The organism is Streptomyces sp. NBC_00385 (assembly GCF_035917155.1).
In the GTDB taxonomy this organism is placed as follows: Bacteria; Actinomycetota; Actinomycetes; order Streptomycetales; family Streptomycetaceae; genus Streptomyces; species Streptomyces poriferorum.
The window spans coordinates 2494992-2552662 of the sequence record NZ_CP107951.1 but is presented as its reverse complement, the minus strand read 5'-3'; the positions used below and the strand labels follow the sequence as shown (position 1 = coordinate 2552662).

Sequence of the window (57671 nt, the reverse complement as noted above, 5' to 3'; positions counted from 1 at the left end):
ACACCGTCCACCACACCTTCGTCAACCTGTCGCTGCGCACGCTCGGCCTCGTCGAGCGCCAGCTCGGAGTCATCGAGTCCCTGGAGGAGCGCGAGCAGGACCCGGAGCGGCTCGGCACGCTGTTCAAGCTCGACCACATGGCCACCGTCATGCGCCGCCACAGCGAGAACATGCTGGTCCTCGCGGGCGCCGAGCACGGGCACGGGCACCCCGGGCCGATCCCGCTCGTCGACGTGCTGCGCGCCGCGGTCAGCGAGATCGAGCGGTACGAGCGGGTCACCATCCAGTCCCTGCCGCCGCACGCCCAGATCGCGGGGTTCGCCGCCGACGACCTCAGCCATCTCGTCGCCGAACTCCTGGAGAACGCCACCTCGTTCTCCCCGCCGGACTCCCATGTCCAGCTCTCCGGCTGGCTGCTGGAGACCGGCGAGGTGATGCTCTCCGTGCAGGACGAGGGCATCGGCATGTCGTCCGTACGGATGGGCGAGCTCAACACCCGCCTCGGCGACCCGTCGCTCTTCGAGGCGGGCGAGCAGAGCGCGGACGGCGCCGGTCTCGGCCTTCAGGTGGCCTCGCTGCTGGCCGCGCGCCACGGCGTCCGGGTCCAGCTGCGCGAGCAGAAGGGCAGCGGGGTGACCGCGGTCGTCGTGCTGCCCCAGGCCCTGCTCCCGAAGGCGCCCCCGGCCGCGACCCCGCCGCCGGTCACCGCCCCGGGGGACGCGCCCACGCTGAACCTCCCCGGGTCGGTCGCCGAGGCCAACTCCAACGCGCTGCCGCGCCGTACCCTCGCCCTGCCCGGCGACCCGCTCATCACGGCCGCCGAGCAGACGATCGCCGAGCAGACGGCCGCCGAGCAGACGGCCGGTCCGGCCGCCGTACCCGGCCCGGAGGCAGGGTCCCTCGTCGCCCCCGACCACGAGCCCCCGGTCGCCGCGGAGCCCGAGACCTCGCAGGCGGCGCAGCCCGCACCGGAGCCCGAGCCTCTGCTGCCCGCGGAGTCCGAGGCCGAGACCACGATGCAGGTCCGGCTCCCGCGGGTGCCCGAATTCGAGGACGTCCCCGAGTTCACGCACGCCCCCGCCTTCGGCGACGGCCCGGAGACCGCGGCCGCCGCCGGCCCGTACGCCATCGGTCCCGACCGCCACGAGCGCACCGCCGACGAGACCGGACGGCCGCAGCCGGCCCCCGAGCCCGCCCCGGCACCGCCCGCCCCCGCGCCGACCCCTGTGGCCGACGCGCTCCCGGGGCCGCGCCACCCGGAGCCGGAGACGCGGTCCGAGCCGCAGCCCGGACGGATCACCGACAAGGGGCTGCCCAAGCGCACCCCCAAGGTCGTCAGGCCCGCGTCGGCCCCCACGCCCGAGCGCACCGGCAGCGTCGACAAGGAGGCCCTGCGCCGCCGGCTCGGCGGCTTCCACCAGGGCGCGAAGGACGGACGCCGGGACGTCGAGGCGGAGATCGCCGAGGCCACCGGACCGGCCGGAGTCACCACAGGTACCGAGCACACTGAGCAGGCCGGCCGTACCGATGGCCGATCCGGAGAGACGGGGGACACAGTCGAGGAGGCACGCAGTTGACTGCGCCCAGCACATTCGGGCTGAGTACCGAAGCCCGGAACCTTCACTGGTTGCTGAGCAATCTGGTGGAGGAGGTGCCAGGGGTCCACTCGGTCACCGTCGTCTCGTCCGACGGACTCATGCTGCTCTCCTCCGACCCCGGCCACCAGGTCGCCCAGGGGGCAGGACGGCAGGACGGCCCCCGGGGCTCCAGCGCCGATCTGGCGACCATCGTCTCCGGCATCGGCAGCCTCACCGTCGGTGCCGCGAAGCTGATGGACGGCGGCGGCGTCAAGCAGACCATGGTCGCCATGGACGAGGGCAGTGTCTTCGTCATGTCGATCAGCGACGGCTCGCTGCTGGGTGTGCACGCCACACCCGACTGCGACATGAGTGTCATCGCCTACCACATGGCGCTCTTCGTCGGCCGTGCCGGACACGTACTCACCCCCGAACTCCGCAGTGAGCTGCGCAAATCGATGGAGAGCACCCAGTGACCCACGCTGCTGCTGAACCCGCCCGCAGGCTCCCCGTGCGCGGGGCCGACAAACGGCCCGCGCGGGTGCGCCCGTACTCGCTCACCGGCGGCCGCACCCGCTTCGGACACGTGCTGCTCGTCGAGACCTTCGTCGCCGCGCTCGAAGCCCCGGACGAGCGCCGCGAACTGACGAACGGCAACCTGGCCTCGCGCGTCATGCCGGAGCTCCAGGCCATCGTCGAGATCTGCCGCCGGATGCGTACCGTCGCGGAGATCTCCGCCCTGCTGAAGATGCCGCTCGGTGTGGTCAGGGTGCTGCTCAGCGACTTGGCCGACCAGGGAAAGATCCGCGTGTACGGAACCGGTCACGGCACCGGCCAGCCCGACCGCGCACTGCTCGAAAGGGTGCTCAATGGACTCCGTCGTCTCTGAGTCGCCGCTGTTCGCCCCGCGCCAGCCGGGGCCGAAGGACCAGGCCGAGGAATCGCTCCAGGCCTGGCAGCTCGACCGCACCAGGGCTCCGATCGCCACGAAGATAGTGGTCGCGGGCGGCTTCGGCGTGGGCAAGACCACCTTCGTGGGCTCGGTCTCCGAGATCACCCCGCTGAAGACCGAAGCGATGATGACCCAGGCCAGCGAGGAGACCGACGACCTCAGCGCCACGCCCGACAAGGTCACCACGACCGTCGCGATGGACTTCGGCCGCCTCACGCTCGACGACGACCTCGTGCTGTACGTCTTCGGCACACCGGGCCAGCAGCGCTTCTGGTTCATGTGGGACGACCTCGTGCGCGGCGCGATCGGCGCCGTCGTCATGGCCGACACCCGCCGGCTCGCCGACTGCTTCCCCGCCCTGGACTACTTCGAGAGCTGCGGTCTGCCGTACATCGTGGCCGTCAACCACTTCGAGGGAACACCCGGGTTCGAGGCCGAGGACGTCCGGGAGGCCCTGACCGTCCCCCCGCACGTGCCTGTTGTGATCATGGACGCGCGTAACAGGATCACCGTCGTCGAGTCGCTGCTGGCCCTGGTGGGCCACGCGCTCGACGCCACCCCGGCATAGCCACACACAACGGAGAACCGCGATGCGGAAGATACTCATAGTCGGAGCCGGCCAGTCCGGGCTCCAGCTCGCCCTCGGACTGCAGTCCAGAGGCTACGAAGTCACCCTCATGTCCAACCGCACGGCCGACGAGATCCGCTCCGGCCGGGTCATGTCGACGCAGTGCATGTTCCACACGGCGCTCCAGCACGAGCGGGACTACCAGCTCAACTTCTGGGAGTCCCAGGCCCCGCGGATCGAGGGCCTCGGCGTCTCGGTCGCCGCGCCCGACTCCTCGCGCGCCATCGACTGGGTCGGCAAGCTGGACGGGTTCGCCCAGTCCGTGGACCAGCGCGTGAAGATGGCCGGCTGGATGGACACCTTCGCCCAGCGCGGCGGACAGCTCGTCATCCACGGTGCGGCCGTCTCGGACCTGGACTACTTCTCCCGCACCTACGACCTGGTGATGGTCTCGGCCGGCAAGGGCGAGCTCGTCTCCATGTTCGGCCGGGACGCTTCCCGTTCGCCGTACGACGCCCCGCAGCGCGCCCTGGCCGTCGCGTACGTCCACGGCATGGGCCCGCGCCCCGAGCACCCCGAGTTCGACGCGGTCCGCTGCAACCTGGTCCCGGGCGTCGGCGAGCTCTTCGTGATGCCGACCCTGACCACGTCCGGCCGTGCCGACATCCTGTTCTGGGAGGGCGTCCCGGGCGGACCGCTCGACGCCTTCCAGGGCATCAAGGACCCCTCGGAGCACCTCGCCAAGACGCTGGAGCTCATGGAGAAGTTCACTCCGTGGGAGTACGCGCGCGCCACCAAGGTCGAACTGACCGACGCCAACGGCACCCTGGCGGGACGTTACGCCCCGACCGTCCGCAAGCCGATCGGCCGGCTCCCCGGCGGCGGCCTGGTGCTCGGGGTCGCGGACGTCGTCGTCGCCAACGACCCGATCACGGGCCAGGGCTCCAACTCGGCCTCCAAGTGCGCCAACGCGTACCTGGACTCGATCATCGAGCACGGCGACCGCGCGTTCGACGCGGAGTGGATGCAGGCCACCTTCGACCGCTACTGGGACACCGCCCAGCACGTCACGAAGTGGACGAACGCGATGCTCGGTGTCCCGCCGGAGCACGTGCTGAACCTGATCGGCGCCGCCGGCCAGCTCCAGCCGGTCGCGGACCGCTTCGCGAACGGGTTCAACAACCCGGCGGACTTCGAGAACTTCTTCTACGAGCCGGAGAAGACGAACGCGTACCTGGCCTCGGTGGCGGGTCCGGCCGCCTGAGCGCCCCGTACGCACCGAACGCACCGGCCGGGCCGGGCACCGCCGGGATCCTCCGGCGGGCCCGGCCCGGCCGGTGCGTTCGGTGCGAGCGCTACGCGTCGGGTGCCGACGTCTCGGCGTACCCCTCGTCGGAGCCGTCGGAGGCCCCCTCGGGAAGCTCCGGCGCCTCGTACGTGGCCAGCGGCGCGCTCTCCGGGTCGGGGCGGACGGCGCCCAGCAGCGGATTCGACGCCACGGGCGAGACCTTGACCCGGGATCCGGGCCGCGGCGCCTGCACCACCAGGCCGTTGCCGATGTACAGCGCCACATGGGTGGCCTTCGGGAAGTAGACCACCAGATCGCCCGGCCGCAGGGCGTTCACCGGCACCTTCCGCAGCTGCCGCCACTGCTCCTGCGAGGTACGCGGAAGGGGGCGGCCGGCACTCGCCCAGGCCTGCGAGGTGAGTCCGGAGCAGTCGAACGAGTCCGGCCCCTCCGCGCCCCACACGTACGGCTTGCCGATCTGCTCGATCGCGTACCGGACCGCCTCGCCGCCCTGGGCGGTCGCCGGCCGGGCCGAGGACAGGGCGCCCGAGGCGACCAGCGCGTCCTGCGCCTTGTCCGTGCCCTCTTGTTCGAGGCGGGCGAGCTCGGCGAGCTGGTCGGTGGAGAGGGTGGCGAGCAGCCCCTCGACCTGCTTCAGCCGCGCCTGGACCGCGTCGCGGTCCTTCTTCTGTCTGGCCGCCAGGGTCCGTTGCCGGTCCAGGACCTTGCGGGACTGCTTCGCCAGCTCGGCGGCACGCTTCTCGGCGCCGCCCAGGCGCTTCATGGTCGCCACCCGGCCGGCGGCCAGTCGCTGGACGACCTGGCCCTGGTCCAGCGCGTACTCGGGATCGCGCATCAGGAGCAGCCGCAGATACGCGGAGAGGTCGGAACGGCCCTGGTACTGCTCACGGGCCAGCCGGCCGGCGGCGTCACGGCTGCGGGACAGCTGGAGCCGGGAGGCGGCGAGCGCGGAGTCCAGCTTCTTCGCCTCCGCGGCCTTCTTCTTCAGCTCGGCCGCCGTCCCGTTGTAGGTCTCGGTGGCCTCCTCGGTCTGCTGGTACAGCCGCTGGAGCTCGTTCAATAGTCCGGTGACACTGCCGGCCGCCGCTTCCGGACCGGCGGCCGGGGCGGAGTCGTCCTCGGCGTCCGGCGACGGGACGGAGTCGTCCTCGGCGTCCGGCGACGTGGCGGGCGAGGGGGTCGGCGAGGGGGAGGGCGAGGACGGGGCCGCGACGGCCGCGGCCGGCGCGGTCACGACGACGGCGGCCAGCGCCGCCGTTCCGAGGGAGCGCAGAAGTTTGCCTGACACGACACCACCTCCGGAAACGGGGTGAATCGTGCGACTACCCCATGAGTGAGCGCAATTCCTCCCATACGCTCACTCGCCGTCAGGTGATGCAAGAACCTCCGGGCGTGGCGGCGGCCCGATTCCCCCGGAAGGCGGCGGGCCGGGCCCGTCGGCCGGGCCCGCCGCCTTCCGGTCAGGCGACCGGGAACGCGTAGACCACGCGGTCGCGCCGGACGAGGGCACTCTTGCCGTAGGCCAGCACCTGGTACCGGGCGGTGACGGTCGCCCCCTTGGGGTCCTGGGCCCCGATGTCCTGGAACTTCCAGAGCCGCCGCCCGTCGGCCGCGGCGAACGCGGTGACCTGCCCGGGATCCGCCGCGAGCAGCGTGCCGCCCGAGCCGCTGACGGTGACGGTGGGAGCCGTTCCGCCGGCCACCGCCTCCGTGGACCGCCGCCAGCGCAGCCGTCCGGTCTCGCGGTCGGCCACGCCCACTTCCTGGTTGCTGCTGGTGGTGTACAGGAGCGCACCGGCCTCGGCGGAGGTCCCGAAGGAGGAACCCGGTGTGCCGTTCAGCGTCCACTTCGGCCGGCCGCCGGGGGTCTCCAGGGCCCGCAGGTCGTCGCCGAACGCCACGTACAGCAGCCCGTCCGCGTCTCCCGAGACCGCCGCGTCCGGGGCGGTGCCGAAGACCTTGGCCCACTGCTGCTTCCCGGTCGTCCGGTCGAAGCTGCGGAAGAGCGCCTTGCCCTTGGCCGCCTTCACGTCGGCGGGGGTGAGCGTCAGCCGGTCCTGTCGTACGACGACGGCGTCCGGCCGGATCGCCACCAGTCGGTACACGGGCGCGGCCGGGCCGCGGCCGGTGGGCACGGGCGTCCGCCACAGCTCCTTGCGCTGCACGATGTCGTACCCGAACAGATACGACTTGACGACCTGCCGGTCCTTGCCGGGCTTCTTGCCCTTCTTCGGCTTCGGGGCCTTCACGGTGACCTGGTGCGAACCGGTGAACCAGAGCTGCGGGCCCGCCGATCCGACGAGGCCGCGCACGGACAGGTGCGGAGCGCCCTCGAACCCGTCGGCGTACGCCACCCGGTGGGCCACCCGGCCGTCCTTCGCGGACAGCCACAGGAACTCGGACGGTCCCGCGACGAAGCAGAACTCCTTGCCGGCGGCCAGGGCCGCCTGGCCCTTGGCGGCGTCCGGGCTCTCCCAGATCCGGCGCCCGGTGTTCAGGTCGACGGCGGACGCATGGGTGTCGCCGGTCAGGACCAGCAGCCGTTCGTTCCAGAGCGCCGCGGTGAGGGGGGCGGGTTCGGAGGCCGGGTGGGTGTAGATCCAGCGCGGCTGCGGAGGCAGCCCGGCGACGACGGGACGGCTGGGACCCGGTGCGGGCTTGGCGTCGACCGTGGGCTCGGCGTCGTCACCGGAGCCGAACGCGAGCACCGCGCCGCCCCCGGCCAGGAGACCGGCGGCTCCGGCGGCCGCCCCGATCAGCAAGGTCCGGCGGTCGACGGCCATGCGTCCGGCAGGGGCCGGGGGAGCGGCGGCGGTATGGGGCTCCGCGGGTCCGGCAGCGGGCAGGGCCCGGGGGAGCGGGACCAGAGGCGCGGCGGGGAGGGCTGCCCGCTGCCCTTGCCCGGGAAGCTGCGCGGGCGGCTCCGGCGGCATGGAGAGCTGGGTCGTCGCCCGGTCCGGCCGGGGGGCCTGGTGGTCGATGACCCCCAACTGTGCGGTCCTGGTGTCACGGTGGGGCGTGAGGGACGCGGGGTCCTGCGGAGTGTCCTCGGAGGCGGCGGGGACGGCGTCCTGCACGTCGGGGACGTCCGCCTCGGCCACCGCGGCCTCGGCCGGGGCGTCCACGTTCGCCCCGGCCTCGTCGGCGGACGCCGCGACTGCCGCCTTCCGCGCCCGGGCCCTCTGCTCGGCCACGGCGGCCGCGAGCAGCCCCGGCAGCCAGCCGCCCTTCGCCAGTCCGGCCGCACCTTCCAGCGCCAGCTCCGCCGCCACCGTGCCCGCGGTGGGACGGTCGGCCGGGTCCTTCGCCAGACAGCGGGCGACCAGTTCCCGCAACGCGTCCGGCACGGCGTCCAGCCGGGGCTCGGTGTTCGCGATCCGTTCCGCGGCCTCGGCGGCCGGGCCGTCCGCCAGCGGAGTGCTGCCGGTCGCCGCGTAGGCGAGGAGCAGGCCCAGCACGAACAGGTCGGAAGCCGGTCCCGCCTCCTTGCCCGCGACCTGCTCCGGAGTCAGATAGCCGAGCCGTACGGAGAGCTGGCCGCCCGGCCGGGCCTCGGCGTCGGCTGCCGCGCCCAGCGGCCCGAACGCGGTGAGCCGCGGCCCGTCCGCGGCCAGCAGCACGGTCCTGGGGGCGAGACCCTGGAGCACGGCCCCCGTCGCATGGACCCGCGAGAGCGTTTCGGCGATGCCCGCACCCAGTATCCGCACCGCACGCTCGGGCAGCGGCCCGGCCAGGTCGACGGCCTCGGCGAGGGTCAGCGCCGGCACGTATGCCGAGGCCGTCCACAGCAGGTCCTCGTCCTCGGATCCGTCGGCGGACGTCGCCGGCCGCGCGTCGACCCAGCCGCCGGCCAGCCGGTCTGCGGTACGGGCCTCCGCGTGGAACCGCCGCCGGAACGCGGGCAGCGCGGCCAGCTCCGGCCGGGCCGCGGTGACGACGACGAGGCCGTCCGGATCCGTGCCGTGCGCGAGGTACTGGACCGCGGCGGCCGTCTCACGGAACCGCGTCAGCGTTCTGTACAGGCCGAAGCGGCGTGGATCGTCCTGACGCAGCGCCTCCATGGCGCACCCCCCTTGTGACCGTCCCTCGGACCAGAGCGTCGATCTTAGGACGTCCGGCCCCCGACGCCCCATTCCGCCCCGGACGTCTTACCCCGACTTCGACCAGGGCCACTTGGGCCGGTGGCGTTCACGGCCGGCCGGGGCGTACTCGTACACCCAGCCACGCTGGATCCGCAGTCGCCTGGTGTATCCGGCGGGGACCCGCAGGTACGCGTGCACGGTGGCCGGTGCGCCGTCGGCGGCCGGGACCGGGACCTCGTACCACTTGGGCGGGTGGCCGGTCGCGCCGACCAGGACGGGCAGGACCCGCCCGTCCAGCGGGCCGCCGGTGAAGGGGACGTTCTCGCTTCTCACCGCCCCAGTCTGACCGATCAGTCCGGCGGCAGCAGATGCGCCGCCGCGCCGATCAGCGGTGCCAGCCGGTCCGCCAGCCGCCCGGCCGGGCCCGCCGCGGTCTCCAGCGGCAGCAGCTCGGCCACCGCGGACGCGGTCTCCGGGTCGGTGGCCGCGGTGACGGCGAGGAGCCCGATGAACTGGTCGACCAGCCAGTCGCGCAGCTCGGACGCGGCCGGCTGCTTGCCCTCGTCCAGCCAGATCAGCGACGCCGCCTCGACGGCGGCGATCCAGGTGCGCACCATCATCCGCAGCCGTGGCGCGGGGTCGCCGCCGGCGCCCCGGCCCAGGTGCAGGAGGATCTGTTCGGCCGCCGCCCGCCGTACCTCGTCGACGATCGTGCTCGTACGGGACGTCTCGGCGACGCTGCCGCCGCGCAGCAGGGCGCTGAAACCGGCGTCGTGCTCGTCGACGAAGGCGAGGTAGCGGTCGAGTACGCGCGTCACCCGTTCCGTGGGCGGGCCCACGGCCGGTTCGGCGAAGCACAGGATCAGCTGCTCCGCGGCGGACCTGAGCGCCGCCTCGTACAACTGCTGACGCCCGCCGGGGAAGTAGCGGTAGACCAGCGGACGCGACACCCCGGCCACCGTCGCGACCTCGTCGAGCGAGACCTCGTCGGGGGCCCGGTGCGCGAAGAGGGTGAGTGCCGCACCGAGGAGCTGGGTGCGGCGCTCCTCGACGCTGAGCCTTCGGTACGCACGGCTGGGCGGCGCGGCTGCGGCAGGGGTCATACCAGCAGCCTAAGCGCTCGTGCCGTCAGGCGAGCAGGCCGGAGTTCTTCCACAGCCTGCGCCCCACGCCGTTGAGGACCCCGATGTCGTCGAAGAAGTCCGTCAGCCGCTTGGCGCCGGACTGCATGACCTCGGCCCGGTGGCCGCTGGCCTTCACCTGGGCCACGGCTTCCTGCCGGTCCAGGCCGACGTTCTCGTACACCTGCGGGTTGACGAAGCAGACGGAGAAGACGCGGGCCGCCTCCCCGCAGCTCACCCGGGTGAGTTCGCGCTCCCAGCGCGGGGCGGTCACCATCTGGCGGCGCAGTTCCTCGCGGGCGTACCGGACGTGCCGCGCCTCCTCGACCACATGGATGCGGGTGACCCCGCGCACCAGGGTCTGGACGCGCTCGTCGGGGAAGGTCAGGCGCTGCATCCAGTCGAGGATCTCCTCGCCGAGCAGCGTCGCCGCGAACGAACCGGGCGTCGTGGAGACGGTCTTCAGGACGCGGGCCAGATTGTGGTAGCGGCGCGGCACCGGGTAGCAGGGCGAACCGCCCCAGGTGATCATCCGGCCGAACATCATCGAGTGCCGGCACTCGTCGGCGATCTCGGTCAGCGCATAGCGGACGTGGTTGCTGACCACCGGCTTGTCGTAGATGTGGCGGACCAGCAGCTGCATCAGGATGATCTCGAACCAGATGCCGAGCGAGGCGAGCGAGGCGGCCTCGTGCCGGGCCAGTTCCTGCCGCTGTTCCTGCGACATCCGCTTCCACATCGGGGTGTCGTAGAGGGAGATCAGCTCCGGCGGCCAGAACCACTTGCCGTCCTCGGCCGGTGCGTCCCAGTCGAGCTCCTTGTCCGGGTCGAAGGAGTGCTTGGCCGAGGCCTCCAGCAGCCGTTCGGCGATCTGCTCGCGGTCACGGAGCGGGCCGAGTGCGTCGCGGAGTGTCTGCACATCGCGTTCGGTCACGGTCGTCATGGCTGGACGGGCCTCTCCCATGGGTTACCGACGGTCACCCATTATGAGACTACTTGTCAGCAAGGCCGTCAATCCCTTGCGCGCGACTTGTTGACCCGGCGTCTACCAACGTGTGAACCTGCCAACTGAGCCACACGTCAGGTGACTTACCCGGGCCCTGAGAGGCGAAGGAGCCGTCCGTGTCGACACACGACCTCTACACCACCGCCCCCGAGCAGCCGTTGTGGACGGTGCCCGCCTCGGGTGCCGCCCGGTTCAGCTGGGACTACGACGACGGCCGTGAGCGCCTTCTCGCCCTGTACCAGAAGGGCAAGGACAAGCAGTGGGACGGCAACAAGCGCATCGACTGGAGCATCGAGGTCGACCCCGCCGACCCCCTAGGCACCCCCGACGACGCCCTCACCCTGTACGGCACCCCGCACTGGGCGAAGATGACCGAGAAGGACCGGGGCGAGCTGCGCAGGCACTACACCTCCTGGCAGTTCAGCCAGTTCCTCCACGGCGAGCAGGGCGCCATGGTCTGCGCGGCCCGGATCGTGGAGTCCGTCCCCGACCTGGACGCGAAGTTCTACTCCGCGACCCAGACCATGGACGAGGCCCGGCACGCGGAGATCTACGCCCGTTTCCTGCACGAGAAGGTCGGGATGCTGTACCCGATCAACGACAACCTCCAGGGGCTGCTCGGCGACACCCTGCGCGACTCCCGCTGGGACATGCCCTACCTCGGCATGCAGGTCCTCATCGAAGGCCTGGCCCTGGCCGCGTTCGGCATGATCCGCGACACCACGACCCAGCCGCTGCCCAAGCAGATCCTCGCCTACGTCATGCAGGACGAGGCCCGACACGTCGCCTTCGGCCGGATGGCGCTGCGCGACTACTACAAGCAGCTGAGCGATGCCGAACTGCGCGAACGCGAGGAGTTCGTCATCGAGGGCTGCTACCTGATGCGCGACCGGCTCAGCGGGGTGGAGGTGCTGGAGAACTTCGGCATCGCCAAGCAGGAGGCGAAGGACCTCTCCGAGCACTCGGAGTTCCTCCAGCTCTTCCGCAAGCTGCTGTTCAGCCGCATCGTCCCGTGCGTCAAGGACATCGGCCTGTGGGGCGAGCGCCTGCAGAAGGCGTACGTCGACATGGGCGTCTTCGACCTCGGCGACTCGAACCTGGACCTGCTGATGGCGCAGGACGAGGAGATAGCCGAGCAGCTGGACCGGGAACGCTTCGAGGCGGAGGAGCGGGAGCGGGTGGCGGAGGTCGCGGAGGCCATCGCGGAGGGCGGGGAGAGCCAGTAGGGCAGCGCGGGGCCCACCCCCTACGTCAGCACCAGCCACCGCCGTCCGTCGAGGAGTTCGCGTGCCGCGTCGAGATGGCCGGCGTGGCACGCGGTCTCGGTGATGACGTGCAGCAGGACGTCTCGCAGCGTGTGCAGATGCGGTGCGCCGAACTGGTCGTGGGGCCACCGGGCCAGGGGCGCGTCGGCCGCGGCCGACGTGATCACGGCGTCCGCGAGGGCCGCTTCCTCGCGGTAGCGGCCGAGCACCTCGGCGGCGTCGGCCCCGGGGTCCACCTGCCAGGCGTCGTCGATGTCGTCCAAGGCGGCGATCACGGCCGGGTCGCCCGTGAACACGGCACGGAACCAGAACCGTTCGACATCGAGCGCCAGATGCTGGACGAGCCCCAGGCAGCTCCACCCGGACGGCAGCACCGGCAGCCGGAGCGCCTCGGCGTCGAGTCCTTCGAGGATGCCGATGACATGGCGGCGCTGGCCGTCCAGGGACGACAGGAGGGCACGGATCTCGGGGCCGGTGCCGAGGGTCCCGGCCTCCTGGCCGGCTTCGGCCGCGGTCACCGCGCGATCTCCCAGATGTGCCCGCCCGGGTCGCGGAAGCTGGCGGTCCGGATGCCCCAGGGCCGGTCCACCGGCCCGTTCAGCAGCGTCACACCGCGGTCGGCCAGCACCTTGCACAGGGCGTCCACGTCGTCCACGGTCAGCGTGAGCTGCATCCGGGCACCGGCGGCCGGGCCGGCGACGTCCGCAGGTTCGATCAGCCCGTGCGCGGCGGTGGTCCGCAGCAGATTGATGAGCGTGCTGCCGAAGGTGAACACGGCCGAGTTGTCGTCCTCGTAGGTGACCGGCAGTCCGAAGACCTCCCGGTAGAACCGCTTGGTCTCCTCCAGGTCCTCCGTGAACAGGGTGAGAGCGCTGATGCCGCCGGGCCAGTCCGTCGTGCCGTTCGTTTCTGTCACGGCAGTAACGATCTACGAACGTCCCCGCCCTGTACAGGGGTTGGGTTCCTCCACCGTCCGCTCCATGCAGACCAGTTCCGCACGCTCGTCCCATGACGCGGTGACCGAGAAGCCGAGCCGCTCGTAGAGCGAGACCGCTCCCGTGCGCCACCGCCACACCGACAGCCGCACGGTGCGGACCCCGCTCCGCGCGGCGTGCGCGAGCGCGGCGTCGAGGAGCGCGGAGGCGACGCCACGACCGCGGAATCCCGGCGCCGTCCACAGCCGCTTGATCTCCGCCCGGCCGTCCACGGGCGCGGTGACCACGACACATCCCACCGCGGTGTCCCCGTCGCGCGCGACGAGCACGGCGGCACCGGCGAACGCGCCGTCCGGATCCTCCACCTCCGCGCGGTACGCGGCGGGCAGCGCGGCCGGTTCCGAGACGGGCCGGCCCTTCTCCGCCTCCGTCCGCAGGTGGTAGCCGGCCAGCAGTGCCGACAGCCCGTGCACGGTGGCGAGGGAGCCTGCCGGAGGCCGTACGACGGCAAGGTCACGTCGGTCGTTCATGGCATCAGGATCACATGGCGTTCCACCGGACCCGAACACGGCCGAAATCCGGTGTACGGCACCGGGCCGACGGCGGGACGATGCCTCCATGACCTCCACCGATGTCGTCCCCGACCTGACCGCCGCCCGCCGCAGTCTCGAAGGCCTCGCGCTCGGCGACGCGTTCGGGGAACGGTGGTTCCCGCTCTTCCGGGAACCCCGGAAGGCGTTCGACGAGATCAGGGCGCGCCGCACCCCGCACGAGCCCGTCTGGCACTGGACCGACGACACCGCGCTGGCCCGCGCGCTCCAGCGGGTGCTCGACGACCACGGGCACGTCGAGCAGGACCGGCTCGCGCTGTACTTCGCGCTCGCCTTCGACGCCGACCAGGCCCGCGGGTACGGCCACGGCATGCACCTGCTGCTGCCCCAGCTGCTGGTGTCCCCGGCCGACTGGCGGACGCTGGCCCCCGAGCTGTTCGAGGGCGGAAGCCTCGGCAACGGCGCCGCGATGCGGGTCGCCCCGCTCGGCGCGCGGTTCCACCGGGACCTCGACCACGTGGCCGGACAGGCCGTGCTGCAGGCCGAGATCACCCACGCCCACCCGGAGGGGATCGCGGGCGCGGTGGCCGTCGCGGTGGCGGCGGCGCTGGCGGTACGGGGCGAGTTCACGCTGTCGCGGGTCGCCGGGCGGACCCCCGCGGGGGCGGTGCGGGACGGTCTTCTCCGGGCCGTGGACGTACCGTTCGCCACCGAACCGTGGAAGGCCGCCGACCTCCTCGGCAACGGGCAGCGCATCCGCTCCGACGACACCGTGCCCTTCGCCCTGTGGACCGCGGCCCGGCACCCCGAGGACCTGGAGGCGGCGCTCTGGGCCACCGCCGAGGGGCTCGGGGACGTCGACACCACGTGCGCCATCACCGGCGGGGTCGTCGGCGCGGTCACCGGCGTCGACGGGGTGCCGGACGTGTGGATGCGCCGCCGCGAACCACTGAGCTGACGCGGGGGCCGCAAGCTCCGGCAGGCGAAAGGGTGTTCCCCCCATGGCGTAACTTTGGCGTCATGAGCATGCCGCCGCCCCCGTCCCCGCAGGGCCCGTACGGAGCGCCGCAGGGCCCGTACGGCCTCCCGCAGCAGCCCCAGCAGAGCCCGTACACCCAGCAGCCGGAGCCGGGGCAGCAGCAGCCCAACGGGTATCCGGCGCACCCGGGCGGGTATCCCCAGCAGCCGTACGGGCCGCAGGCACCCCAGCCGTGGGGCGCTCCGGCCCCCGGTGCGCCCGGGTGGCCCGGGATGCCCCCGCCCCGGCGGAACAGGACCGGGCTCGTCGTCGGCATCACCCTCGGTGCTTTGGTGGTGGCCGGTGGCATCGCCTTCGGCGTCTCGCGCCTGGTGGACGAGGTGGACAAGGCCGGCGGTATCCCGTCGGTCGGGGACTTCCCGGCGGCCGAATACCGGCTGACCGTGCCGAAGAAGCTGCTGGACGACGAGTACACACTGCTCAAGGACTCCTCGGCGACCGACGGCAAGGACATCGAGGGGACCTACGACCCGACCATCCGTGACGCGAAGGCCGTCGTCACCCAGTACACCTCCGAGAGCGGCGGGACCCTGGTCATCTCCGGGATGTGGGGCCGGATCAAGGGACCCGAGTTCACCCGCGACAAGATCCTGGAGGGGGCGGTGCAGAACGAGGGCATGACCATCGCCGTACCCGCCCGGGAGTTCACCCCCGCGGGATACGGGATCACGGTGTCCTGCCAGGTCGTCCGGTCCAAGGAGGGCGGCGTCACCAGCACCCTCCCGATGTGCGCCTGGGGTGACGACAACACCGCGTCCTTCGTCGCCGTCATCACCGCCGAGACCGCGCTCCAGGACCCGCAGGAGGTCGACCTCGACAAGGCCGCCCTGGACACCGCCAAGGTCAGGGCCGAGTCGCGCAAGCCGATAGCCGCGGCCGAAGCCGGCTGACCGGACTCCGGGCCCGGCGGCCCGCTACAGCCGCGCGGGGCCCAGCGCCTCCTCCACCGCGCAGGCCATGGCGAGCAGCTGGGCGTCCGCGCCGCGCCGCGCCACCAGTTGGAGCCCGACCGGGCAGCCGTCCGGGGTGAATCCGGCGGGCACACTCGCCGCCGGATGCCCGCTCAGGTTGAACGCGCAGGTCAGCGAGGTGGAGAAGAGTGCGCCCGGACCGTCGTGGCCGTGCGGGCGGTTGGGGGTGACGGGGGTGAGGAGCAGCGGCGTGCGCGCGAAGAAGGCGTCCAGTCTGCGGTCGTTCTCGCGCCGGACCCCGTCGAGACGCGGCTCCACCTCTCCGCCCCGTACGGCCTGCCACGTCGCCCCCGGGTCCAGGAGAGCGCAGCCGCCGTCCGCGAGCCGCACCACCCCCGCCGCGACCAGCCGCCGTACCGCGCCATGCACCACCGCCGCCACCTCCGGGTCGACGTCCGCGAACCCCAGGCCGGGGCTGTGGGCGGCGGTCAGGGGCAGTTCGGCCGGGGCCGGTTCGCAGCCGTCCAGGACGCAGCGCAGATACGTCCGCGCGTCCGCGGCCGTCCGGGTCAGGACCCCGGCGGAGGCGAGGCCGGACCGGTCGGGGGACGGCAGCAGCCCGTTGGTCGTCTTCAGCCCGAACACCCCGCACCACGCGGCCGGGATGCGCACCGACCCCGCCCCGTCGCTGCCGGTCGCCAGGGGCACCAGGCCCGCCGCGACCGCGACCGCCGAGCCCGCCGAGGAGCCGCCCGGTGTCCGGTCCGGCCGCCACGGGTTGACGGTGCGTCCGTGGGTGCCGAGACCCCAGGTCTTCCAGTACGTGCCGGGGCCCGGCACGGACGTGGAGCCGACCGGGACGCCGCCGGCGGCGATCAGCCGCCGCGCGGCGTACGAACGGAGCCCGGTCGGGCCTTTCACCGCGAACGGCAGCCCGGCGAGGGGAAGCCGGGCGGCCTCCGGAAGCCGGGCGAACGCCTCGTCGCGCCACACGTCGAGGAACGCGCAGAGCCGCGGGTCCTCCCGCTCGATCGCGGCCAGCGTCTCGGAGAGCTCCCGGAAAGCCGTCATCGACTCAGTCTTCCAGGGCCGCCTCCATCACGGAACGGGCGATCGGCGCGGCGCTGCCGCCGCCGCTGATGTCGGCCCGGTCGGCGGAGGCGTCCTCGACGACCACGGCGACGGCGACCGCCGGCCGCCCGGAGTCCTCCGCCTGGGCCCACGAGATGAACCAGGCGTAGGGCAGACCGGAGTTGTCGATTCCGTGCTGGGCCGTGCCGGTCTTGCCTCCGACCGTCGCGCCGTCGATCGCCGCATTGGTACCGGTGCCGTCCTGCACCACGTCGATCATCATCTGCCGCAGCTGCATCGCCGTCATCGGATTCATCGCCCGGTGGTACGAACGCGATCCGGTGGTGTGGACGGTGGAGCCGCTGTGCGTGGTCGTACGGTCCACCAGATGCGGATACATGAGGTCGCCGCCGTTGGCCACGGCCGAGGCCACCATCGCCATCTGGAGCGGGGTGGCCGTCGTGTTGAACTGGCCGATCGAGGACTGCGCCAGCTGGTCGTCGCTCATGTCCGTGTCGAAGTTGCTCCTCGCCACCCCGGAGGGGATCTTCAGCCCGGAGTCGTTGAAGCCGAACTTCCCGACCGCGTCCACCATGCCGTCCAGGCCGACCTCCACCCCGAGGTGCGCCATCACGGTGTTGCAGGAGACCCGGATCGCCTCGGCCAGCGACGCCTTCTCACAGCCCCGGGCCTCGTCGGGCAGCGTGGTCGAGGTGTTCGGCAGGACGTAGGGGGACGGGGTGTCGGTCGCGGCGTCCGGGTCGGTGACGACCTCCGCGTCCAGTGCCGCCGCGGCCGTCACGATCTTGAACGTGGAGCCGGGCGGATACGTCTGCCGGATCGCCCGGTTGAGCATCGGCTGGCTGGTGGAGGAGTTGAGCTCGCGCCAGGCGTCGGTGACGGACGAACCGGTGCCGGAGAGCCGCTCGGGGTCGTACGACGGCGTCGAGACCAGGGCCAGGATCTTGCCGGTCGTCGGCTCGACGGCCGCGACCGCGCCCCGCCGGCTGCCGAGCCCCTCGTACGCGGCGCGCTGCATCGAGTCCTTGATCGTGGTGACGACATCACCGCCCGGCTGCCGGTCGCGGGTGATCTCGTTCCAGAACGGGAGCGGCGCGAGCATGGGGTCGGTGCCGGAGAGGACCGCGTCCTCGGCGTTCTCGATCAGGGTGGTGCCGTACGTCTGCGAGGCGTAGCCCGTCACCGGCGCGTACAGCGGGCCGTTGCGGTAGGTGCGTTCGTACGCGAGCTGGTCACCGGTGTCCTTCGAGCCGGTGACGGACCGGCCGTCGACCAGGATGTTGCCGCGCGGCCGGTCGTAACGGTCGATGGTGGTACGCCGGTTGGCGGGGTTGTCGTCGAGGGCGTCGGCCTCGAAGACCTGGACGCGGGCGGCGTTCACCAGGAGTGCCACGAGCAGCAGCAGGCAGAACGCGGCGGCGCGGCGGATGTAGCGGATCATGTCCGGGCCCCCAGGGCGGTCGGCGGGTGCGGGATCACCGTTCGTTCTCCGGGACCGGTGCGACGACGCCGGTCTCCACCTCGTCGGGGTGGGGCCTGCGGGCCACGTCGCTGACCCGGATCAGCAGCGCCACGATGATCCAGTTGGTGACGACCGAAGAGCCGCCCTGCGCGAGGAACGGCATCGCCATACCGGTCAGCGGGATCAGCCCCATCACGCCGCCCGCGATCACGAACACCTGGAGCGCGAGGATCGAGGCGAGTCCGATCGCGAGCAGTCGCCCGAACGCGTCGCGCAGGGCGAGCCCGGCCCGGTAGCCGCGCGCCACCAGCAGCGCGTACAGCATGAAGAGCGCGGTCAGGCCGGTCAGGCCGAGCTCCTCGCCGGCCGTCGCCAGGATGAAGTCGGACTTGGCGGCGAAGCCGATGAGGATGGAGTGGCCGAGCCCGAGACCGGTGCCGAGCATCCCGCCCGCGGCGAAGGCGAACAGCGACTGGGCGAGCTGCCCGGGGCCCCGGCCGGCGTCGATGGAGGCGAACGGGTCGAGCCAGTCCTGCACCCGGCTGTGTACATGCGGTTCGAAGGAGCCGACGGCGAACGCGCCGACGGCGGCGAGCAGAAGGCCGACCGCGATCCACCCGGTCCGGCCGGTCGCCACGTACAGCAGGATCACGAACAGGCCGAAGAACAGCAGCGAGGTGCCCAGATCGCGTTCCAGGACCAGGACGCCGACGCTGATCAGCCAGATCGCCACGATCGGACCGAGCACCCGGCCGGTGGGGAGCTGGAGCTTCCAGATCCGGCGGCCGGTGTACGCGAGGGCGTTGTGGTTCGCCGCGAGGTAGGCGGCGAAGAACACGGCGAGCAGGATCTTGGCGAACTCGCCCGGCTGGAAGGAGAATCCGCCGACCCTGATCCAGATCTTGGCGCCGTTCACCGCGGGGAAGAAGATCGGCACGATCATCAGGACGAGGGCGGCGGCGACCGAGAGGTACGCATAGCGCTGGAGGACCCGGTGGTCGCGCAGGAACACCACGACCGCGATGAAGAACGCGACGCCGAGCGTGGACCAGATCAGCTGGGTGGGCGCCGCCTGGTCCTTCGGTGTCTCCAGGTCGAGCCGGTAGATCAGCACCAGGCCCGTGCCGTTGAGCAGCACGGCGATGGGCAGCAGCAGCGGATCGGCGTACGGGGCGCGGAAGCGGACGGCGAGGTGGGCGAGGAGGGCGAGCAACCCGAGTCCGCCGCCGTATCCGGCGACGTCGGGCGGGACCGCGTCGTCGTGGGCCAGACCGACGGCGGCGTAGCCGTAGACGGAGATGAGGACGGCCCCGATGAGGAGCGAGAGTTCTACGCCGCGCCGCTTGGGCAGGCGCAGCTCGGGCGGGGGTGCGTCCGCCGTCGTTGCGGTCATGCCACGCAACGTAGCAAGACGTGGGTGTTATTTCCCTTATGTCCTTATGGAAGGTGCGTGGGGTCCGGGTGCCGTCCGGCTGTCAGGCGCCGGCGGGGGAACGCGGCGGGTCCTCGTCGTCGTCCAGGCGTACGTACTCCGGCAGCGTCAGCCGGGCCAGCGCCCCGCCGTCCGGCGCGTTCTCCAGGACCAGCTCGGCGCCCATCACCTCCGCCTGCCCGACGGCGATGGTCAGGCCGAGGCCGTGGCCCTTGGCGTCGCCCTCCGTGCGGAAGCGCTGCGGGCCGCCCGCGATCAGATAGTCCGGGAAGCCCCCGCCGTGGTCGCGTACGGTCACCACCGGCCCGTCGACCGTCAGTACCACCGGCGGGCGGCCGTGCCGGTGCGCGTTGCCGATCAGATTGCCGAGCACCCGTTCCAGGCGCCGCCTGTCCGTCTCGACCCGCACCGGCGGTCCGTCCCCGGCGACCCTGACCTCGGTGCCGCCACCCGAGGCGCGGGCCACCCGCTCGACGAGCGGCGCCAGCTCGTGCACATCGAGGTCGACGTGTTCGGTACGGGCGTCGAGCCGGGAGATCTCCAGCAGATCCTCCGTCAGCGCGCGCATCGCCCGGACCCGGTCCCGCACCAGCTCCGAAGGGCGGCCCGGCGGCAGCAGCTCGGCGGCGGCCGACAGGCCGGTCAGCGGGGTGCGCAGCTCGTGCGCGACATCCGCGGTGAAGCGCTGCTCGGCCACGAGCTTGCGCTGGAGCGCCGAGGCCATGGTGTCCAGTGCTCCGGCGACGATCGCGACCTCGTCCGGCCGGCGCGAGGGGTCGGCCGTGCGGGGGTCGCTGACCCGGGCGTCCAGATCGCCCGCGCCGATCCGCCGGGCCACCTGTGCGGTCTGGTGCAGCCGCCGGGTGACCCGGGTGACGGAGAACGCGCCGACGAGCAGGGTGGCGCCGATCGCCAGCAGCGAGGAGCCGAGGATCGCTCCGTCCAGGCCGTTGATCGTGCGGGCGCTCTGGCTGTAGTCGACCTGCGTCGCCAGGGCGTGCCCGTCCGCCGGGGCGGCCGCCCACATCGTGGGGCGGCCGAGATGGTCGGCGACCATGGTGCCCCGTTTCCCGTCCTCCACCGCCAGGGCGCGCAACGACGCGGGCAGCCCCGGCGGATCGAGCCCGGAACGCGGCGGCAGGGCCCCGCCCGCCTCGTAGGCGGCGGTGGCGGTCTCCAGCCGGGCGAGCGCCTTCTCCCGGGCGTGGCCGACCGTCTGCCGGGTGACCGCGGTGTGCACCAGCACGCCCAGCAGGGCGGCGAGGACACAGCACATCACGGTGATGAAGACGGCGGACTTCCAGGTCAGCGTCGCGGTCCAGGCGGGCAGCCGCAGCCGCCGCCGGGGACGGCGGACCCGGCTCGCGCCCGTCCGTGCCCCTCTCACCTGCGCTCCGCGGTCACGGCAGGCGAGGGCGCCGACGTGGGTGCGGCCGTGCCGGGGCTCGGGGTCGCGTCGGCGGTCGGCGGGGCGGAGGGCCGGGTGCTCGGGGTGCGGCGGCGCTCCGGATCGGCCCGCCGGGCCATCCGCAGGATCTCCTCCTGGGTCGGCAGCATGGCGCGCTGCTGGTCGTCCCAGGACCAGGCCGTGCGGTACTCGTACCCGGTGATGGCCGAAGGGGCCCGCATGACCAGGGCCCGGCCCGCCAGCTCCACGCTGATCACGGCGTCGGAGGTCGACATGATCCGGGTGAGCCCGCTCGGCTCCGGCATGTAGACGCGTACGGAGAGCTGGCGGGCGGCCAGCTGGATGCCGAGGATCATCTCGTCCCGGCCGTCGCCCGTCAGGTCGCGGTAGTACGGCTTCAGCACCGGGCAGGAGGCGGGCGCGGTCCGGCAGGCGTTGATCCGCCGTACGGCCGCGGCCGGGAGCGCGTCCGTTCCGCTGGAGCGGTCCGGACGGGCGTTCAGCCCCGCCTGCACCACCGCCACCGGGTCCAGCAGGCGCACATCGCCGCCCGGGACGGTGATCCCGGGGATATGGGCGGTCTCGCCCTCGCCGTAGTCGTACGGGGCGGCGGAGGCGGGCGGCAGCTCCGGCCAGAGGCGGGCGGGGCCGATGGCGGCCGGAGGCCGTCCGGCGCTCTTCAGCTCGCCGCCGGTGCCGCATCCGGCCAGCAGGGCGGCGCCCGTGAGCGCCGCGACGGCGGCAGCCGTGCCTCGCCCCGTCCGGTGCTGCGGACGCATGTCTTCCTCCCGTTCCGGCGGCCGGTCCGGACCACGCGTGATCGCGCACGGTCCCGGCTCCGTAGACCTTATTCGGAAGGAAGTCCCTTATGCGTATTTACTGCTGATAGGGGTTCTGGCCCTGCGCCTGGCCCTGCGAGCCCGGAGCGTAACCCGGCTGCTGCGGGGACTGGCCGAAGGGGTTACCGCCCTGCGCGGCCACGTGCTGGGCCAGCAGCTGATCGGCCTGCTCCTTGGGGATCTGCTGCTCCCCGCCGCAGAACGTGCACTGAGTCGCGTACTTCGTCGAGAAGGGGAACAGCGGCACGAAGAACAGCGTGAACTTCGTCACCCGCTTGCGCAGCGTGTGCGCCGCCGGATTCCCGCACCAGCCGCAGACCAGCGTCAGGACCGCCAGCTGGTAGAGATAGCCTCGCGTACCGAAAATGATCATATCGTGGGTCCCTTCCCCGAATTCCCCAGGAGCGCCCGGCGGCAGAGCGCCAGCAGCTTTTCGTCCTCGTACGTGTCATGGCTGCCGTACCCGCCGTCCATCGCGTTGTGACGGCGTACGGAGGCGAGTTCGGCGCGCAGCACGTGCGCCGCCTCCGACCCTGCACCAGCAGCCCCCGCCCGCGCCAGGCATTCGGCCACCCGAACCCTGACATGACGGTTCTTCTCCCAGGCTGCCAGGAGTACCGGAACGGACTCCTCGGCCCGTCCGGAAACCTCCCACAGAGCGATCGCCGCGTCCACCCGCAGCCACAGCTCCTCGTGCAGCAGCAGCGCCCGCAGCCGCGGCGCGGTCACCGCCGCGTGCGCACCGAGCCGGCCCAGCGCGCTCGCCGCCGCCCGGCGCTCGCGCGCGTGCTCCGCCTGGAGCCCCTCGATCAGGACCGGCAGCACCGCCCCGGCGTCCCCGTCGACGGCCCAGAGCGCCTCGGCCGCCTCCGTGGCCCCCGCCGTCCCGGCGCGCCGGATCAGCGCACGCAGCTCCGGGACCGCGCAGTGCGCAGCGGGCCCGAACGAGCCGAGCGCCCGCAGCGCCGCCGTACGCAGCCACTCGCCCCGGTACTCCGGCGCCCCGCGCAGGATCCGCAGCACCTCGGGCGCCGCCTCGCCCGCCCGCAGCGCGGTCAGCCCGCCCAGCAGCGGGCTCGCCCGGTCGTACGCCTCCTCGTCCAGCCCGACCTCGCTCAGCCGGCGCCGCAGCACACCGGCCAGGGGTGCGGCGGCCGCTCCCAGATACCCGATGGCGAACCCCACGTCGTGCGGCACCTCGGGCCGCTCCAGCGCCGCCGCCAGCGCCGGCACCGCGCGTACGTCGCCCAGCCGCGCCAGGGCCTTCACCGCGCTGCCGAGCCCCGGCGGCCCGCTCGCCCACTCCTTCACCCAGGCATCCGGATCGGCCGCGACCCGGGCCGCCAGCGCGTCGCCCGCGGGCGCGGCCAGGCCGAAGAGCTCCTCCAGGACGTGCGAGGCGGCCTCGGCCAGTTTCGGCTCGTCCGAGACCAGCTGATCGCCCACGAGCCGGACGAGCTCCCCGTAGGAACCGCGCCAGGCCCTGATCAGTCCGCTGCTCATCCGGACGGCGTCGATGCGCTGCCCCGGGTCGGGGCTGCACAGCTGATCGGTCAGCAGCGCCGTCCGGTCGGCGACCCGGTCGTCGAGGCCGACGTGCAGCGTGCGCAGCAGAGCGGCCGTCCAGGGCGCCGCGCGCCCGGCCCCGTCCGCGGCCGCCGGCGCCCGCAACTGCCCGACCAGGGTCATCGGCGCGGCCTCGGCGCAGGCGGGATCGGCCGGTGCCCCGAGAGCCCGGGACCCCGCCTCGGAGATCTCCGGCGCCCCGGGGGCCGAGCGCAGCTGCCTCAGCAGACCCGCCACCACCCGCACCACATCGCCCGGCAGCGCCTCGGGAGCGCACCGCGCCAGCTGGGCCAGGGCCGCCAGCCGCAGCCCCGGCGGATTGGCCTCGGCGGCCAGCCGGCTCAGCCAGTCGGCGATCCGGCCGGCCAGCGGTCCGTGGCGCAGGGCGACCCGGCCCGCGGCCTCGACCAGGGCGAGCCGCACCTCGTCGTCCGGTTCGAGCGTCAGCCGCTCGCACAGCAGGGTCAGGACCCGGGCCGGACTGCCGTGCAGCGTGGCCAGCGCCAGCGGGGCGGAGACCCGCACCCCCGGATCCTCGTCGGCCAGCAGCGCGAAGAAGACCCCGGCGCCCGCGCTGACGGCCGCCGCCGCCATCGCGTAGTTCGCCGCGCCCTCCGCGTCGTCCTCGTCCTCGGCCTCGCCGATGTCCTCCTCGTCGATGTCGATGCCGCCGATGCTGGTCAGCAGCTCGACGATGCCCCCGCGGTCCGGGACCAGCGGATCGACGACCAGCTCGAAGAGGAAGGGGATGCAGGCGAGCGTGCAGGCGTAGACGTCACCCTGGTGGTGGACCGCCCCGTACATGCCGTCCAGCGCGGCCTCGCGCTCCGACGGGTCGGCGGACGCCAGGCCGCGGAGCAGGGCCGGCACGTCGTCGGCAGGCCCGTAGGCATGCTCCATCGAGGCCCAGTCGACCTCGTCGATCCCCGCGAACACGCCATCGCCTCCCCACGGTTTCCCACGAAGCAGTGTCTTGCGCAGAGTGTGCACCACCGCTCGGACAATCCACCCGCCCCATGCCGCCTTTTGCCCTTGAACATGACAACACCTGCGCCGATGCGGTATGTCCCGGCCACCGGAGCCCTACGGAGTGTCCGGAATCGGCCGCCCCCGGTCCGGCTCGGTGAGCGGTGCGAGCAGATCGCCGTACCGGTGCAGCCGCTCCGCCATCGCACCGGCCAGGAAGACCAGCGCCCCGGGCCGGCGGCACGCCTCGATCTCCGCCCAGGTGACCGGCGCGGAGACGGCCGGCTCGGCCCGCGCCCGCAGCGTGTACGGGGTGGCCGTCGTCTTCGCCGCCGCGTTCTGGCTGAAGTCGACGAACACCTTGCCCGGCCTCAGCGCCCGCCTCATCCGGTGCACCACCAGATCCGGAAGCTCCTTCTCCGCCTCGACGGCGAGCATCTTCGCGTACGCCGACACCCGCTCGGAAGCGGTGGGCTCCAGCGGTACGAGCAGATGCAGCCCCTTGGACCCGGAGGTCTTCCCGTACGCCTCCAGCCCGTCCGCCGCCAGCCGCTCCCGTAGCCAGAGGGCGACCGTGCAGCACTCCACGACCGTCGCGGGCGCGCCCGGGTCCAGATCGAACACCATCCGGTCCGCCACCCCCGGCGTCCCGGCCCGCCACTGCGGGGTGTGGAACTCCACCACCAGATTGGCCGCCCACATCAGTGAGGCGAGGTCCTGGACGACGACCTGCCGGGCCTGCTCCTTCTCGTGGTGCGGCACCGGGGCGGTGTGTACCCAGGACGGCGTACCGGGCGGCGGGTTCTTGGTGAAGAACAGCTGCCCGTCCGGCCCGTCCGGATAGCGCAGGAAGGACAGGGGCCGGTCCCGCAGCTGGGCCAGCAGGACCTCGGCCGCCGTGGCCGCGTAGTAGTGCAGCACCTCGCCCTTGGTGGTGCCGGTGGCCGGATACAGCACCTTGTCCAGGTTGCTGAGCGGCACCCGCCGCCCCTCCACCACGGTGATCGGCGTCATACGATAAGAGTCACATGAAATACGGATCTATACGGATGTAACGCACATAAGGGGTGACCGGTGAGGTCCATCTGGAACGGCGCCATCTCCTTCGGGCTGGTCAGCATCCCGATCAAGCTGGTCAACGCCACCGAGAACCACTCGATCTCCTTCCGCCAGATCCACGCCGCCGACGGCGGCCGCATCCGCTACCGCAAGGTGTGCGAGCTGGACGGCGAGGAGGTGACCGCCTCCGACATCGGCAAGGCGTACGAGGACGCGGACGGCTCGATGATCCCGATCACCGACGAGGACCTCGGCTCGCTTCCGCTGCCCACCGCCAAGACCATCGAGATCGTCGCCTTCGTGCCGGCCGACTCCATCGACCCGCTCCAGATGGACGCGGCGTACTACCTGTCGGCCAACGGGGTGCCGGCCGCCAAGCCGTACACCCTGCTGCGCGAGGCGCTCAAGCGGAGCCAGAAGGTCGCCCTCGCCAAGTACGCGCTGCGCGGGCGGGAGCGGCTGGGGATGCTGCGGGTGGTCGACGACGTGATCGCGATGCACGGACTGCTCTGGCCGGACGAGATCCGGGCCCCCGAAGGGGTCGCTCCGGAGAGCGACGTGTCGGTCCGCGACGCCGAGCTCGATCTGGCGGACGCGCTGATGGACACGCTCGGCGAGGTCGACATGGAGTCGCTGCACGACGACTACCGCGAGGCGGTCGAGGAGCTCATCGCGGCCAAGGCCTCCGGCGAGGTCCTGGAACCGCCCGAGTCCGGCGGCTCCGGTGGCGGCAAGGTCATCGACCTCCTCGCGGCCCTGGAAAGCAGTGTCCGGGCGGCGAAGGAGGCCCGCGGCGAGGACGGGGACGAGGGGGACGGGGCGGATGAGGAGAAGGCGTCGGTCACCTCGCTCGCGGACCGCAAGCCGTCGGCCTCCACCACGCACAGGACGCCCACGGGCAAGTCGGTGTCGCGCACCTCGTCCTCCGGCGGCGGGTCCCGGAAGTCCGCCTCCTCGCCCAAGTCCTCCGGGGCGAAGAAGTCCACGGCGAGCACGGGCAAACAGGCGGCGAAGAAGACCGCGTCCGGCAGCCGGTCCGGGGCGAAGAAGACCGCTTCCAAGACCGCTGCGTCCAAGAGCACCACGTCCAAGAAGACGGCGGCCAAGAAGCAGAGCGGCACGAAGACGGCCTCCCGCAAACGGGCCTCCGCGTGACGGAGCCGGCCGTCACGGGGATCCATCCCCCGCGACGGCCGGCTCACATCCCCGTTCCGCGGATTCAGCGCCTGCGGTACGAGCTCACATAGCCGGAGGCCGGAGTACCGACACCCGTCACGTCGTCGTAGCCCCGCACCGCCGACAGCGAGGCGTCCTTGCCGAGACTGCGCACCGAGGTCCGCAGTCCGTCCGCCGCGTCGAAGCCGTTGGTGAAGTCCACCCGGGCGACCGCGAGATCACGGCCGGCACCCAGCGGGTGGTCCGTCACGTCGTGGTACGCCTTCGAGTGGTAGCGGGCGTAGATCGCCGGGTTGGCGAAACCGATCGGGCGCCCGTGCTGCGCCTGCTGCGCGAGGGCCTGGACACCGGCGATGACCGGCGCCGCCAGTGACGTACCGCCGATGCGGTACTCGTCGTAGCCCAGCGATCCGTCCGGCAGCGTCTGCGTCTGGCCCACCAGGAAGCCGGTGTTCGGGTCGGCGACGGCCGCGATGTCCGGGGCCGTCCGCATCCGGGCCGTCCCGTTCGCCTTCGCCAGCGAGTCCGGCACGATGCCGCGCTGGTAGAACGGCTGCTTCACCGTGGAACTGGTACCGCCGCCCGCGCCCGAGGTGTACGCCCCGGGGAAGCCCGTCCAGCTCCTGCCGTCCGCCGCCAGCGGAGCGTTCAGCGTGCCCCAGCCGGTCTCCCACTGGTACGTGTCGTGCTTGCCGACGGCCAGCGACGTACCGCCGACCGAGGTCACCCAGGCGGAGTTGGACGGGACGTCGATCTGCTTGGTGCCGGTCGACGCGACGTTGTCGCCGTCGTCACCCGAGGAGAAGTAGAAGCCGATGCCCTCGACCGCGCCCATCTTGAACACCTGGTCGTAGGCGAGCGCCAGGTCGGGCGTCTGGTTGGCCTCGATGTCGCCCCACGAGTTGGAGACGATGTCGGCGAGCCGGTGGTCGACGACCTTGTTCAGCGAGTCCAGCAGGTCGTTGTCGTAGCAGGACGCGCCGCCCACGTACACGATGTCCGCGGCGGGCGCGACGGCGTGCACTGCCTCGACGTCGAGCGTCTCCTCGCCGTACCAGCCGGACGCCCCGCACTCCTCGGTCTTCGTGTAGTCGTCCGGCAGCACCTGGCTGAGCTGCCCGCGCCGGTAGGGCGCGTCACCGTTGCGCTTCGCGTACTCGGCGGCGTCCTTGGCGATGGTGGGGGAGGCGTACGCGTCCGTGATCGCGACGGTGACCCCCTTGCCGGTGTAGCTGCCGGCCCCGTACGCGGCGCGCAGTTGCTTGCCCGTGTACCCCTTGACGGCGTACGGCACCTTGGCCCCGTAGGCGCTCGGCAGGGTGGAGGCGGTCTTCGACCCGAAGTACGAGGAGAACGGCCCGGAGTTGCGGAACACCGCGTCGGGCGGCGGCAGCACCTCGTCGTGGCTCGACGTGTGCGGCGCGTTGTCCAGACCCGAGACGGCGAGCACGGCGTCGCTCAGCGCGGCCGGCACGGAGGCGGTGGAGGCGGGGGCGCGATAGGTGCGGCTTCCCTTGCGGTAGTTGCGCAGCTGTGTGCTGAACGCCTTCTCCGCCTGCGCCACTTCACCGGTGGCCGAGACGTAGTGCTGGGTGGCACCGGTGACGGTCAGCCCACTGGCCTCCAGCCACTGGCTGACCCGGTCGATCTGGTCCCGGGTGGCCCCGAACCGCGCCTGCGCCTGTGCGGCGCTCAGGTACTTCCCGTACGAGGGTGACTGCGGGTCCGAGACGGCGGCCGCGTAGGCGGCCAGCCCCTTCGCGTCCCGTCCGGCGAGGTGGACCCGGACGGCGACCTTTCCGCTGTCGGCCGTGGCCCCCTGATCGGCCGTGGCGGTGGCCCAGGCCGGCTTGGTGCCCTGCAGCGCGTCCCGGCCGCCCGGCGCGGAATCCGCGCTGGCGTCGGTTATCCCGAACGCGAGCGCACCGGCGAGCAGTGGCAGCGTCGCCGCCATGCTCAGCGCGGCGCGTCGTCGGGTGCGGCTGATTCTCAAAACAACCCCCTGCGATGTGGGTCTCGCGTGTGGCGCATGTGCCGAATGTTGTGCACATGTAATGCGCCACTCTGGCGAGGAACACCTCATGTAGGGGGCATGCAATGACCAAGAATGAGCCAAAGGCTGCTTGACGAAGGGGAGTTCGCGCCGTTTGGCCGAGGATCGGACCGTGCCGCCCGGTGGCTCCCGATAGATCCGGATGATCCCGGGTGCCCGCTGCCCCGGCCGCCTCCCCGTCCCGACGGAATTCCGGGCCGATGCCCCCGCCGCCCAGTAGGGTACGAATCGCTGCGACTGGCGCGCGCCCCTGCCGGGGCGCTCAGTGGAATCGACCACGAGGGAGCGGCACACCCCGGGCCCGCCCGGGGCGTCATCTCCGGAGAGCCGTCCGCCTGGGCATCCGGGTCCACGCCGCAGCAAGCGGCCGACCCGGGAGGATCCCGTGACCGCATCCGTACCCTCGCACCCCCGCCACCCCGCCCTGGCGGCGGCCGATCCGGAACTCGCCGCGCTGGTGGCCGCCGAGGAACAACTCCAGGCCGACACCCTCCGCCTGATCCCCAGCGAGAACTACGTCTCCGCAGCCGTGCTGGAGGCATCCGGCACCGTCCTCCAGAACAAGTACTCCGAGGGCTACCCGGGCAAGCGGTACTACGAGGGCCAGCAGATCATCGACCAGGTCGAGACGCTCACCGTCGAACGGGCCAAGGCGCTCTTCGGCATGGACCACGCCAATGTCCAGCCCTACTCCGGCTCCCCGGCCAACCTCGCCGTCTACCTGGCCTTCCTCAAGCCCGGCGACACCGTGCTCGGCATGTCCCTCCCGATGGGCGGCCACCTCACCCACGGCTGGGGTGTCTCGGCCACCGGCACCTGGTTCAACGGCGTCCAGTACGGAGTGCGGCGGGACACCGGCCGCGTCGACCTGGACGAGGTCCGCGACCTGGCCCTCGCCGAGCGGCCCAAGCTGATCTTCTGCGGCGGCACCGCCGTCCCCCGCGAGATCGACTTCGCCGGCTTCGCCGAGATCGCCCGCGAGGTGGGCGCCGTCCTCGTCGCGGACATCGCCCACATCGCCGGCCTGATCGCCGGCGGCGCCCACCCCTCGCCGGCCCCGCACGTGGACGTGGTCTCCACCACCACCCACAAGACCCTGCGCGGCCCGCGCGGCGCGATGCTGCTGAGCCGGGCCGAACACGCCCGCGCCCTCGACCGCGCCGTCTTCCCCGGCCTCCAGGGCGGCCCGCACAACCAGACCACGGCGGCCATCGGCGCAGCCCTGCGTGAAGCCGCCGCACCGGACTTCCGCACCTACGCCCACGACGTGGTGACCAACGCCCGCACCCTGGGCGAGGAACTGGCGGCCCGCGGCTTCGACCTCGTCTCGGGAGGCACGGACAACCACCTCCTCCTCATCGACCTCACGGACAAGGACGTCCCCGGCAAGACCGCGGCCAAGGCCCTGGACCGCGCCGGCATCGTCGTGAACCACAACACCGTCCCCTACGACCCCCGCAAGCCCTTCGACCCCTCGGGCATCCGCATCGGCACCCCGGCCCTGACGTCACGGGGCATCCCCGCCGCCGAGATGGCCACCGTCGCGGGCTGGATCGACCGCGTGGTCGACGCCGCCCGCACCGGCGACGAGTCCGCCGTCACGACGGTCCGCGCCGAGGTGAAGGCGCTGATGGACGGGTATCCGGCACCGGGGCTGCCGGTCGGCTGATGCGGTACGCGGCGATGGGCCCGGGCGCTCCGGTCCCATCGCCGCGACGCGGAAATACCTGTTCACGGACACCCCGTGGAAGCTGGTAGTGTTTCACCCGTCGCCGAGCAACACAGCGATACGCCCCCGTAGCTCAGGGGATAGAGCATCGGCCTCCGGAGCCGGGTGCGCAGGTTCGAATCCTGCCGGGGGCACTTCCGGAATCAAGGCTCTGGCCAGCAGAAATGCTGACCAGAGCCTTTTTGCATGGCCCGACGCACCTGAGCTGGCCGTGCTCGCACGCACATCCGGCCACCCCCCGCCCCACCCGTCCGGGGGCGGAAGTGGGCAAAACCCGGACGCAGCCACTCCGCCCCGCCTACTCTCGAAGAGTGTCAGGGGCATGCGGCCGCGTGCTTGTTGTCGACGACAACAAGGTCATCCGGCAGTTGATCAGGGTCAATCTCGAGCTGGAGGGCTTCGAGGTCGTGACCGCGGCCGATGGTGTCGAGTGTCTGGATCTGGTGCATCGGGTCAGTCCCGATGTGATCACGCTCGACGTCGTGATGCCCCGGCTGGACGGACTGCAGACGGCCACCAGGCTGCGCTCCGACCCACGCACCCGGCATCTGCCCGTCGCGATCATCAGCGCGTGCACGCCGTACGAGGTGGACAACGGTGTCGCGGCGGGCGTCGACGCGTTCCTGGCGAAGCCCTTCGAGCCGAGCGAGCTGGTGCGGGTCGTAAGGCAGTTGATGGAGCGCGGGCGCCCGCCGGTGCTCGACGGCAGGCAGGGGGCCGGACGGGCGGAGAGCGCCGCCGGGTGACCGGATGGCGAAACGCGTTGGCGAAAGGCCCCCCTTTCTCCCATACGCTTGTCCCGTGACCCCCGCCGATCTCTCCCTGACCGTGCTGCGCGCCGTGCGCCGCGCGGTCGACGAGAACGCTTTGCGCGCGCCCGTGCCCGCGCGTGTGCGAGTGGAGAGGACACGGCCCGGCGGACGCGGTGACTACGCCAGCGCCGTCGCGCTCCAGCTCGCCGGGCCCGCCGCCCTGTCCGCGCGGGAAGTGGCCGAGATCCTGCGGGAGCGGGTGGCCGGGGCGCCCGGCGTCGGGCAGGTCGAGATCACCGGGCCCGGATTCCTGAACTTCACGCTCGACGCCTCCGCCGACGCGTACGGGGCGCTGCTGTCCCGGGTGCGCGAGCAGGGGCCGCGGTACGGGCACGGCGACGCGCTCGCCGGCGACCTGCTGCGATTCAGCCACGCGCGCGAGATCCGGGCCGCCGTCACCGCCGACGCGGTGGGCAGGCTCGCACGGGCGCAGGGCGCGCGCGTCCACATCGGCTGCGAGGGGGCGCCCGATCCGGACTGGGCGCGGCTCGGGATCACCGTCGAGGCCGAGGCCGGGGAACCGTTCCCCATGGAGATACGGCCCGTCCCCGCCGGCGCCACCGCAGGGGAACTGCTCCGCCGGCTCGGGCCCGACGCGACCCGCTGGGGTCTGCTGCGGCCCGCCGGGCACGACCGGGCGCCTCTCGGCGACGACCTCCTCGTCCAGGGCGAGGGCAACGCGCTGTTCCTGGTCCGCTACGCACACTCCCGTGTCCACGCGCTGACCCACGCCGCCGCTCTCCTCGGTTTCGCGAGCGACCCCGGCCAGGAGCCCGCAGGTGCCGAGTCGGACGCGCTGCTCACCCTCCTCGCCGACCACCCCGCCGCGCTGCTCGCCGCCGCACGCCACCGCGCTCCCGACCGGCTCGCCCGGCACCTCGAAGCGGTCGCACGCGCCCTCCTCGACTTCCACGACGCCGCCTCACCGCTTCCCGTCGGGGACGAGAAACCCTCGGCCGCCCACCGCTCCCGGCTCGCCCTCGCCGAGGCCGCCGGGACGGTGCTGGCCGGTGGCCTGTCCCTGCTCGGTATCAGCGCACCCCGACACCTCTGAGAGACCCGAGAGAGCATCACGATGAGCCGATCCGCACACCCCGCCGGGCCCCGTCACGCCGACGTCATGACGGAGGGCCACTACAGCGCCCCCGCCGAGGACCTCAACGTCCTGGACGAGAAGGTCTGGGCCCGCACGGTCACCCGGGACGAGCACGGCGCCCTGACCGTCGGCGGGATCGAAGTCGCCCGTCTGGCCGAGGAGTTCGGCACACCGGCCTACTTCCTCGACGAGTCCGACTTCCGCGCCCGCTGCCGCGCCTGGTCCGACGCGTTCGGACCCGGCGCCGACGTCTTCTACGCCGGCAAGGCCTTCCTCTCCCGCGCCGTCGTGCGCTGGCTCCAGGAGGAGGGGCTCAATCTCGACGTCTGCTCCGGCGGCGAGCTGACCACCGCGCTGGACGCGGGCATGCCCGCCGCGCGCATCGCCTTCCACGGCAACAACAAGACCGTCGACGAGATCGAGCGGGCCGTCTCGGCCGGCGTGGGCCGGATCGTGCTCGACTCCTTCCAGGAGATCGTCCGCGTCGCCCACATCGCGCAGCGCCTCGGCCGGCGCCAGCCCGTACAGATCCGGGTGACCGTCGGCGTCGAGGCGCACACCCACGAGTTCATCGCCACCGCGCACGAGGATCAGAAGTTCGGCATCGCGCTCGCCGACGGGCAGGCCGCCGAGGCCGTCCGCAGGGCCCTCACCCTCGACGGTCTCGAACTCATCGGCATCCACTCCCACATCGGCTCGCAGATCTTCGACATGGCCGGCTTCGAGGTCTCCGCGCGCCGCGTGGTGCAGCTGCTGGCCGAGGTGCGCGACGAGCACGGCATCGAATTGCCCGAGATCGACCTCGGCGGCGGCCTCGGCATCGCGTACACCTCCGACGACGACCCGCGCGAGCCGCACGAGATCGCCAAGGCGCTCGGCGACATCGTGACCCGCGAGTGCGAGGCCAACGGGCTCGCCACCCCCCGGATCTCCGTCGAGCCCGGCCGCGCCATCGTCGGGCCCACGGCATTCACGCTGTACGAGGTCGGCACCATCAAGCCCCTGGAGGGGCTGCGTACGTACGTCAGCGTCGACGGCGGCATGTCGGACAACATCCGCACCGCGCTGTACGACGCCGAGTACAGCGTCGCCCTCGTCTCGCGCACCTCGGACGCCGAGCCGATGCTGGTGCGGGTCGTCGGCAAGCACTGCGAGAGCGGTGACATCGTGGTCAAGGACGCGTTCCTGCCGTCCGACCTGGCCCCCGGCGACCTGATCGCGGTCCCGGCGACCGGTGCGTACTGCCGTTCCATGGCGAGCAACTACAACCACGCCCTGCGTCCGCCCGTCGTCGCCGTGCGCGACGGACAGGCCCGGGTCATCGTCCGGCGCGAAACGGAGGAAGATCTTCTGCGTCTCGACGTCGGATGACGCCGTATTTCCGGGCGGATACCACCGGAACCCGCTAAACATCTCAGGATCCGGACGGGTGGCGGAAACCCCCGTCCGGTGAGTGAGACTGGTTCACACATCAGATGTAAAGGAAACGAGGTCGGATGATGCGTACGCGTCCGCTGAAGGTGGCGCTGCTGGGCTGTGGAGTGGTCGGCTCAGAGGTGGCCCGCATCATGACGACGCACGCCGACGACCTCGCCGCGCGCATCGGCGCACCGGTGGAGCTCGCCGGCGTCGCCGTGCGCCGGCCCTCCAAGGTCCGCGAGGGCATCGACCCCGCGCTGATCACCACCGATGCGACCGCCCTGGTCAAACGGGGCGACATCGACGTCGTCATCGAGGTCATCGGCGGCATCGAGCCGGCCCGCACGCTCATCACCACCGCCTTCGAGCACGGCGCGAGCGTCGTCTCCGCCAACAAGGCACTGCTCGCCGAGGACGGCGCCGCCCTGCACGCCGCCGCCGAGCAGCACGGCCGGGACCTCTACTACGAGGCCGCCGTGGCCGGTGCCATCCCGCTCGTACGGCCGCTGCGCGAGTCCCTCGCCGGCGACAAGGTCAACCGGGTCCTCGGCATCGTCAACGGCACCACGAACTTCATCCTCGACAAGATGGACACCAGCGGCGCCGGATACTCGGAGGCGCTCGACGAGGCCACCGCCCTCGGATACGCGGAGGCGGACCCGACCGCCGACGTCGAGGGCTTCGACGCCGCCGCCAAGGCCGCGATCCTCGCCGGAATCGCCTTCCACACCCGGGTGAGGATCGGCGACGTGCACCGCGAGGGCATCACCGAGGTCACCGCCGCCGACATCGCCTCCGCCCGCCGCATGGGCTGCACCGTCAAGCTCCTCGCCATCTGCGAGCGGGCAGCCGACGGGCAGTCCGTCACGGCCCGCGTGCACCCCGCGATGATCCCGCTCAGCCACCCGCTGGCCTCCGTCCGCGAGGCGTACAACGCGGTGTTCGTCGAGGCCGAGGCCGCCGGGCAGCTGATGTTCTACGGCCCCGGCGCCGGTGGCGCACCGACCGCCTCCGCGGTCCTCGGTGACCTCGTCGCGGTCTGCCGCAACAAGCTCAACGAGGCCCCCGGGCCCGGAGAGTCCGCGTACACGCGTCTGCCGGTGAGCCCCATGGGTGACGTCGTCACGCGGTACCACATCAGCCTCGACGTGGCCGACAAGCCGGGCGTGCTCGCCCAGGTAGCGACGGTCTTCGCCGAACAGGGCGTATCCATCGATACGGTCCGCCAGAAAGGCCGACAGGACGGAGGCGGCGAGGCCTCCCTCGTCGTCGTCACCCACCGCGCGCCCGACGCCGCCCTTTCCGGGACCGTCGAGGCGCTGCGCAAGCTCGACACCGTGCGCGGTGTCGCCAGCATCATGCGTGTTGAAGGGGAGTAAGGACCCATGACCACCAAGGGCACCCACCAGTGGCGCGGCATCATCGAGGAGTACCGGGACCGTCTTCCGGTCACGAGCACGACGCCTGTCGTCACGCTCCGTGAGGGCGGTACGCCGCTCGTTCCCGCTCAGGTCCTCTCCGAGCGCACGGGCTGCGAGGTGCACCTCAAGGTCGAGGGCGCCAACCCCACCGGGTCCTTCAAGGACCGCGGTATGACCATGGCCATCACCCGGGCCAAGGAGGAGGGCGCGCAGGCCGTCATCTGCGCCTCCACCGGCAACACCTCCGCCTCCGCCGCCGCCTACGCGGTACGGGCCGGAATGGTCTGCGCCGTCCTCGTGCCGCAGGGCAAGATCGCGCTCGGGAAGATGGGCCAGGCGCTCGTCCACGGCGCCAAGATCCTCCAGGTCGACGGAAACTTCGACGACTGCCTGACGCTGGCCCGCCAGCTCTCGGACAACTACCCCGTGGCGCTGGTCAATTCGGTCAACCCGGTGCGTATCGAGGGCCAGAAGACCGCCGCCTTCGAGATCGTCGACGCGCTCGGCGACGCCCCGGACATCCACGTCCTCCCGGTCGGCAACGCGGGCAACATCACCGCGTACTGGAAGGGGTACACGGAGTACGCCGGGGACGGCCTGGCCACGCACAAGCCGCGGATGTGGGGCTTCCAGGCCTCCGGTTCCGCGCCCATCGTGCGCGGCGAGATCGTCAAGGACCCGTCGACCATCGCCACCGCGATCCGGATCGGCAACCCGGCCTCCTGGCAGTTCGCGCTCAACGCGCGGGACGAGTCGGGCGGCTTCATCGACGAGGTGACGGACCGCCAGATCCTGGCGGCCTACCGTCTGTTGGCCTCGCAGGAGGGCGTCTTCGTGGAGCCCGCGTCGGCCGCGTCCGTCGCCGGTCTGCTCAAGGCCGCCGAAGAGGGCAAGGTCGACCCCGGCCAGAAGATCGTCTGCACGGTCACCGGCAACGGCCTGAAGGACCCGGACTGGGCCGTCGCCGGCGCCCCCCAGCCGGTCACCGTCCCGGTCGACGCGGTCACCGCCGCCGAGAAGCTGGGCCTCGCGTAGCGGTACCCCGCCACAGGGCGGCCGCACCCCGGGCCGGACGACGGGCCCCGGGTGCGGCCGCGGCAGCGGCTTATCGGAAAGCCGACTCAAACGCCTCTTTTAGGGGCAGAGAGCGCATCGAAGGGGTGCGACACGCATCGTGCGCCTCCTGTGCGCCCTATGTCGCGACAGAACCTTCCTTCGATAAGCTGTACCCAACCCGCCCCGCCGTATGAGCCGGGGTGCTCGGGCCGTTGCGGCCGTCGGTTCATTCCCCGGATCAGGGCCGTATCCGCCGCCGCACGCGTCCGGAAGAATCCCCACCCCGGAAATCCCCGAACCCGGCAGAATCCCGAAGAACCGCACAGAAGCAGAACGAAGAGCCGCACAGAGCAGAACCCGAAGAGCCGCGAAAGCCCCGAAAGAACCCGCAGCTCCTCGTATTCCCCGCCGCCTCACAAGGAGAGTCGTCAGAGCGATGGCCGGTCCCGCCTTCCGAGCCGCCGCCGTCCGGGTGCGCGTCCCCGCAACCAGCGCCAACCTGGGCCCGGGTTTCGACGCCCTCGGCCTGTCGCTGGGCCTCTATGACGACGTGGTCGTCCGGGTCGCCGACTCCGGGCTGCACATCGACATCGCCGGAGAGGGCGCGGACACGCTGCCCCGCGACGAGAAGCACCTGCTCGTACGGTCCCTGCGCACGGCCTTCGACCTGCTCGGCGGACAGCCCCGCGGGCTGGAGATCGTCTGCGCCAACCGCATTCCGCACGGCCGCGGCCTCGGCTCCTCCTCCGCCGCCATCTGCGCCGGCATCGTCGCCGCCCGCGCTGTGACGACCGGCGGCGACGCCCGGCTCGACGACGCGGCCCTGCTGGAGCTCGCCACTGAGATCGAGGGCCACCCCGACAACGTCGCGGCCTGCCTGCTGGGCGGATTCACCCTCGCGTGGATGGACGGCGGATCGGCTCGCGCCATCAGGATGGATCCCGCGGATTCCATCGTTCCGGTGGTTTTCGTTCCGGGCAAGCCGGTGCTCACCGAGACCGCCCGCGGACTGTTGCCGCGTACCGTCCCGCACGTCGACGCCGCCTTCAACGCCGGCCGCGCCGCGCTGCTCGTCGAGGCCCTGACCAGGCGCCCCGAGCTGCTGCTCACGGCCACCGAGGACCGGCTCCACCAGGAGTACCGCGCACCGGCGATGCCGCAGAGCGTGGAACTCGTCAACCGGCTGCGCGCCGACGGCGTGCCCGCGGTGATCTCCGGTGCCGGGCCGACCGTGCTGGCGCTGGCCGAGGACGGTGCGGCCGACAAGGTCGCACGGCTGGCGGGCGAGGGATGGGCGGCCAATCGGCTCGCTCTCGACGCCCAGGGTGCGAGCGTGCTGCCGCTCGCGCCTTAGCGAGAAGTGATTGCCGGTGAGTGAGAGGGGGAATGTTTGTTGGAGCCGGTAGTGTTAACCTCAAGTCTGCAATCGACGTCTATGTGGCGCGTTGCTTCGTGTCCCTTTCCGGGACCACCTTTTCTTCCGGGAGCCTCCCCAACTGCCTGAGCAGCCTGCCTGAGCAGTTTCGAGCACGCTCCGGAACCGGCACGACACCCCTCGCTTGTCCAGGAGTGGGCCGAGCAGGGGGATGCTCGCGCCGGGCCCATGCACACGTTCATCTCTCCGCCGTACCTATCCGGCGGACCACCGCCCCGGCACGGTCCGCACCGAAGACCGCAGTCGGACAGCACAACCGGTCGCCGAGCCAGAAGGCCGACGTCCGCTCCAGGGAAGGACCCTTCGTGAGCGACACCACCGATCTGATGGGCGTGACTGCCGACAAGAGCGTCGACAGCGCCGCGCCCGCCGAAGGTGCTGCCACTGGCACCACCGCACGGCGCCGCCGCTCCGGCACCGGCCTTGACGGCATGGTCCTGGCCGAGCTGCAGCAGGTCGCGTCCGGCCTCGGGATCAAGGGCACTGCGCGGATGCGCAAGAGCCAGCTGATCGAGGTCATCAAGGAGACCCAGGCCGGCGGCTCCTCCGCGCCCAAGGCCAAGGCCGCCTCGGCCCCCGCCGAAGAGGCGGAGACCAAGCCGAAGCGCCGGGCCACCTCCAAGGCGCGCACCGGCGCCGGGGACGAGACCCCGGCCGCCGCACCCGCCGAGAAGGCCACGGCCCAGCAGCAGATCGACATCCCCGGCCAGCCGGCCAGCGACGACCAGCCCACGGGCGAGCGTCGTCGGCGCCGTGCGACCGCGCAGGCGGGCAGCCCGGACAGTAAGGCGGACACCAAGGCGCAGGCCAAGGACCGCACGCAGGACGAGCCGAAGCACGAGGCCCCTGCCGAGGACCGTTCCGAGTCCAAGGCCGAAGCCGCCGCGGACAACGCCGAAGGCCGCCGTGGCGAGCGCCAGGACCGCGGCCAGCGCGGTGAGCGGGGCGAACGCGGCGAGCGCCGTGAGCGTCAGCGCGACCGTCGCGGCAAGGGCGACGAGCAGGGCGGCGGCCAGGGCGGCCAGCGTCAGCGTCAGGGCGGCCAGGGCGGCCAGGGCGGCGGCCAGGGCGGCCAGGGGCAGAACCAGGGCCAGCAGGGCGGCGGCGGACCGCAGGACGACTTCGACGACGAGGGCGGCCGTCGTGGCCGCCGGGGCCGCTACCGCGACCGCCGCGGCCGTCGTGGCCGCGACGACTTCGCGAGCGACGCCCCGCCGGTCACCGACGACGACGTCCTGATCCCCGTCGCGGGCATCCTGGACATCCTCGACAACTACGCGTTCATCCGGACCTCCGGCTACCTGCCGGGCCCGAACGACGTGTACGTCTCGCTCGCCCAGGTCCGCAAGAACGGCCTGCGCAAGGGTGACCACGTCACCGGTGCCGTGCGCCAGCCCAAGGACGGCGAGCGCCGCGAGAAGTTCAACGCGCTGGTCCGCCTCGACTCGGTCAACGGCATGGCGCCCGAAACCGGCCGCGGCCGCCCGGAGTTCCAGAAGCTGACGCCGCTCTACCCGCAGGACCGGCTCCGTCTGGAGACCGACTCCAACATCCTGACGACGCGGATCATCGACCTGGTCGCGCCCATCGGCAAGGGCCAGCGAGGCCTGATCGTGGCCCCGCCGAAGACCGGTAAGACCATGATCCTCCAGGCGATCGCCAACGCGATCACGGTCAACAGCCCCGAGTGCCACCTGATGGTCGTCCTGGTCGACGAGCGTCCGGAAGAGGTCACCGACATGCAGCGGTCGGTGAAGGGCGAGGTCATCTCCTCGACCTTCGACCGTCCCGCCGAGGACCACACCACCGTCGCCGAGCTGGCCATCGAGCGCGCCAAGCGTCTCGTCGAGCTGGGTCACGACGTGGTCGTCCTGCTGGACTCGATCACCCGTCTGGGACGCGCGTACAACCTCGCCGCCCCGGCCTCCGGACGCATCCTGTCCGGTGGTGTCGACTCGACCGCGCTCTACCCGCCGAAGCGCTTCTTCGGTGCGGCGCGCAACATCGAGGACGGCGGTTCGCTGACCATCCTGGCCACCGCGCTCGTCGAGACCGGCTCGCGCATGGACGAGGTGATCTTCGAGGAGTTCAAGGGCACCGGCAACATGGAGCTCAAGCTCGACCGCAAGCTCTCCGACAAGCGCATCTTCCCGGCGGTGGACGTCGACGCGTCCAGCACCCGTAAGGAAGAAATCCTGCTCGGCAGTGACGAGTTGGCGATTGTCTGGAAGCTGCGCCGGGTGCTCCACGCGCTGGACCAGCAGCAGGCGATCGAACTCCTCCTGGACCGGATGAAGAAGACCCAGTCCAACGCGGAGTTCCTGCTCCAGATCCAGAAGACGACGCCGGCTCCGGGCAACAACGACTAGTCGCAGCCCGTCGGCAGTACTCGGGGCCGCCCCCGGCACTTCGGTGCCGGGGGCGGCCCCGTGCCGTTGCCGTCCCGAGACCTTCGCCACACGGCCGGTGGGCCCACAGCCACGTCCCGTTGCCTGTAGCAGGCAAGAAACCGCAGGTGAGCGCCGGGCGACCGGCTGCTCCCGCGCTCCGTGAACACGTCCCGGGTCCGCCCGGAGGTGACAGGCCCCTGTGCAACCCTTCTTGTCGCCGCCGCGTCGTAACCAAGAGCGACACCACGCGTGACGTCATGGGTGACAAAGCGGCATACAGACCCGCACACCATTGCAGGGGGTAGCCGGGAGCAGTCGAGGAACGAGGAGACGGATGAGTGACCAGAGCGGGAGCAGCAGCCGAATACGGGCCACCGGCAAACGCCGGAGGAAGCCGTCCCGCCGCCGCAGGGCGACCGTCATAGCCGCGTGGAGTCTGGCCGGTCTCGTCGTCGTCGGCGGATCCGGTCTCGGCTACGCGTACTTCCACCTCAACGGCAATCTCAAGGCCGTCGACATCAACAACGCGCTGGGCAAGGACCGCCCCGACAACGTCGACAACGGCTCCGAGGACATCCTCGTCCTCGGCTCGGACTCCCGGTCCGGCGCCAACGCGCAGTACGGCGAGGACCAGGGCGGCGCCCGCTCGGACACCGCGATGGTCGTGCACGTCAACAAGGGCCACAGGACGGCGAGCGTCGTCTCCATCCCGCGCGACACCCTCGTCACCCGGCCCGAGTGCACCGGCGACGAGAGCGGACAGGCCGTCGCCGGGGAGCAGCGGGCGATGTTCAACACGGCGTACGAGGTCGGCGGACCGGCCTGCGCGGTGAAGACCGTCGAGTCGATGTCCGGGATCCGCATGGACCACTACATCGAGGTCGACTTCACCGGATTCAAGAAGCTGGTCGACAAGCTCGGCGGCGTCGAGATCACCACCAAGCAGGCGATCAACGACTCCAAGAGCCATCTGAACCTCGAACCCGGGACCCACACCCTGAACGGCGAGGAGTCGCTCGGTCTCGTCCGCACCCGCAAGAGTGTCGGCGACGGCAGCGACCTCGGCCGCATCCAGCTCCAGCAGGCCTTCATCAAGGCGCTGATGGAACAGGCCAAGAGCGTGGGCATCCTCAACGGCACCAAGCTGTACGGCATCGCGGACACCGCGACCAAGGCCATCACCACCGACTCCGACCTCGGCTCGGTCAAGGAACTCGCGTCCTTCGCGAGCGGCCTGAAGGGGCTCGGCTCGGACGACGTCCACATGGTGACCCTGCCCGTCGAGTACGACCCGGCCGACCCGAACCGCGTCATCCCGCAGGAGGAGGCCGGCAAGCAGGTGTGGCAGGCGCTCCTGAACGACCGGCCGATCCCCGCCTCCGCCACCGAGAAGTCGGCGGGCGACAAGGGTGACGCCGGGCAGATCGTGCAGTGACGGACCCGCCCGCGGACGGCAGCGGGAATAGCGGGCGGCCGACCCTCGTTTTGGGAGATACGGCCAGTCCTGGCAGACTGGTACGTCGGCCCCGGTTCACGGACGCGCAATCCGCGCGTACGACCCGGCGCCCTCCCGAACCTAGGAGAAACCCTTGAAGCGCGACATTCACCCCCAGTACGTCGAGACGCAGGTCAGCTGCACCTGTGGCGCGTCGTTCACCACCCGGTCGACCCTGGACAACGGCGCCATCCGTGCCGACGTCTGCTCCGAGTGCCACCCGTTCTACACGGGCAAGCAGAAGATCCTCGACACCGGTGGCCGCGTGGCCCGCTTCGAGGCCCGCTTCGGCAAGGCCGCCGGCTCCGCCAGCAAGTAGCGAGCCACTGCGCCGGTCCTTGGCGCCCTCTTCCCGGGGGCGCCGGGACCGGCGTTTTTTTCCGGCCGGGACGACGGCGACCCCGTCATCCCGCCCGGCAGGCACCCGCCGGCCGGCAGGCACGACGATCGAAGAAACCAGGAGCCCGAAGATGTTCGAGGCGGTCGAGGAACTGATCGGCGAACAGTCCGATCTCGAGAAGAAGCTCGCGGACCCGTCGGTCCACGCCGACCAGGCCAACGCGCGCAAGCTCAACAAGCGCTACGCCGAGCTGACCCCGATCGTCGCCACGTACCGCTCCTGGAAGCAGACCGGCGACGACATCGAGACGGCCCGCGAGTTCGCCGCCGACGACCCCGACTTCGCCGCCGAGGTCAAGGACCTGGAGAAGGAGCGCGAGGAGCTCACCGAGAAGCTCCGCCTCCTGCTCGTACCCCGTGACCCCAGTGACGACAAGGACGTGCTCCTGGAGATCAAGGCGGGCGCGGGCGGCGACGAGTCCGCCCTGTTCGCCGGTGATCTGCTGCGCATGTACCTGCGCTACGCCGAGCGCGTCGGCTGGAAGACCGAGATCATCGACTCCACCGAGTCCGAGCTCGGCGGCTACAAGGACGTCCAGGTCGCCGTGAAGACCAAGGGCGGCAACGGGGCGACCGAGCCCGGCCAGGGCGTCTGGGCCCGGATGAAGTACGAGGGCGGCGTGCACCGTGTGCAGCGCGTTCCCTCCACCGAGTCCCAGGGCCGCATCCACACCTCCGCCGCCGGTGTGCTCGTCACGCCCGAGGCCGAGGAGGTCGACGTCGAGATCCACGCCAACGATCTCCGTATCGACGTGTACCGCTCCTCCGGCCCCGGCGGCCAGTCCGTCAACACCACGGACTCCGCGGTCCGCATCACGCACCTGCCCACCGGTGTCGTGGCCTCCTGCCAGAACGAGAAGAGCCAGCTCCAGAACAAGGAGCAGGCCATGCGTATCCTGCGGTCGAGGCTTCTCGCCGCGGCCCAGGAAGCCGCCGAGCAGGAAGCGTCCGACGTACGCCGCAGCCAGGTGCGCACGGTCGACCGGTCCGAGAAGATCCGTACGTACAACTTCCCGGAAAACCGCATCTCGGACCACCGCGTCGGCTTCAAGGCGTACAACTTGGACCAGGTGCTCGACGGGGAGCTGGACGCTGTGATCCAGGCCTGTGTCGACGCCGACTCCGCAGCCAAGCTCGCCGCCGCGTAAGGGCGGTCGCCCTGAGCCCCGAGCCCCACCGCCCCGCTCGTAACCCGTACGGAGAACCGCGATGAACCTGCTGCTCGCCGAGGTGGCCCAGGCCACCCAGCGGCTGGCCGACGCCGGTGTCCCTTCACCGCGATTCGACGCGGAGGAACTCGCCGCGTTCGTGCACGGCGTCAAGCGGGGCGAGCTGCACAACGTGCCGGACGCCGACTTCGACGCCCGCTACTGGGAGACCATCGCCCGGCGCGAGGCCCGCGAACCGCTCCAGCACATCACCGGCCGCGCCTTCTTCCGCTACCTGGAGCTCCAGGTCGGGCCCGGCGTCTTCGTGCCCCGGCCGGAGACCGAGTCGGTCGTCGGCTGGGCGATAGACGCCGTCCGCGCGATGGACGTCGTCGAGCCGCTGATCGTCGATCTGTGCACCGGATCGGGCGCCATCGCCCTCGCCATGGCCCAGGAGGTGCCGCGCTCGCGCGTGCACGCCGTGGAGCTGTCCGAGGACGCCCTCAAATGGACCAGGAAGAACGCCGAGGAGTCCAGGGTCACCGTGCACCGCGGAGACGCCCTGACGGCCCTTCCCGAGCTCGACGGCCAGGTCGACCTGGTCATCTCCAACCCGCCGTACATCCCGCTCACCGAATGGGAGTACGTGGCCCCCGAGGCCCGTGACCACGACCCGGAGATGGCCCTCTTCTCGGGCGAGGACGGCCTCGACACCATCCGCGGCATCGAGCGCACCGCCCACCGTCTGCTGCGTCCCGGTGGCCTCGTCGTCATCGAGCACGCCGACACCCAGGGCGGCCAGGTGCCGTGGATCTTCACCGAGGAGCGGGGCTGGGCCGACGCGGCCGACCACCCCGACCTCAACAGGCGCCCCCGGTTCGCCACGGCCCGCAAGGCCATGCCGTGACCGGAGGAAACCACCCCTACCCGTACATGCTTGAGGAGGCCGGCTGATGGCACGGCGATACGACTGCAACGACGCCACGGACCGCACGATGGGTCTGCGCGAGGCCGCGTCCGCCGTCCGCCGCGGCGAACTGGTCGTGCTGCCCACCGACACCGTGTACGGGATCGGTGCGGACGCCTTCAGTTCCGAGGGCGTCGTCGACCTCCTGGAGGCCAAGGGCCGCGGCCGCAACATGCCGACGCCCGTCCTCATCGGCTCGCCGAACACCCTGCACGGCCTGGTCACCGACTTCTCGGAGCAGGCGTGGGAGCTGGTGGACGCGTTCTGGCCGGGCGCGCTCACGCTCGTCGCCAAGCACCAGCCGTCGCTCCAGTGGGACCTCGGTGACACCCGCGGCACCGTCGCCATCCGGATGCCGCTGCACCCGGTCGCCATCGAGCTGCTCACGGAGGTCGGCCCGATGGCCGTCTCCAGCGCCAACCTCACAGGACACCCCTCGCCCGAGGACTGCGACGCCGCCCAGGAGATGCTCGGCGACTCCGTGTCCGTGTACCTCGACGGCGGCCCGACCCCGGGCATCGTCCCGTCCTCGATCGTCGACGTCACCGGCAAGGTGCCGGTCCTGCTGCGCGCCGGTGCGCTCTCCGCGGAGGAGCTGCGCAAGGTGGTACCCGACCTTGAGGTGGCCAATTGACCGCCCCTGAGGGGCGTGGCATAGCGGGGCAGACCGACACCTTCCGCATCCTCCACGTCAGCACCGGCAACGTCTGCCGCTCACCGATCACCGAGCGGCTGACGCGGCATGCCCTCGTGGACCGCCTGGGCGACCCGCTCCAGGGCGGGCTGATCGTGGAGAGCGCGGGCACCTGGGGACACGAGGGTGCCCCGATGGAGGCGAACGCGGAGGTGGTCCTCGCCGACTTCGGCGCCGACGCCACCGGCTTCGTCGGCCGCGAACTGCTCGACGAACACGTGATCCGCGCCGACCTGGTGCTCACCGCCACCCGCGACCACCGGGCCCAGGTGATCTCGATGGGCCACTCGGCCGGACTGCGCACCTTCACGCTCAAGGAGTTCACCCGGCTGGTACGGGCGATAGACCCCGCGACGCTGCCCGACGCGAGCGACGAGGGCGTCGTCGAGCGCGCCCGCGCCCTGGTCCGTGCGGCCGCCGCGCTGCGCGGCTGGCTGCTGGCCCCGACCGCCGAGGCCGACGAGGTCTACGACCCATACGGCGCCCCCATCACCTTCTTCCGGTCCATCGGCGACGAGATCAACCAGGCCCTGGACCCGGTCGTCACCGCGCTGACGGGCGTCTCGGCACCGCGCTGAAGCCACGCCGGCAAGGCCGTCCGTGCCGTTCTGAGGGCCGTACGCCGAGGGCCGGGTCTCCGATAGGCCGGGCGGGTGCGCCACGGCTCACGACAGCAGGCAGCGGCCCCGCCGCAGGCCTACATTGGAGCTGACGTCACCGCCGGGCGTCACCCGTCCCCAGGCCCGGAGCCCCCGATGCCGGTCACCACTGCTGCTGCCGCACCCTCCGCCGTCGCCGCCCTGCCGCAGGACTTCGACGCCCTGCTCCGGGAGGATCCGGAGGTCGCCGACGTCCTGGTGGGGGAGCTCCACCGGCAGTCCGAGACCCTCCAGCTGACCGCGGCGGAGAACTTCACCTCACCCGCCGTCCTGGCCGCCCTCGGCTCCCCGCTGGCCAACAAGTACGCCGAGGGGTACCCCGGCGCCCGCCACCACGGCGGCTGCGAGCAGGCGGACGCCGCCGAACGCATCGCGATCCGCCGCGCCACCGCGCTCTTCGGCGCCGAGCACGCCAACGTGCAGCCCCACTCCGGATCCTCGGCCGTCCTCGCGGCGTACGCGGCGCTGCTGCGGCCCGGCGACACGGTCCTCGCGATGGGACTCCCGTACGGCGGCCATCTGACGCACGGTTCGCCCGCCAACTTCTCCGGCCGCTGGTTCGAGTTCATCGGGTACGGGGTGGACTCCGAGAGCGGCCTGATCGACTACCACCAGGTCCGCACCCTGGCCCGCACGCACCGCCCCAAGGCGATCGTCAGCGGCTCGATCTCCTATCCCCGTCACCCCGACCACGAGCTGTTCCGGGAGATCTGCGACGAGGTGGGCGCCTACCTCATCGCCGACTCCGCGCACCCGATGGGACTGATCGCCGGGGGAGCGGCGCCGAACCCCGTCCCGTACGCGGACGTGGTCTGCGCCACCACGCACAAGGTGCTGCGGGGGCCGCGCGGCGGCATGATCCTGTGCGGCGCGGAGCTGGCGGAGCGCATCGACCGGGCCGTCTTCCCGTTCACCCAGGGCGGCGCCCAGATGCACACGGTGGCGGCGAAGGCCGTCGCGTTCGGCGAGGCGGCCGCGCCCGCCTTCGCCGCGTACGCCCACCACGTCGTCAACCACGCCCGGGTCCTGGCGGCCGGCCTGGAGGCCGAGGGCTTCGACGTCACCACCGGGGGCACCGACACCCACCTGATCGTCGCCGACCCGGCCCCGCTCGGTGTCGACGGCCCCACCGCCCGGACCCGGCTGGCCGCGGCCGGCCTGGTGCTGGACACCTGCGCGCTGCCGTACGGGGACGCCCGCGGCATCAGGCTCGGCACCGCGGCCGTCACCACCCAGGGCATGGACGACACCGACATGGCGCGCCTCGCGGTGCTGATGGGGTCCGCGGTGCGCGAGGAGGGCGATGTGGCGGCGGAGGTGCGGGAGATGGCGGCACAGCATCCGCCCTACCCGGGGTGAAATAGCCCATTATGTCCGCAATGGTGGCAGCCTGTGCAACCACCGCGGGGGCCTGCGTGTCCTCAACCATGAGGCCGACGTAGCTACAGTGTGGGCTGAGATGGCCGGCGATATTTCTGGGGCAGCCCGTGCGTGATTACCTGCTGACGCTCTGTGTCACGGCCGCGGTGACGTATCTGCTCACCGGCCCGGTGCGTAAGTTCGCCATCGCGGTCGGGGCGATGCCCGCGATCCGTGCGCGTGACGTCCACCGCGAACCGACACCGAGGCTCGGCGGCATCGCCATGTTCGGCGGGCTGTGCGCCGGGCTGATCGTCGCCGATCATCTGGCCAACCTCGACGGCGTCTTCGAGCTCTCCAACGAACCGCGCGCGCTGCTCTCCGGAGCGGCCCTGATCTGGCTGATCGGCGTCCTGGACGACAAGTTCGAGATCGACGCCCTGATCAAGCTGGGCGGGCAGATGATCGCCGCGGCGGTCATGGTGCTCCAGGGCCTCACGATCCTGTGGCTGCCGATCCCGGGTGTCGGCACGGTCCCGCTCACCCAGTGGCAGGGCACGCTGCTCACGGTCGCGCTCGTCGTCATCACCATCAACGCGGTCAACTTCGTCGACGGCCTGGACGGCCTGGCGGCCGGCATGGTGTGCATCGCCTCGGCCGCGCTCTTCCTCTACACCTACCGGCTCTGGTACGGGTACGGGATCGAGGCCGCGGCCCCCGCGACGCTCTTCACGGCGATCCTGATGGGCATGTGCCTCGGCTTCCTGCCGCACAACATGCATCCCGCGCGGATCTTCATGGGGGACTCCGGGTCGATGCTGATCGGCCTGGTCCTCGCCGCAGGTGCGATCTCCGTCACCGGACAGGTCGACCCGGACGCGATGAAGCTCTTCGCGGGAAGCGAACGGCAGGCGACCCACGCGATGCTGCCGGTCTTCATCCCGCTGCTCCTGCCGCTGACGATCATCGCCATCCCCGCGGCGGACCTGGTGCTGGCGATCGTGCGGCGCACCTGGAACGGCCAGTCGCCGTTCGCGGCGGACCGCGGCCATCTGCACCACCGGCTGCTGGAGATCGGCCATTCGCACAGCCGGTCGGTGCTGATCATGTACTTCTGGTCGGCCCTGATCGCCTTCGGCGCGGTCGGCTACTCGGTGCACTCGACGTCGATGTGGATCGTGCTCCTGATCGTGGGGCTGAGCGCGCTCGGCCTGATCCTGCTGCTGATGCCCCGGTTCACCCCGCGCGCCCCGCGATGGGCGGAGCGCTTCGTACCGCCGCGGTACCGCCGACGCCGGCGCGAGACGGAGCCCGGGACGGGGTCCTCGCAGGGGCTGGAGAGCCAACAGGGGCCCCTGGGTGATCAGATGGGGCAGAATGGGCACGAGGCCGCCCCGCAGGCCCCGATCGCCGCAGGAGTGTCCGGCGTCAACGGAGCGACGGCGATCGGTCACCGTTCGCGCTTCGCGGACCGGCGCAAGGCCGATTCGACGCGTCATTGATTCGGGCGTCAAGGGGCATTACCAGACAAGTCGTTGAGTTGTCTTGCTCACACGCGCTAATTAGCTCTCGCGTGTGACAGCAAGCACACTTTCTAGGTAAAGACCTCATCAAATAGTTTGTGATACCGTTCACGAACCCGGTGACAGAGCCGAAGGACCTGAGTAGCACGGTCCCTTGGCCCCGAGGCATCGACTCGGACCGGGCCTACGCTCGTCCATGACGACACACTGCCCACCCCCAGCAAGCGGAGCTGCCGCCATGCCGTCCAACGACGTCCGGACTCTCCTCCAGACCGCCGTACCCACCGCTGTCGCCGGCGCAGTCGCCGCCGCGATCAGCGCTGGCGTCGCCGGTGGCAAGGGAGCCCTGGGCGCGATCGTTGCGACGATCGTGGTCATCCTCTTCATGGGGATCGGGCTGATGGTCCTGCAACGGACCGCCCGGTCCATGCCCCACCTTTTCCAGGCGATGGGTCTCGCGCTGTACACGGCGCAACTCCTGCTGCTGTTCATCTTCGTCGCCGTATTCAAGAACACCTCGCTGTTCAACCCGAAGGCCTTCGCGATCACCCTGGTCGTGACGACACTCGTGTGGATCGGCGCACAGGCGCGTGCGCACATGAAGGCCAAGATCCTTTACGTGGAACCCGAGTCCGACAAGGACGAAAAGCCCAAAAAGCCCGGGTCCGCAGCGTGAAGGGTAGGGGCGGAATAAGTGCAGGTTCGCGACCCTGCTATCGTCCGGTTCCAACTGCGGCACTGCGGGCGCGGGCATGTGAGCTGACGCCTGCTCGATCGCGAGGCTCAAATGCCTGACTGCCGCTCACACATCCGAAACACCAGTCCAGTGCCGAACCGCGGCTGCGCGCCGCGCCGACACAACGAGGTTGCCGTACCTATGCGCCACGCTGAAGGAGCCCGCGGTGAGTGCTGACCCGACACAGGTGCTCGCCTTCGAGACCGATTGCCACATCTTCGACGGTTGTGGTTTCCCGGCACCCGGCCTGCACTCGTTCCTGTTCGAGCCCCTCTGGGGCGACGCGGACAGCAACTTGTACTTCAACAAGACGATGCTGCTGGCCCTGCTCGGCTCGGTCATCATCGTTGGCTTCTTCTGGGCCGCCTTCCGTAAGCCGAAGTTGGTGCCCGGCAAGCTTCAGATGGTGGCCGAGGCCGGATACGACTTCGTCCGCCGCGGCATCGTCTACGAGACGATCGGCAAGAAGGACGGCGAGAAGTACGTCCCGCTGATGGTCTCCCTGTTCTTCGTCATCTGGATGATGAACCTCTGGTCCATCATCCCGGTTGCCCAGTTCCCCGTGACGGCGATCATTTCGTATCCGGCGGCTCTCGCCGGGATCGTCTACATCCTGTGGGTCGTCCTGACCTTCAAGAAGCACGGTTTCGTCGGAGCGTTCAAGAACTTCACGGGCTACGACAAGAGCCTCGGCGGGGTCCTGCCCCTCTCGATGACCATCGAGTTCTTCTCGAACCTGCTGGTCCGGCCGTTCACGCACGCGGTCCGACTGTTCGCCAACATGTTCGCGGGGCACACGCTCCTGCTGCTCTTCACGATCGCCAGCTGGTACCTGCTCAACGGCATCGGCTTCGCCTACGCAGGCGTGTCGTTCGTGATGGTCATCGTGATGACCGCCTTCGAGCTCTTCATCCAGGCTGTCCAGGCCTACGTGTTCGTGCTGCTGGCCTGCAGCTACGTCCAGGGCGCTCTCGCCAAGGGCCACTGAGCACCCACCTCCTGAAGCACCCGGTGGCCAACCCCCACCGGACATTGAAAGAGAAGGAAGAACCGGCATGTCCGCTCTCCAGACCCTCGCCGCCGGCGTCGAAATCAAGGGCAACCTCGGCTCGATCGGTTACGGCCTCGCCGCGATCGGCCCCGGCGTCGGCATCGGCATCATCTTCGGTAACGGCACCCAGGCGCTCGCCCGTCAGCCCGAGGCTGCCGGTCTCATCCGCGCCAACCAGATTCTCGGCTTCGCCTTCTGTGAGGCGCTCGCCCTGATCGGTCTGGTCATGCCGTTCGTCTACCCGACCTCCTGACCGGTCGCGAACAGCCCATTCGACGGAAGGCACTGACGTGAACCCCCTGGTTCAGCTCGCGGCGGAGGAAGCGGAAAACCCGCTCATTCCGCCGATCCCTGAGCTCGTCATTGGCCTCATCGCTTTCGTCATCGTCTTCGGCTTCCTCGCCAAGAAGCTCCTCCCGAACATCAACAAGGTTCTGGAAGAGCGCCGCGAGGCCATCGAAGGCGGTATCGAAAAGGCCGATGCGGCCCAGACCGAGGCCCAGAGCGTTCTTGAGCAGTACAAGGCTCAGCTCGCCGAGGCCCGCCACGAAGCCGCTCGTCTGCGCCAGGAGGCGCAGGAGCAGGGCGCCGTGATCCTGCAGGAAATGAGGGCGGAAGGCCAGCGGCAGCGCGAGGAGATCGTCGCTGCCGGCCACGCCCAGATCGAGGCCGACCGCAAGGCCGCTGCTTCGGCGCTGCGTCAGGACGTGGGCAAGCTCGCCACCGACCTGGCCGGCAAGCTCGTCGGCGAGTCCCTCGAGGACCACGCCCGGCAGAGCGGCACCGTCGACCGTTTCCTCGACGAGCTCGAGGCGAAGGCCGAGGCAGTCCGATGAACAGCGCGAGCCGCGAGGCACTGGCTGCCGCACGCGAGCGGCTCGACGCGCTGACCGACAACACGTCGGTCGACGCGGCGAAGCTCGCCGAGGACCTGGCCGGCGTCACGGCGCTGCTGCACCGCGAGGTGTCGCTGCGCCGGGTCCTGACCGACCCGGCGCAGGCCGGCGAGGCCAGGGCCGAGCTGGCCGGACGGCTGCTGGGCGGCCAGGTGGGCGGCGAAGCCCTCGACCTGGTCTCCGGCATGGTCCGCTCGCGCTGGTCGCAGTCGCGTGACCTGGTCGACTCGATCGAGGAGCTGGCGAACACCGCCGACCTCACCGCCGCCCAGCGCAGCGGAGACCTCGACGACGTCGAGGACGAGCTGTTCCGGTTCGGCCGGATCGTGGCCTCGGACACCGGGCTGCGCTCCGCACTCACCAGCCGGACCGCGACCCCCGCCGCCAAGGGCGAGCTGCTGCGCAGCCTGCTCGGCGGAAAGGCGCGGCCCACCACCGAGCGCATCGTCACGCGGCTTGTCACCCAGCCCCGTGGACGTAGCCTGGAAGCGGGACTCGAGTCCCTTTCCAAGCTCGCCGCGGACCGCCGGGACCGCGTGGTGGCAGTCGTCACCTCGGCTGTGCCGCTCAGTGACCGGCAGAAGCAGCGTCTCGGCGCCGCGCTGGCGAAGATCTACGGCCGGCAGATGCACCTGAGCCTGGACGTGGACCCCGAGGTCCTCGGCGGGATCGTGGTGCGGGTCGGCGACGAGGTCATCAACGGCACCATCGCGGAACGCCTCGACGAGGCGACCCGTCGCATGGCCGGCTGACGCAGCGCGACGTACCAAACAGAACAGAGCAAGACCAGCGGCCCGGTTGGGCCGTGCAGAAATTGCAGAAGATTCCTGGGGGTCGGCCCCCAGACCCCCTTAAGAAACTTCGGGCCCAACAAGGAGAGCAGGGAACCCAGATGGCGGAGCTCACGATCCGGCCGGAGGAGATCCGGGACGCACTGGAGAACTTTGTCCAGTCGTACCAGCCGGACGCGGCCTCGCGCGAGGAGGTCGGAACGGTCAGCGTTGCCGGCGACGGCATCGCGAAGGTGGAGGGCCTGCCCTCCGCCATGGCGAACGAACTGCTGAAGTTCGAGGACGGAACCCTCGGTCTCGCCCTCAACCTCGAAGAGCGCGAGATCGGTGCGATCGTCCTCGGCGAGTTCAGCGGAATCGAGGAGGGCCAGCCGGTGCAGCGCACCGGTGAGGTGCTCTCCGTCGGCGTCGGCGAGGGTTACCTCGGCCGCGTCGTCGACCCGCTCGGCAACCCGATCGACGGCCTCGGCGAGATCGCGACCGAAGGCCGTCGCGCCCTCGAACTGCAGGCCCCTGGCGTCATGGTCCGTAAGTCGGTGCACGAGCCGATGCAGACCGGCTACAAGGCCGTCGACGCCATGGTGCCGATCGGCCGCGGCCAGCGTCAGCTGATCATCGGCGACCGTCAGACGGGTAAGACCGCGCTGGCCGTCGACACGATCATCAACCAGCGCGACAACTGGCGCTCGGGCGACGTGAACAAGCAGGTGCGCTGCATCTACGTCGCCATCGGTCAGAAGGGCTCCACCATCGCCTCCGTGCGAGGTGCCCTGGAAGAGGCCGGCGCGCTCGAGTACACGACCATCGTCGCCGCCCCGGCGTCCGACCCGGCCGGCTTCAAGTACCTGGCGCCGTACACCGGCTCGGCCATCGGCCAGCACTGGATGTACGACGGCAAGCACGTTCTGATCATCTTCGACGACCTCTCGAAGCAGGCCGACGCCTACCGCGCCGTGTCGCTTCTGCTGCGCCGTCCGCCGGGCCGTGAGGCCTACCCGGGCGACGTCTTCTACCTGCACTCGCGTCTGCTGGAGCGTTGCGCCAAGCTCTCCGACGACATGGGCGCCGGTTCGATGACGGGCCTTCCGATCGTCGAGACCAAGGCGAACGACGTGTCGGCGTTCATCCCGACCAACGTCATCTCCATCACCGACGGCCAGTGCTTCCTGGAGTCCGACCTGTTCAACGCGGGTCAGCGTCCGGCGCTCAACGTCGGTATCTCGGTCTCCCGAGTCGGTGGCTCCGCCCAGCACAAGGCCATGAAGCAGGTTTCCGGCCGACTGCGCGTGGACCTCGCCCAGTTCCGTGAGCTGGAGGCGTTCGCCGCCTTCGGTTCCGACCTGGACGCGGCCTCCAAGGCGTCGCTGGAGCGCGGTAAGCGCATGGTCGAGCTGCTGAAGCAGCCGCAGTACGCCCCGTTCCCGATGGAGGAGCAGGTCGTCTCCGTCTGGGCCGGCACCACGGGCAAGATGGATGACGTCCCGGTCGAGGACATCCGTCGCTTCGAGAGCGAGCTGCTCGAGTTCCTGCGCCGTGAGCGCAAGGACCTCCTGACCAGCATCGCCGAGGGCGGCAAGATGTCCGACGACACGCTGCAGTCGGTCGCCGACGCGATCGCCGCCTTCAAGCAGCAGTTCGAGACCTCGGACGGCAAGCTCCTGGGCGAGGGCTGATCGATGGGCGCTCAGCTTCGCGTTTACAAGCGCCGCATCCAAGCCGTCACCGCGACCAAGAAGATCACCAAGGCGATGGAGATGATCGCCGCCTCGCGCATCGTCAAGGCGCAGCGCAAGGTGACGGCGTCGATGCCGTACGCGACCGAGCTCACCCGCGCGGTGACCGCGGTGGCGACCGGCTCCAACACCAAGCACCCGCTCACCACCGAGGCCGAGTCCCCGGTGCGGGCCGCGGTCCTGCTCCTCACGAGCGACCGCGGTCTGGCCGGCGGCTACTCCTCCAACGCCATCAAGGCGGCGGAGAAGCTGCGGGAGCGGCTGGCGGCCGAGGGCAAGGAGGTCGACACGTACATCGTCGGCCGTAAGGGTGTCGCCTACTACGGCTTCCGCGAGCGCAAGGTCGTGGAGTCGTGGACCGGCTTCACCGACAGCCCGGAGTACGCGGACGCCAAGAAGATCGCCGCGCCCCTGATCGAGTCCATCACCAAGGACACGGCCGAGGGCGGCGTCGACGAGCTGCACATCGTCTTCACCGAGTTCGTGTCGATGATGACGCAGAACGCGGTCGACGGCCGGATGCTGCCGCTCTCGATCGACGAGGTCGCGAAGGAGAGCACGGAGAAGGACGAGATCCTTCCCCTGTTCGACTTCGAGCCGTCGGCGGAGGACGTCCTCGACGCCCTTCTGCCGCGCTACGTCGAGAGCCGCATCTACAACGCACTGCTGCAGGCTGCCGCTTCCGAGCACGCCGCCCGCCGCCGCGCGATGAAGTCGGCGACCGACAATGCCGGGGACCTGATCAAGAGCCTCTCCCGGCTTGCCAACGCGGCCCGCCAGGCCGAAATCACCCAGGAAATTAGCGAGATCGTCGGCGGTGCAGGTGCGCTGGCCGACGCGTCCGCGGGGAGTGACAAGTAATGACGACGACAGTTGAGACGGCCGCTGCCACGGGCCGCGTCGCCCGGGTCATCGGCCCGGTCGTCGACGTGGAGTTCCCCGTCGACGCGATGCCGGAGATCTACAACGCCCTGCACGTCGAGGTCGACGACCCGGCCGAGGCCGGCGCTCGTAAGACGCTGACCCTCGAAGTCGCCCAGCACCTGGGTGACGGCGTGGTCCGTGCGATCTCGATGCAGCCCACCGACGGTCTGGTCCGCCAGGCCCCGGTGACCGACACGGGCGCGGGCATCACCGTTCCCGTCGGTGACATCACCAAGGGCAAGGTGTTCAACACCCTCGGTCAGATCCTGAACGAGCCGGAGGCCGAGGCGCAGATCACCGAGCGCTGGCCGATCCACCGCAAGGCCCCGGCCTTCGACCAGCTCGAGTCGAAGACCGAGATGTTCGAGACCGGCCTGAAGGTCGTCGACCTGCTGACCCCGTACGTCAAGGGCGGCAAGATCGGTCTGTTCGGTGGTGCGGGCGTCGGCAAGACGGTCCTCATCCAGGAAATGATCATGCGTGTGGCGAAGCTGCACGACGGTGTGTCGGTGTTCGCCGGCGTCGGTGAGCGCACCCGTGAGGGCAATGACCTCATCGACGAGATGACGGACTCGGGCGTTCTGGAGAAGACCGCGCTGGTCTTCGGCCAGATGGACGAGCCGCCGGGCACGCGTCTTCGCGTGGCCCTGTCCGCCCTGACCATGGCGGAGTACTTCCGCGATGTGCAGAAGCAGGACGTGCTGCTCTTCATCGACAACATCTTCCGCTTCACGCAGGCCGGTTCCGAGGTCTCCACGCTGCTCGGCCGTATGCCGTCCGCCGTGGGTTACCAGCCGACCCTGGCCGACGAGATGGGTGTGCTCCAGGAGCGCATCACCTCGACGCGTGGTCACTCGATCACCTCGATGCAGGCGATCTACGTCCCCGCGGACGACCTGACCGACCCGGCCCCGGCCACCACGTTCGCCCACCTCGACGCGACGACGGTTCTCTCCCGTCCGATCTCCGAGAAGGGCATCTACCCGGCCGTGGACCCGCTGGACTCCACGTCCCGCATCCTGGACCCGCGCTACATCGCGCAGGACCACTACGACACGGCCAGCCGTGTCAAGGGGATCCTGCAGAAGTACAAGGACCTCCAGGACATCATCGCGATCCTCGGTATCGACGAGCTGGGCGAGGAGGACAAGCTCGTTGTCCACCGTGCCCGTCGCGTCGAGCGCTTCCTGTCGCAGAACACCCACGCCGCCAAGCAGTTCACCGGCCTGGACGGTTCGGACGTTCCGCTCGACGAGTCGATCGCCGCGTTCAACGCGATCTGTGACGGGGAGTACGACCACTTCCCCGAGCAGGCGTTCTTCATGTGCGGTGGCATCGAGGACCTGAAGGCCAACGCCAAGGAGCTCGGCGTCTCCTGAGCCTCCGGCTCACCGAGGGGGGTGGGTGTGTCCCGCCCCCCTCACCACGCCCCGTAGAATTGACCCAACACCCGGCATCACCGCCGGGTGGTGACCCGAGGAGCCACCCTTGGCTGCTGAGCTGCATGTCGAGCTGGTCGCCGCGGACCGCAGTGTCTGGTCCGGCGAGGCCACCCTCGTTGTCGCACGTACCACGTCCGGCGACATCGGCGTCATGCCCGGTCACCAGCCGCTCCTGGGTGTGCTGGAATCGGGCCCGGTGACGATCCGCACGAGCGAAGGCGGCACTGTCGTCGCCGCTGTGCACGGTGGTTTCATCTCCTTCGCCGACGACAAGCTCTCGCTGCTGGCGGAGATTGCCGAGCTGGCGGACGAGATCGATGTCGAGCGCGCGGAGCGTGCGTTCGAGCGTGCCAAGTCGGACACGGACAGCGCTGCCGAGCGCCGCGCCGATGTGCGACTGCGTGCGGTGGCGGTGCACTAGTCACCCCGCGAAACGGCTTTACCCTCAGCCGCGGCCGGTCTGGAGACCCCTCCAGACCGTGTCGCGGCTGAGGCGATGCAGGTGCAGGTGAAGTTCGAGCGGTATCCGTTTACTCGATGACGCGAGGAGGTCGGTGGAGATGTACCTCGCGCTGTGGGTGGGCGGGCTGATCGTCGCGCTGGTCCTGTTGGGGCTCTTCGTCTTCGGTCTGCGCCGGCGGCTGATTCAGCGTTCCGGCGGGACCTTCGACTGCAGTCTGCGATGGAATGTGCCGGAGGAGCCCGATCTCTCGGGCAAGGGCTGGGTGTACGGAGTCGCCCGGTACAGCGGCGACAAGGTGAAGTGGTTCCGGGTCTTCAGCTACTCCCCGCGCCCGCGCCGGGTGCTGGAGCGCTCCTCGATCGAGGTGGTCGCCCGCCGGCTGCCCGAGGGCGAGGAGGAACTCGCGCTCCTCTCCGACGCCGTCGTGCTCGGCTGTCTCCACCGGGAGACCCGTCTGGAGCTGGCGATGAGCGAGGACGCCCTCACCGGATTCCTCGCCTGGCTGGAGGCGGCGCCGCCCGGCCAGCGAGTCAACGTGGCTTGAACAGGGGCCTCACTGGAAGGGGCGGTACCTCCCGGACGACGTCTGGGGAGGGGGGAACGTGGCTGGCCTGAGGCCGCGGTACCCGCACCGGAGCACACGAAAACCGGGGAGACAGGGGGCGGACCTGTCTCCCCGGCGCTTTTTCGGGGTGCGACTGCCTCAGGGGTTAGTTGAGGCCGTTGTCCATCGCACTCACGAGTTCACCGTTCGCGGTGTCACCGCTGAACTCCCAGAAGAACGCCCCGCCCAGGCCCTGGCTGTTCGCCCAGGCCATCTTCGACTGGATCGTCGCCGGGGTGTCGTAGCTCCACCAGTTGGTGCCGCAGTGCGCGTACGCCGTACCGGCGATCGTGCCGGTGGCGGGGCAGCTGTTCTTGAGGACCTTGTAGTCCTCGATGCCCGCCTCGTACGTACCCGGCGCCGCGCCGGTGGCCGTGCCGCCCGGTGCCGCCTGGGTGACACCGGTCCAGCCGCGGCCGTAGAAGCCGATGCCGAGCAGCAGCTTCGAGGCGGGGACGCCCTTGGCCTTCAGCTTGGCGATGGCGTCGGCGGAGTTGAAGCCGGCCTGCGGGATGCCGCTGTACGAGGTCAGCGGGGAGTGCGGGGCCGTCGGGCCCTTGGCCGCCCAGGCGCCGAAGAAGTCGTACGTCATCACGTTGTACCAGTTCAGCGACTGCGCGGCGCCCGCGTAGTCGGCCAGGTCGATCTTGCCGCCCTCGGAGCCGTCGGCCGTGATCGCGGCGGTCACCAGGTTGCTGCTGCCGAACTTCGTACGCAGCGCCGAGGTGATGTTCTTCAGCGCGGCGGGGCCGCTGGTGTCACAGGTCAGACCGCAGGCGTTGGGGTACTCCCAGTCGATGTCGATGCCGTCGAAGACATCGGCCCAGCGGGGGTCCTCGACCAGGTCGTAGCAGGACTGGGCGAACGCGGCCGGGTTCTGTGCCGCCTGGCCGAAGCCGCCGGACCAGGTCCAGCCGCCGAAGGACCACAGGACCTTGATGTGCGGGTACTTCGCCTTGAGCTTCCGCAGCTGGTTGAAGCTGCCGCGCAGCGGCTGGTCCCAGGTGTCGGCCACGCCGTCGACGGACTTGTCCGCGGTGTAGGCCATGTCGTAGTCGGC

Annotated in this window: 53 protein-coding genes and 1 tRNA gene (2 of these 54 cut by a window edge); 36 read left to right on the top strand and 18 right to left on the bottom strand. The window is 71.1% G+C overall.

Annotation, left to right across the window (positions count from 1 at the left end; translation table 11 throughout):
• The 5 genes in view from OG959_RS10970 to OG959_RS10950 are tightly spaced (at most 22 nt apart) and all read left to right on the top strand, a layout consistent with a single transcriptional unit that may run on beyond the window.
• Window positions 1-1577: the 3' portion of a sensor histidine kinase gene (locus OG959_RS10970; protein ID WP_326657973.1), read on the top strand. 1423 nt of this gene lie to the left of the window's left edge; the window shows 1577 of its 3000 coding nt (coding positions 1424-3000); the start codon falls outside the window, past its left edge; its stop codon occupies window positions 1575-1577.
• Window positions 1574-2053 carry a roadblock/LC7 domain-containing protein gene (locus tag OG959_RS10965; RefSeq protein WP_326657972.1) on the top strand — a complete coding sequence of 160 codons (480 nt, stop codon included), beginning with the start codon at window positions 1574-1576 and terminating at the stop codon, window positions 2051-2053. Before OG959_RS10970 ends, OG959_RS10965 begins: the two co-directional genes overlap by 4 nt.
• Entirely contained in the window at window positions 2050-2466 is a 417-nt protein-coding gene (locus OG959_RS10960) for a DUF742 domain-containing protein (protein ID WP_148020703.1), read from the top strand. Before OG959_RS10965 ends, OG959_RS10960 begins: the two co-directional genes overlap by 4 nt.
• Window positions 2447-3097 carry a GTP-binding protein gene (locus tag OG959_RS10955; RefSeq protein WP_148020704.1) on the top strand — a complete coding sequence of 217 codons (651 nt, stop codon included), beginning with the start codon at window positions 2447-2449 and terminating at the stop codon, window positions 3095-3097. The genes OG959_RS10960 and OG959_RS10955 overlap by 20 nt, the downstream gene beginning before the upstream one ends.
• 22 nt (window positions 3098-3119) lie before the next feature.
• Window positions 3120-4361, top strand: coding sequence for a styrene monooxygenase/indole monooxygenase family protein (locus OG959_RS10950; protein ID WP_326657971.1), 1242 nt, complete (start codon window positions 3120-3122; stop codon window positions 4359-4361).
• 91 nt (window positions 4362-4452) lie between these two features.
• On the opposite strand, the gene OG959_RS10945 is transcribed toward OG959_RS10950, so the two are convergent.
• From OG959_RS10945 to OG959_RS10925, 5 genes are all read right to left on the bottom strand, one after another.
• On the bottom strand, window positions 4453-5694 hold the full coding sequence (locus OG959_RS10945; RefSeq protein ID WP_326657970.1) for a C40 family peptidase: 1242 nt from the start codon (window positions 5692-5694) through the stop codon (window positions 4453-4455).
• A gap of 172 nt (window positions 5695-5866) precedes the next feature.
• Entirely contained in the window at window positions 5867-8467 is a 2601-nt protein-coding gene (locus OG959_RS10940; RefSeq protein WP_326657969.1) for an outer membrane protein assembly factor BamB family protein, read from the bottom strand.
• A gap of 87 nt (window positions 8468-8554) precedes the next feature.
• Window positions 8555-8821, bottom strand: a complete 267-nt coding sequence (locus OG959_RS10935; protein ID WP_326657968.1) for a hypothetical protein — start codon at window positions 8819-8821, stop codon at window positions 8555-8557.
• 17 nt (window positions 8822-8838) lie between these two features.
• Window positions 8839-9591 carry a TetR/AcrR family transcriptional regulator gene (locus tag OG959_RS10930; protein WP_326657967.1) on the bottom strand — a complete coding sequence of 251 codons (753 nt, stop codon included), beginning with the start codon at window positions 9589-9591 and terminating at the stop codon, window positions 8839-8841.
• Between the two features lie 25 nt (window positions 9592-9616).
• Window positions 9617-10552, bottom strand: a complete 936-nt coding sequence (locus OG959_RS10925; RefSeq protein WP_326657966.1) for an AurF N-oxygenase family protein — start codon at window positions 10550-10552, stop codon at window positions 9617-9619.
• Between the two features lie 179 nt (window positions 10553-10731).
• On the opposite strand from OG959_RS10925, the gene OG959_RS10920 reads away from it, so the two are divergent.
• Entirely contained in the window at window positions 10732-11841 is a 1110-nt protein-coding gene (locus OG959_RS10920; RefSeq protein ID WP_326657965.1) for a ferritin-like domain-containing protein, read from the top strand.
• A 20-nt stretch (window positions 11842-11861) separates the two neighbouring features.
• On the opposite strand, the gene OG959_RS10915 is transcribed toward OG959_RS10920, so the two are convergent.
• The 3 genes from OG959_RS10915 to OG959_RS10905 are packed head-to-tail and all read right to left on the bottom strand — an operon-like array spanning window position 11862 to window position 13345.
• Window positions 11862-12398 carry a DinB family protein gene (locus OG959_RS10915; protein WP_326657964.1) on the bottom strand — a complete coding sequence of 179 codons (537 nt, stop codon included), beginning with the start codon at window positions 12396-12398 and terminating at the stop codon, window positions 11862-11864.
• Entirely contained in the window at window positions 12395-12796 is a 402-nt protein-coding gene (locus tag OG959_RS10910) for a VOC family protein (RefSeq protein ID WP_326657963.1), read from the bottom strand. Before OG959_RS10910 ends, OG959_RS10915 begins: the two co-directional genes overlap by 4 nt.
• Before the next feature lie 12 nt (window positions 12797-12808).
• The gene (locus OG959_RS10905) at window positions 12809-13345 is read right to left on the bottom strand and encodes a GNAT family N-acetyltransferase (RefSeq protein WP_326657962.1); all 537 of its coding nucleotides are present in this window, start codon (window positions 13343-13345) and stop codon (window positions 12809-12811) included.
• Between the two features lie 88 nt (window positions 13346-13433).
• Here OG959_RS10905 and OG959_RS10900 point away from each other — a divergent pair, with 88 nt between their 5' ends.
• Both OG959_RS10900 and OG959_RS10895 read left to right on the top strand, forming a co-directional pair.
• A complete protein-coding gene (locus OG959_RS10900) occupies window positions 13434-14324 on the top strand; it encodes an ADP-ribosylglycohydrolase family protein (RefSeq protein WP_326657961.1) in 891 nt (296 codons plus the stop codon).
• A 62-nt stretch (window positions 14325-14386) separates the two neighbouring features.
• Window positions 14387-15295, top strand: coding sequence for a hypothetical protein (locus OG959_RS10895; RefSeq protein ID WP_326657960.1), 909 nt, complete (start codon window positions 14387-14389; stop codon window positions 15293-15295).
• 24 nt (window positions 15296-15319) lie between these two features.
• Here OG959_RS10895 and OG959_RS10890 read toward each other — a convergent pair whose 3' ends face one another.
• From OG959_RS10890 to ligD, 8 genes are all read right to left on the bottom strand, one after another.
• Window positions 15320-16387, bottom strand: a complete 1068-nt coding sequence (locus OG959_RS10890) for an amidase (protein ID WP_326657959.1) — start codon at window positions 16385-16387, stop codon at window positions 15320-15322.
• Window positions 16388-16391: 4 nt separating this feature from the next.
• Entirely contained in the window at window positions 16392-17849 is a 1458-nt protein-coding gene (locus OG959_RS10885) for a peptidoglycan D,D-transpeptidase FtsI family protein (RefSeq protein ID WP_326657958.1), read from the bottom strand.
• A gap of 34 nt (window positions 17850-17883) precedes the next feature.
• Window positions 17884-19263, bottom strand: a complete 1380-nt coding sequence (locus OG959_RS10880) for an FtsW/RodA/SpoVE family cell cycle protein (protein ID WP_326657957.1) — start codon at window positions 19261-19263, stop codon at window positions 17884-17886.
• An 82-nt stretch (window positions 19264-19345) separates the two neighbouring features.
• A complete protein-coding gene (locus OG959_RS10875) occupies window positions 19346-20689 on the bottom strand; it encodes a HAMP domain-containing sensor histidine kinase (protein WP_326657956.1) in 1344 nt (447 codons plus the stop codon).
• Window positions 20686-21489, bottom strand: a complete 804-nt coding sequence (locus OG959_RS10870) for a hypothetical protein (protein WP_326657955.1) — start codon at window positions 21487-21489, stop codon at window positions 20686-20688. Before OG959_RS10870 ends, OG959_RS10875 begins: the two co-directional genes overlap by 4 nt.
• Window positions 21490-21586: 97 nt before the next feature.
• Window positions 21587-21922 (bottom strand): zinc-ribbon domain-containing protein, encoded by a 336-nt coding sequence (locus tag OG959_RS10865; protein ID WP_326657954.1) that lies wholly within the window; start codon window positions 21920-21922, stop codon window positions 21587-21589.
• Window positions 21919-24051, bottom strand: a complete 2133-nt coding sequence (locus OG959_RS10860) for a PBS lyase (RefSeq protein ID WP_326657953.1) — start codon at window positions 24049-24051, stop codon at window positions 21919-21921. The genes OG959_RS10865 and OG959_RS10860 overlap by 4 nt, the downstream gene beginning before the upstream one ends.
• Before the next feature lie 147 nt (window positions 24052-24198).
• Window positions 24199-25095 (bottom strand): non-homologous end-joining DNA ligase, encoded by an 897-nt coding sequence (gene ligD, locus OG959_RS10855; RefSeq protein ID WP_326657952.1) that lies wholly within the window; start codon window positions 25093-25095, stop codon window positions 24199-24201.
• A gap of 60 nt (window positions 25096-25155) precedes the next feature.
• Between ligD and ku the strand changes: the two genes are divergently transcribed.
• Window positions 25156-26295, top strand: a complete 1140-nt coding sequence (ku, locus tag OG959_RS10850) for a non-homologous end joining protein Ku (RefSeq protein WP_326657951.1) — start codon at window positions 25156-25158, stop codon at window positions 26293-26295.
• A gap of 64 nt (window positions 26296-26359) precedes the next feature.
• Here ku and OG959_RS10845 read toward each other — a convergent pair whose 3' ends face one another.
• Window positions 26360-28270: a S53 family peptidase gene (locus OG959_RS10845; protein ID WP_442805735.1), complete on the bottom strand. Its 1911-nt coding sequence runs from the start codon at window positions 28268-28270 to the stop codon at window positions 26360-26362.
• 484 nt (window positions 28271-28754) lie between these two features.
• Between OG959_RS10845 and glyA (OG959_RS10840) the strand changes: the two genes are divergently transcribed.
• The 27 genes from glyA (OG959_RS10840) to OG959_RS10710 all read left to right on the top strand — a co-directional run bounded on the left by glyA (OG959_RS10840) (window position 28755) and on the right by OG959_RS10710 (window position 56551).
• Window positions 28755-30038 carry a serine hydroxymethyltransferase gene (gene glyA, locus OG959_RS10840; RefSeq protein ID WP_326657949.1) on the top strand — a complete coding sequence of 428 codons (1284 nt, stop codon included), beginning with the start codon at window positions 28755-28757 and terminating at the stop codon, window positions 30036-30038.
• Window positions 30039-30160: 122 nt separating this feature from the next.
• Window positions 30161-30232: transfer RNA gene (locus tag OG959_RS10835), tRNA-Arg, on the top strand.
• Window positions 30233-30430: 198 nt separating this feature from the next.
• On the top strand, window positions 30431-30844 hold the full coding sequence (locus OG959_RS10830; RefSeq protein WP_024490816.1) for a response regulator: 414 nt from the start codon (window positions 30431-30433) through the stop codon (window positions 30842-30844).
• Between the two features lie 55 nt (window positions 30845-30899).
• Window positions 30900-31964, top strand: a complete 1065-nt coding sequence (gene nrtL / locus OG959_RS10825; RefSeq protein ID WP_326657948.1) for an ArgS-related anticodon-binding protein NrtL — start codon at window positions 30900-30902, stop codon at window positions 31962-31964.
• Window positions 31965-31985: 21 nt separating this feature from the next.
• Window positions 31986-33377, top strand: a complete 1392-nt coding sequence (gene lysA, locus OG959_RS10820; RefSeq protein ID WP_326657947.1) for a diaminopimelate decarboxylase — start codon at window positions 31986-31988, stop codon at window positions 33375-33377.
• A 125-nt stretch (window positions 33378-33502) separates the two neighbouring features.
• The gene (locus tag OG959_RS10815) at window positions 33503-34804 is read left to right on the top strand and encodes a homoserine dehydrogenase (RefSeq protein WP_326657946.1); all 1302 of its coding nucleotides are present in this window, start codon (window positions 33503-33505) and stop codon (window positions 34802-34804) included.
• 6 nt (window positions 34805-34810) lie between these two features.
• Window positions 34811-35881, top strand: coding sequence for a threonine synthase (gene thrC, locus OG959_RS10810; RefSeq protein ID WP_326657945.1), 1071 nt, complete (start codon window positions 34811-34813; stop codon window positions 35879-35881).
• Between the two features lie 457 nt (window positions 35882-36338).
• On the top strand, window positions 36339-37256 hold the full coding sequence (gene thrB, locus OG959_RS10805; protein WP_326657944.1) for a homoserine kinase: 918 nt from the start codon (window positions 36339-36341) through the stop codon (window positions 37254-37256).
• Window positions 37257-37642: 386 nt separating this feature from the next.
• Window positions 37643-39706, top strand: a complete 2064-nt coding sequence (rho, locus tag OG959_RS10800) for a transcription termination factor Rho (protein ID WP_326657943.1) — start codon at window positions 37643-37645, stop codon at window positions 39704-39706.
• Between the two features lie 355 nt (window positions 39707-40061).
• Window positions 40062-41162 (top strand): LCP family protein, encoded by a 1101-nt coding sequence (locus OG959_RS10795; protein WP_326657942.1) that lies wholly within the window; start codon window positions 40062-40064, stop codon window positions 41160-41162.
• Between the two features lie 154 nt (window positions 41163-41316).
• Window positions 41317-41541 carry a 50S ribosomal protein L31 gene (gene rpmE, locus OG959_RS10790; protein WP_326657941.1) on the top strand — a complete coding sequence of 75 codons (225 nt, stop codon included), beginning with the start codon at window positions 41317-41319 and terminating at the stop codon, window positions 41539-41541.
• 151 nt (window positions 41542-41692) lie between these two features.
• A complete protein-coding gene (gene prfA, locus OG959_RS10785; protein WP_148020731.1) occupies window positions 41693-42769 on the top strand; it encodes a peptide chain release factor 1 in 1077 nt (358 codons plus the stop codon).
• Window positions 42770-42830: 61 nt separating this feature from the next.
• Entirely contained in the window at window positions 42831-43676 is an 846-nt protein-coding gene (prmC, locus tag OG959_RS10780; RefSeq protein WP_148020732.1) for a peptide chain release factor N(5)-glutamine methyltransferase, read from the top strand.
• A gap of 46 nt (window positions 43677-43722) precedes the next feature.
• Complete coding sequence (locus tag OG959_RS10775) at window positions 43723-44370, top strand: L-threonylcarbamoyladenylate synthase (RefSeq protein ID WP_326657940.1); 648 nt, start codon at window positions 43723-43725, stop codon at window positions 44368-44370.
• Window positions 44367-45008: an arsenate reductase/protein-tyrosine-phosphatase family protein gene (locus OG959_RS10770; protein WP_306083207.1), complete on the top strand. Its 642-nt coding sequence runs from the start codon at window positions 44367-44369 to the stop codon at window positions 45006-45008. Before OG959_RS10775 ends, OG959_RS10770 begins: the two co-directional genes overlap by 4 nt.
• 177 nt (window positions 45009-45185) lie before the next feature.
• A complete protein-coding gene (gene glyA, locus OG959_RS10765; RefSeq protein WP_326657939.1) occupies window positions 45186-46448 on the top strand; it encodes a serine hydroxymethyltransferase in 1263 nt (420 codons plus the stop codon).
• A 116-nt stretch (window positions 46449-46564) separates the two neighbouring features.
• Window positions 46565-47950 (top strand): MraY family glycosyltransferase, encoded by a 1386-nt coding sequence (locus OG959_RS10760; RefSeq protein ID WP_326666321.1) that lies wholly within the window; start codon window positions 46565-46567, stop codon window positions 47948-47950.
• A 259-nt stretch (window positions 47951-48209) separates the two neighbouring features.
• A complete protein-coding gene (locus OG959_RS10755) occupies window positions 48210-48647 on the top strand; it encodes a hypothetical protein (protein ID WP_219570458.1) in 438 nt (145 codons plus the stop codon).
• Window positions 48648-48873: 226 nt separating this feature from the next.
• Window positions 48874-49695, top strand: a complete 822-nt coding sequence (gene atpB / locus OG959_RS10750) for a F0F1 ATP synthase subunit A (RefSeq protein ID WP_148020738.1) — start codon at window positions 48874-48876, stop codon at window positions 49693-49695.
• Between the two features lie 67 nt (window positions 49696-49762).
• Window positions 49763-50011: an ATP synthase F0 subunit C gene (gene atpE / locus OG959_RS10745; protein ID WP_018102636.1), complete on the top strand. Its 249-nt coding sequence runs from the start codon at window positions 49763-49765 to the stop codon at window positions 50009-50011.
• A gap of 37 nt (window positions 50012-50048) precedes the next feature.
• On the top strand, window positions 50049-50594 hold the full coding sequence (locus OG959_RS10740) for a F0F1 ATP synthase subunit B (protein ID WP_136328757.1): 546 nt from the start codon (window positions 50049-50051) through the stop codon (window positions 50592-50594).
• Window positions 50591-51406 carry a F0F1 ATP synthase subunit delta gene (locus OG959_RS10735; protein WP_326657938.1) on the top strand — a complete coding sequence of 272 codons (816 nt, stop codon included), beginning with the start codon at window positions 50591-50593 and terminating at the stop codon, window positions 51404-51406. The genes OG959_RS10740 and OG959_RS10735 overlap by 4 nt, the downstream gene beginning before the upstream one ends.
• A gap of 140 nt (window positions 51407-51546) precedes the next feature.
• Window positions 51547-53118 carry a F0F1 ATP synthase subunit alpha gene (gene atpA / locus OG959_RS10730; protein WP_326657937.1) on the top strand — a complete coding sequence of 524 codons (1572 nt, stop codon included), beginning with the start codon at window positions 51547-51549 and terminating at the stop codon, window positions 53116-53118.
• Between the two features lie 3 nt (window positions 53119-53121).
• On the top strand, window positions 53122-54039 hold the full coding sequence (locus OG959_RS10725; protein WP_148020741.1) for a F0F1 ATP synthase subunit gamma: 918 nt from the start codon (window positions 53122-53124) through the stop codon (window positions 54037-54039).
• On the top strand, window positions 54039-55481 hold the full coding sequence (atpD, locus tag OG959_RS10720) for a F0F1 ATP synthase subunit beta (RefSeq protein ID WP_136328753.1): 1443 nt from the start codon (window positions 54039-54041) through the stop codon (window positions 55479-55481). The genes OG959_RS10725 and atpD overlap by 1 nt, the downstream gene beginning before the upstream one ends.
• 109 nt (window positions 55482-55590) lie before the next feature.
• Window positions 55591-55965 (top strand): F0F1 ATP synthase subunit epsilon, encoded by a 375-nt coding sequence (locus OG959_RS10715; protein ID WP_148020742.1) that lies wholly within the window; start codon window positions 55591-55593, stop codon window positions 55963-55965.
• A gap of 139 nt (window positions 55966-56104) precedes the next feature.
• A complete protein-coding gene (locus OG959_RS10710; protein ID WP_326666319.1) occupies window positions 56105-56551 on the top strand; it encodes a DUF2550 domain-containing protein in 447 nt (148 codons plus the stop codon).
• Between the two features lie 166 nt (window positions 56552-56717).
• Here OG959_RS10710 and OG959_RS10705 read toward each other — a convergent pair whose 3' ends face one another.
• Window positions 56718-57671, bottom strand: partial view of a glycoside hydrolase family 18 chitinase gene (locus OG959_RS10705; protein WP_326657936.1) — the 3' portion only. 921 nt of this gene lie beyond the right edge of the window; 954 of the gene's 1875 nt are visible here — the last part of the coding sequence; its start codon lies off the right edge, out of view — the gene reads right to left on this strand; its stop codon occupies window positions 56718-56720.

Excerpts from the sequence above, each read along its gene's own strand:
- OG959_RS10955 (WP_148020704.1), top strand. The coding sequence starts at position 2,447 with ATGGACTCCGTCGTCTCTGAGTCGCCGCTGTTCGCCCCGCGCCAGCCG.
- OG959_RS10950 (WP_326657971.1), top strand. The coding sequence starts at position 3,120 with ATGCGGAAGATACTCATAGTCGGAGCCGGCCAGTCCGGGCTCCAGCTC.
- OG959_RS10940 (WP_326657969.1), bottom strand. The coding sequence starts at position 8,467 with ATGGAGGCGCTGCGTCAGGACGATCCACGCCGCTTCGGCCTGTACAGA.
- OG959_RS10930 (WP_326657967.1), bottom strand. The coding sequence starts at position 9,591 with ATGACCCCTGCCGCAGCCGCGCCGCCCAGCCGTGCGTACCGAAGGCTC.
- OG959_RS10925 (WP_326657966.1), bottom strand. The coding sequence starts at position 10,552 with ATGACGACCGTGACCGAACGCGATGTGCAGACACTCCGCGACGCACTC.
- OG959_RS10905 (WP_326657962.1), bottom strand. The coding sequence starts at position 13,345 with ATGAACGACCGACGTGACCTTGCCGTCGTACGGCCTCCGGCAGGCTCC.
- OG959_RS10900 (WP_326657961.1), top strand. The coding sequence starts at position 13,434 with ATGACCTCCACCGATGTCGTCCCCGACCTGACCGCCGCCCGCCGCAGT.
- OG959_RS10895 (WP_326657960.1), top strand. The coding sequence starts at position 14,387 with ATGAGCATGCCGCCGCCCCCGTCCCCGCAGGGCCCGTACGGAGCGCCG.
- OG959_RS10890 (WP_326657959.1), bottom strand. The coding sequence starts at position 16,387 with ATGACGGCTTTCCGGGAGCTCTCCGAGACGCTGGCCGCGATCGAGCGG.
- OG959_RS10885 (WP_326657958.1), bottom strand. The coding sequence starts at position 17,849 with ATGATCCGCTACATCCGCCGCGCCGCCGCGTTCTGCCTGCTGCTGCTC.
- OG959_RS10880 (WP_326657957.1), bottom strand. The coding sequence starts at position 19,263 with ATGACCGCAACGACGGCGGACGCACCCCCGCCCGAGCTGCGCCTGCCC.
- OG959_RS10870 (WP_326657955.1), bottom strand. The coding sequence starts at position 21,489 with ATGCGTCCGCAGCACCGGACGGGGCGAGGCACGGCTGCCGCCGTCGCG.
- OG959_RS10865 (WP_326657954.1), bottom strand. The coding sequence starts at position 21,922 with ATGATCATTTTCGGTACGCGAGGCTATCTCTACCAGCTGGCGGTCCTG.
- ligD (WP_326657952.1), bottom strand. The coding sequence starts at position 25,095 with ATGACGCCGATCACCGTGGTGGAGGGGCGGCGGGTGCCGCTCAGCAAC.
- OG959_RS10845 (WP_442805735.1), bottom strand. The coding sequence starts at position 28,270 with ATGGCGGCGACGCTGCCACTGCTCGCCGGTGCGCTCGCGTTCGGGATA.
- lysA (WP_326657947.1), top strand. The coding sequence starts at position 31,986 with ATGAGCCGATCCGCACACCCCGCCGGGCCCCGTCACGCCGACGTCATG.
- OG959_RS10815 (WP_326657946.1), top strand. The coding sequence starts at position 33,503 with ATGATGCGTACGCGTCCGCTGAAGGTGGCGCTGCTGGGCTGTGGAGTG.
- thrC (WP_326657945.1), top strand. The coding sequence starts at position 34,811 with ATGACCACCAAGGGCACCCACCAGTGGCGCGGCATCATCGAGGAGTAC.
- thrB (WP_326657944.1), top strand. The coding sequence starts at position 36,339 with ATGGCCGGTCCCGCCTTCCGAGCCGCCGCCGTCCGGGTGCGCGTCCCC.
- OG959_RS10795 (WP_326657942.1), top strand. The coding sequence starts at position 40,062 with ATGAGTGACCAGAGCGGGAGCAGCAGCCGAATACGGGCCACCGGCAAA.
- prfA (WP_148020731.1), top strand. The coding sequence starts at position 41,693 with ATGTTCGAGGCGGTCGAGGAACTGATCGGCGAACAGTCCGATCTCGAG.
- prmC (WP_148020732.1), top strand. The coding sequence starts at position 42,831 with ATGAACCTGCTGCTCGCCGAGGTGGCCCAGGCCACCCAGCGGCTGGCC.
- OG959_RS10775 (WP_326657940.1), top strand. The coding sequence starts at position 43,723 with ATGGCACGGCGATACGACTGCAACGACGCCACGGACCGCACGATGGGT.
- glyA (WP_326657939.1), top strand. The coding sequence starts at position 45,186 with ATGCCGGTCACCACTGCTGCTGCCGCACCCTCCGCCGTCGCCGCCCTG.
- OG959_RS10755 (WP_219570458.1), top strand. The coding sequence starts at position 48,210 with ATGCCGTCCAACGACGTCCGGACTCTCCTCCAGACCGCCGTACCCACC.
- atpE (WP_018102636.1), top strand. The coding sequence starts at position 49,763 with ATGTCCGCTCTCCAGACCCTCGCCGCCGGCGTCGAAATCAAGGGCAAC.
- OG959_RS10735 (WP_326657938.1), top strand. The coding sequence starts at position 50,591 with ATGAACAGCGCGAGCCGCGAGGCACTGGCTGCCGCACGCGAGCGGCTC.
- atpA (WP_326657937.1), top strand. The coding sequence starts at position 51,547 with ATGGCGGAGCTCACGATCCGGCCGGAGGAGATCCGGGACGCACTGGAG.
- OG959_RS10725 (WP_148020741.1), top strand. The coding sequence starts at position 53,122 with ATGGGCGCTCAGCTTCGCGTTTACAAGCGCCGCATCCAAGCCGTCACC.
- atpD (WP_136328753.1), top strand. The coding sequence starts at position 54,039 with ATGACGACGACAGTTGAGACGGCCGCTGCCACGGGCCGCGTCGCCCGG.
- OG959_RS10710 (WP_326666319.1), top strand. The coding sequence starts at position 56,105 with ATGTACCTCGCGCTGTGGGTGGGCGGGCTGATCGTCGCGCTGGTCCTG.